Genomic DNA, 54,841 nt, shown 5'->3' on the forward strand with positions numbered 1-54,841 from the left:
CGACACAATCAGATGCAGACTTTGATAGCCGTTGGGTTTGGGATGTGCAATATAATCTTTGATCTCCAGCACACGGATGTCCTCCCGCGCACACAGATGATCGACCAGACGATAAATATCCTTCACAAAAGCACAGACAATCCGCATGCCTGCAATATCATGAATGTGCTGCTCCATATTTTCCAGGGTAAACTCATGCCCTTTGCGTTCCATCTTCTGCAGGATGCTCTTCGGCTCTTTGATCCGCGACTTGACATGCTCAATCGGACTGAAGCCGTCGCGCACCTGCCATTCCGTTTTGATCACATCAATTTTATTCTCAAGCTCATTCAGGGCATGGCGGTACAGCGCCGGCAAAGCTTTGAAATCCTCGATCTGTTTGGCGAAATCCCCATTAACCTGCCACTTCTTCAGATCCTTGACATGCACCTGCAGCTGATTCAGTGTAACCTGTGTACTATCATATTCTTCCACTGAGACTCTCCCAAGTTTAGTTATTTGTGACTGGATAAAATGAACCCATGAATAAAGATATGTTATACATTCCGGGACCAGTCTATATCCCTATTTTAACCGATGTACTGCCCCAGAAGCAAAAAAAACCCAGCCCCCCCTGTAATGCCGAAGAGTCCAGGCTGTTTGCAACTATAATCCGGCCAACCCAAAATAGCGCAACATTCTTCCCGCAGCAGCGTATTAGCACACATAAGGGATAGAAAGTACGGCGCTTACGTTGATTATTTGTTCGTAGGGGAGCCTCCGTCATAACCTTTATCGTGATACCCGGTATTCTCCAGTTTGGGCAGTATACCCAGCTGCTCAATGGTCTGCTGCGTCTCTATGCTGCCAAAACGGTGCAGGGTCTGGTACAGTCTGACGGTCTCATCGTCAAATTGCCGGGCAGCTTCATCGTGATCGGCAGACTTATAAGGCACAAAGGCGCGCCGGAAGGCGTAATCATCCCCGCGTTCGAGTTCGTTCAGGAGATCCTGGAGAAGGGTAAGCTCTTCAGCGTTAAGCAGCACTTCAAATTCATTGGAGTCATTGCGCACGTCCTGAATAAGGCTGTGGTTTACGGATACGAAATAGCGTTTTTTCTCTTCGTCCGGCAAGATTGATCCCTCCATCGTTGGTAAGGTTGTCCATGGTTATTTTTTACTATTATACACAGAACGACAAATAATGAATCTAATCGAGACATTTGGTATGATAGAAGCACGTTTCCGCTATTGCACGGAGCGTTAAGGGTTTATTTGGAATAATATTCGGCTGCAAATCGGCCCTGTTCTCACTCTGGAGAAGGAGGAACTACAATGAATTTTCTGCAACGCATTAAAGACGGTGCCAGCCGGGTGAGTGAAAAAGCGCAAAGCTCGGTGGAGATCGGCAAGCTTAACGGGCATATTTCCGATATCGAACATGAGATGGAAATTGAATTTATGAAAATGGGAAAGCTGTTCTACGACGGATACCGTTCGAAGGATTTGTCCCTGGCCGAAGGCAAGATGGTGGAGCATTCCCGGGCCTGCCTGAAGCTTCAGGAACAGATTGAGGAGCTGCGCTTCCGGATTGCCGAGCTGAAGAATGAAAAGCTCTGCACCTGCGGGAATGTTGTAGCCCTGGACGCCAATTTCTGTCCGAAATGCGGACGTAAGCTGGAGGATCCGGCTTCAAGAAAAGAAGCGGTGCCCGTCACAGTGCACAGCATTCATGAGGATGAAGAGGAAGATCAATATTATGGCGAGGAGGAGCTGACGGAAGCGGAGAAAGAGCTGGCGATGAGATCGGAGCAGCGTACGGTGTATACCGAAGTGCTTCCGGTAGACGATGAACTGCCGCAGGAGGAATATGGCGGAGCGGTGCAGGATACCGAACGCAGCCGCCGTGAAGCCGATGAGCTTGAACGGGAGCGGGAAAGACAGCTTGAGCTTGACCGGCGTATCCGCGACTGGAAAGCCGGTGAGCCTGCGGAAGAAGCTGCATCCAGTGAAGGCGGCGTGCGGGATATCGTCAAATGTCAGATCTGCAGGGCGGATTTGCCCAAGGGTTCCATGTGGTGCCCGCGTTGCGGATCAGAACAAATCTAGTCAGCATTTACAGTCAGCTTAGGGGGACAACATAGATGGAACAGTTGCTGCTGCATCTGCGCAATTTGGGTTTCACAGAGATGGAATCCAAAATTATGGTCGAGCTGGCCAGCAAAGGCCAGGCTTCGGGTTATGAAGTGGCAAAGCAGCTCGGAGTATCAAGATCCAACGTATATGCGGCGCTTCAGCGTCTGACTCAGCAAGGTTATGTAAGATGCGGTGAAGGGGAACCGGCGCGTTACAGTGTGCTGGATCCGGAAGAGCTCGCGACCATGATCTCCGGACGGGTATCGGCTTCACTGGCTTATATGGAAAGTGAAATGCCGCGCGGCGGCCCGGTCAATCCCTCTTTCTACAATGTGGAGGGTGACCGGAATGTGATGGAGGAACTGATCCGCCAACTGAATCTTGCTGAGCAGGAAATCGTAGTAGATGTATGGCGTGAGGAAGCTTCGCTGCTGCGCAATGAGCTGGAGCAGGCAGAGCTGCGGGGAGTGAAGCTGTTGTGGGCCTTTGACGGCGGCAACGAGGTTCCCGCACCTTATCCGGTATGGCCGCCGCTGGGCGGCAAGCCGCGCCGGAGCGGCGGGCGGAAGTTTTCCTTTGTGATCGACAGGAACTGGTGCATGCTCGGCATGCGGTATGAGGACGGAACGGCACAGGCAGTCGTAACCGAACATCAGGTGTTGGTGGAACTGCTGCTGAACCACTTTACGCAGGAGATGGTGCTCTTCGAGCTGGAAGAGGATATGGGCCCCGAGCTAACAAGAAGGTACGGGGAACGCTACAGCCACATTTACGGTAAATATGTACTGCATGACCAGGAGTATGAACAACTGGGCGAACAGGAGCAACCGGACGAACAAGAGGAACATGAAGAATTGGAAGACTCGGAAGAGCAGCAAGAGCCGGGACATTAGGAAACGTGTTTGGGCAAGGGGCAAGCTGCTCGCAAGCCGAAATTAAGCTGGGGAGGTGAAAGCGTGGAGTGTATTATTCATTTTGATGTGCAGCATCCGGAAGGGATTAAGTCACTCAGAGGTCTCTTGTTTCTGGAAGACGGTAAAGTTCCCGGAGAAAATGAACTGATTGGCATGTTCAAGGACATGAAGTTTAACGTTCGGCTGGAAGACCGTGAGAAGCTGATTTTTAAACCTGTGAATCCGGGAGAGAAGTACTCGGAAATCCGCATCACGAGCTTTGACAGCGGCAAGGCGAATAGCAAAGAGGACAACGAACTGAAGTCGATTGTCGGCAATTTGCTGCCGCAGAAGCCGTCTGGCCTGTAAAAACTAAGACAGGGTCCATTTGAGATGGAGAGGAAGGAGCACAGAATGGAGTTATTGAGACAAAAGGTTATCAATGAAGGTATTGTTCTCGGTCAAGGTGTGCTCAAGGTCGATTCTTTTCTGAATCACCAGATGGACCCGTTTCTGATGCGTGAGGTCGGCCGCGAGTTTACCCGCCGTTTTGCCGGAGAAAAGGTGACGAAGGTGCTGACCATCGAATCCTCGGGGATCGCCCCCGGCATTATGACGGCGCTGGAGCTTGAGGTTCCGCTCATTTTTGCACGCAAGCAGAAATCATTGACCCTGACCGAAGATATTTATGTGGAGAAGGTCTACTCTTTTACGAAAAAAGAAAGCAATGATATCACAGTTTCCAAAAAGTTCATTGCTCCCGGTGAACGTGTGCTGATCGTCGATGATTTCCTTGCCAACGGTGAAGCGGCCTTCGGGCTGGCCCGGATCGTAGAACAGGCGGGAGGCAGCGTAGCCGGAATCGGCATCGTGATCGAAAAAGCCTTCCAGCCCGGCAACAAGCTGCTGAAGGAAGCCGGCTACCGTGTGGAATCGCTGGTACGGATTGCTTCGCTAGACGATGGCTTGATCTCCTTCGTGGAGGAAGCCGGCGGCCTGCCGGGCTGACCCCGCAGTATTATAGCTCATAAAGACCCCAGGCTCCAGCTTTGCGGAGTATGGGGTCTTTATGCTGTGGCTATAGGTAGTATTGCGCGGTAATTGCAATTTGTACAACTAAATGTTCCTTATTTGCTCGGCATTCCGTTTTAGTTGTATTTTGTACAGTAGATGTCCGTCTTAATACCGAAAATGGACCAGAAACCGGAATTTAGATGTACAGAGTACAGTTAAGTACTGAACGGAAGCGGAACCAGCCCGTTTAGTTGTACAAACTGCAATTATCTCCCGCGACCCCAAAGGACAGCAGCATAGCCGCAGCTGGGAAACAAAGTATAAGCAGAATGGAGCTGCGTTTGCGGGCTAGCTGCAGGCCGCCGAAGCGTGGCCACCGCAGGCCATTTATTCGCAAACGCGATGGAACTCGCGCTGCGGGTACCCCAGTCAGCCGCGTCCTACACGACGCTGACTGAGTACGGGCCGGCCGCGTCCTACACGCTTGCCTGGCATGGGCCCGCCGCGCCCTGTTCGCGGGCCGCCGCCAGCGGCGAGAGCACGCGCAGCGCGCCGGGCTCGCAGCGCACGGCCAGCGGCGCCGTGCCGAGGGCTTCGCCGTCGCCGATGGCATGGCGGGCCTGCGCGAAGTGGACAGCTACGCTGTGCCCGCGCAGCATCGTCACGAAGGGCAGCGCAACATGCGTGCCCTTCAGCAGCGTCGGGAACAGCCGCAGCACCTGCATGCGGCTGCAGCCGTGTACGACGCAGACGTCGAGCAGGCCGTCATCGGCCTCCGCCTGCGGGCAGATCAGCAGCCCGCCGCCATAGCTTGGCAGGTTGCAGATCGAGACAAGCCAGGCTTTCTCGAAAGCCTGCTCCTTCCCGTCGCAGGTGACGTTCACCCGGCAGGGCTTGAAGGTCATCAGCGTATGCAGAATGCCGATGATATAGGCCAGCTGTCCGGCGCCGATGGCGTTGCACAGCCGTTTGTAGAAGCCGTTGTTCACATTTACGGCTACCTGTGCATCGAAGCCGCTGGCTACGGCGGTCAGGGTGAGGCCGCCTGCCCCCGAGAGCAGATCGGCTTCGAGGCAGCGGTCCTGCAGCGCAGCCTCCAGCGCGGCCTCTGTGGCCAGCGGGATGCCGAAGCCGCGTGCCGTGTCATTGCCGGAGCCGGCGGGGATGACGGCCAGCGGCACGCCTCTGCGCCGCAGCGCACCCAGCACGCTGTGGATCGTGCCGTCGCCGCCGATGACGATGGCGGCGCGCCAGTCGTCGCGCTGGGCGAGCGCCCCAAGCACCTGGGTTTCGGCGCGGTCGGCGTTTTGCGTGAACAAGGGCTCATGAGGGATGCCGCGTGAATGCAGCATCCCTTCGACCGTGTGCCATGTCCGCTGGCCTGCTCCGCCGCCGGAACGGGGATTTATGATCAATAAGTACATGTATGTTCCTCCAGCCTGTAGATTCCTCTATGTCCTGATTCCATTGTACGGAGTGGACGTTCAAAAGGGAATCTTAAAAATAAGGATAAACAGCAGGAGGAAGGCTACAACTGACGGAGCTGGCTTTCGGCGATCTCCCCTGCCCAGGGAAGCTTATACCATCTTCCGCCCAAAGCATGGTAAATCATGAGAAGCCATACGGCGAAGCTGCAAAGGGATATTAAGGCGGCGACGAGAGCGCCGAGCAGCGGAATGAAGCCGCTGAGGACATGGACAATCATCAGTGTCCCGAAGGCGATCAGCGACTGCAACGCATGAAAGAGCACGAAGCGGCTGCGTTTCTCCAGGGCCAGAAAAACGATGCCCCCAATAAAGGGGAAAAAGTAGCATAGGGCGGCGGCAATATGGTCGGGCAGTCCGGTGGAAGATCTGAAAGGGGACAAAAGGCTCACTCTCCTTGTACTTGGAGAAGAAGGCGGCTAACCGGTTCCCTCTTCTCTATGAGCCTATGATTTGTCCCGGCAAAGTATGTGAACCGGGAAGGGGTTCAAGTGAAAAAGCATTCTTCCTTTCCGTTAGACATGCTAAAGCTCCATCGCCGGTATAATGTATTGTTCAACCAGTCTGCGGGGATGCTTCCACCGGCTGACCGCGCTCTCGGCGGTGAATATAACGGAGGCGTCCAGCTTCGGCAGCAGCAAGAGCTGCTGGCCCCCGTGTCCATGTGCCAGCACGTAGGGCTGGCTGCTCATCATGCCGTTCCAGAATTGATACCCGTAATTACCGTAGGCCGGATATCCGGGGGTCTGGGCTGTGAACGCATCTTCCAGCCAATTCTGCGGGATCATCTGCTGCCCCTTGTAGAGGCCGCCGCCCAGCAGGACCATACCGACTTTAGCCAGATCACGCGAGGTCAGGTATAAGCCGATATGGCCCATGCTGTGCCCTTCAGGACTGGGCAGCCAGGCGGTGTGGTGAATGTCCAGCGGTCCAAACAGATGCTCTCTGGCATAGCTGTAAGCGTCCAGCCCTGAGAATTCGCTCAGCATTACCGATATTAGATGCGAGTCGCTGCTGCGGTATTGAAATTGCCCAATATTCTCATGATCAATGGGCAGGCTAAGAGCGTAAGAAGTCCAGCGGCGGCTGCGCTGCAGATTACGTACGAGCGGTTCTCCGAGCTTCTTGCCGGTAATCCACCTGAAGCCGGAGGTCATGGTCAGCAGGTGACGCAGCGTAATTTCCGAAAGCTGCGGAGAGCAGCGGGGCGGCAGATATCTCTGAAGCGCTTCGGCTACAAAGGAATGGACTCCCGGAATATGGCCTTTGCCGATGGCAATGCCGATAAGAAGAGAGAGGAAGCTTTTGGTGGCCGAACGAAGATCATTCAGCATTCCGGCATGATATCCCCCGTAATACCGTTCAAATATCAGTTGCCCGTGGCGGACGACAAGCATACTATGCATTTTGGGGTATTCTTTCGTAACTGCCTGATGTGCCTTCTCCAGTCGAAAAGGGCAGGTTCCGGTGTCTTCCGGACGGGCTGCTGCTATAACGGGTGCCGGGTTGTTAGGTGTGTGTAGTAAAGACAGCTGCTGGCTCATAGCAATCCCCTTTCCACGCTGCCTGCCGGAGTCTAGGATGCGGCAGCGGATACGTTATTTTAACCAAAAGTGTGCAAGCCTCATCTGCTGTGGTAGAGAAGAGTAAAAAAATATTTTACGTACGTAAATTTTACAAGGAAAGGTGGAAGTTGGACTGGAATATGATACAATATAACGATAAGGCCCGAAAGGAGTGATTCAGCAAGTGGCTCTTCGGGTAAGTAAAGTGTCAAGGTGTTCCGCATTTGGTGCATCTTACTCTCAGCCCAAATCACGACGAACCTGCTTCACCGGCAAGGCGGACCTCCATATTTATGGGATGAACGTTTAGGCGGATAATGCAAGCCACGTATGTGTTACGGTTTCTTGACTTGCATTTCGAGGTTACGGCGGACTTTTCATCATGCATTCTCTACAACGGAGCATTCATTTTCAATGTTTTGGGAGGGAACTGATCATGGCAAGTAAAGGTCATAACGAAGTGAAGGAAAGTCTACGGGAAATGACACGCATTTTCCGGCCCAAAGATCCCAAGAAATTTGTGAAGGAGTATGTCCGGAAGTATCGGATCACAGGAGGCTATGAAGAAGAGCTGACTATGGTCGTGGAGCATGAGCTGGGAAGAATAAACTCATCCGTCTCCTAATTTACAGACAGGAATACTTCCTGCTATTTGACGACATCAAATTTGGAATTACATCCATGAGGATTCTCATAAACCGTGCCCGGGCGGCTTGCTGCCGCAGGAAGCGGTTTTTTTTGTGCGCATATTTATTGCGTAGTCATAAATCATAAAATAGTCAAATGAATTAATAGACACAAATAGATATGTATGCGCTTTAAAGAAAAAATGATAAAAGATTCATTTTTTGTAAGCGCTCTTAAATACAGTAAGGACAAGCTTTTGCTGTTTGAAAAAATGCTTTGTGAACTTGCTGTGAACGATTGACAAAAGACCCCCATAAACTTATATTAATAGTGATTGTTATAATTGACAGGAAAATCCTCTAATCTACGAAATCGGGAAAAGCGGGGTAGATCAATGATGAAAACGTGGCAGGCTGGTAAACGGCTTCTTCCCATGACGGCAACGCTTGGACTCATTCTCGCAGGATGCGGGCGGCAGGACTTGTCGGTGCTCAGACCGCAGGGACCTGCAGCGGAAAGCTCGTTCGGACTCATGAAGCTGTCGATTACCATCATGATTGTCGTGCTGCTGATCGTCTTTGCCATTGCGGCCTACGTGCTTATCCGTTACCGCAGGAAACCGGGCCAGCATGAGATCCCTGAACAGGTGGAAGGCAGCTTCAAGCTTGAAGTGCTGTGGACGGTCATCCCGCTGATCCTTGTAATTGTGCTGGCGGTTCCGACCGTGCAGGCGGTGTTTGCCGCAGGAGATGATCATTCGGATGATAAGAATGCAGTTAAGGTCAAGGTGACCGGCCACCAATACTGGTGGGAATTCGAATACCCCGATTACGGTGTGACAACGGCGCAGGATCTGGTGATTCCTGCGGGCGTGGATATCGCCTTTGAGCTGACTACAAAGGATGTGCTGCACTCCTTCTGGGTACCTTCTCTCTCCGGCAAAATCGATACCAACCCGGACGGGTCAACGAACCATTTCAGCTTCAGTGCGCCAAATGAAGGCGTTTACCGCGGCAAATGCGCGGAGCTGTGTGGTCCTTCCCACGGATTTATGGAATTTAAAGTGAAGTCGGTCAGCAAGGATGCGTTCACGGCATGGATTGCTTCCATGAAAGCCCCGTCAGTGATGCCTGAAGATCCGGCGCTTGCGGAAAAGTTCAAGTCCGCGTGCCTGACCTGCCACGCAGTGGGTGATATGGTAGGCAGCAACGGTCCGTCCCTCACCGGGATCGGGTCCCGCGAGTCTGTGGCTGGTATCCTGCTGAACGACGACACAGGTGTCGACGGAGCGCCGATCCTGGAGAATCTTAAGACCTGGCTGCATGATCCGCAAAGCGTCAAGCCGGGCAACCGGATGCCTGACCCCAAGGAACTGGGGCTCAGTGATGAAGAGATTGACGGAATTGCCGAATATCTGGCCGGCTACACGCTGGAATAAAGCCTATTGCCCAAAGCAGAAGCAGCATATTTGAAAAGGGGGTACGTACCTTGGCTCAAGCAGCGCAATCCTTGAATCCTTCCCAGCCCTTGAGGCATGGCCACAGCGTCAAACGGCATACCGGGATCATGGACTGGATTACCACCGTCGATCATAAGAAGATTGCAATTTTGTACCTTTGGGCCGGAGGGATCTTTTTTGGCATCGGCGGGCTGGAGGCCATTCTGATCCGCATCCAGCTGATCAAGCCGATGAATACCTTTCTGGATGCCCAGACCTTTAACGAATTGATTACGATGCACGGGACAACGATGATTTTTCTCGGGGTCATGCCGGTCATTTTCGCGTTGATGAATGCCGTTATTCCGCTGCAGATCGGTGCGCGCGACGTAGCTTTTCCTTTTCTGAATGCGCTTGGCTTCTGGACGTTTCTGTTCGGCGGCATTCTGCTCAATCTCAGCTGGGTTATGGGGGGAGCGCCTGATGCCGGCTGGACCGCTTATACCCCACTATCCTCCAGCTCCTACAGCACCACCCACGGGGTGGATTTCTACACAATTGGCTTGCAGATTGCCGGGTTAGGCACACTAATCGGCGGCATTAACTTCCTGGCTACGATCATTACGATGCGGGCTCCGGGGATGTCATTTATGCGGATGCCGATGTTCGCCTGGGCCACCTTTATCACTTCCGCTATTATCCTGTTCGCTTTTCCCGCAGTTACAGTAGGGCTTGTGCTGCTCACCTTCGACCGGATTCTCGGCGCCAATTTCTTCGAGACCAGCGGCGGCGGCAATCCGGTGCTCTGGCAGCATATTTTTTGGATCTTTGGTCATCCCGAAGTGTATATTCTGATTCTTCCGGCCTTCGGCATTATCTCCGAGGTCATCCCGACGTTCTCGCGTAAGCGGCTGTTCGGGTACAGCTCCATGGTCTTCGCGACGATCCTGATTGCCTTCCTTGGTTTCATGGTCTGGGCGCATCATATGTTCACCACCGGCCTCGGACCGGTAGCGAACGCCTTGTTCTCTGTATCCACGATGCTGATCGCCGTTCCGACAGGAATCAAAATTTTTAACTGGCTGTTCACGATGTGGGGCGGGCAAGTACGCTTTACCACCCCGAATTTATTCGCGGTCGGCTTTATACCAACCTTCACCATGGGCGGGGTTACAGGTGTCATGCTGGCTTCTGCTCCTGCCGATTTTCAGTTTCATGACACGTATTTTGTCGTTGCCCATTTCCACTATGTAATTGTCGGCGGTCTGGTGCTCGGCTTGTTCGCAGGCCTGCATTATTGGTGGCCTAAAATGTTCGGAAGAATGCTCAGCGAACACCTGGGCAAATGGACCTTCTGGACCTTTATCATCGGGTTCCACATGACCTTTTTTGTACAGCATTTCCTGGGGCTTATGGGGATGCAGCGCCGCGTATTTACGTATTTGCCGAATCAGCAATTCGATCTGCTTAATTTGATCAGTACGATCGGGGCAGGACTTATGGGTGTGGGGATGCTGTTTTTCCTGGCCAATGTCTTCATCACTTCCAGAAAGCCGGCAGATGCGGCGGATGATCCGTGGGAAGACGGGCGGACGCTGGAATGGACCATTTCCTCACCGCCTCCGGAATACAATTTCAAGCAAACGCCGCTGGTGCGCGGTCTGGATGCTTTCTGGAAGGAAAAAACAGCCGGGCACAAGGGCATGACGCCATCCGAACCGGTAGGCTCCATTCATATGCCTTCAGCGACGGTGCACCCGTTCCTGATGTCGGTCGGTATCTTTATTGCCGGACTTGGCTTTATGTTCAGCCGTGATGATTTTGGCAACAGCTTTATGAGTTTTCTCTTTAATAACTATATCGTTACGGCGCTGGGTCTTCTGATAACCTTCGGGTCGATGCTGATGCGCTCGCTCTTTGACGATCATGGGTGGCATATCGAACCCGAAGAGCTGGAAGGAAGGTGAACCGACATGACAACGGCACATGCTGAAGCTGCAAAAGGCACTCTCCCGCACGAACCGGAAAAAGCGACGGCGGAAGGCCGCAACAAAGTGCTGGCCTTCTGGTTGTTCCTTGGTGGAGAAGCGGTGCTTTTCGGCACCTTGTTCGCTACCTTCCTGGCGCTGCGAAACCAGACGAATGACGGTCCGTCTGCGAACGAATTGTTCCATCTGCCGCTGGTTGCCGCTGCAACTTTCCTGCTGCTGGTGAGCAGCCTGACGAGCGTATTCGCCATTCAGGCGATGCACCGGAACCAGCCCGCTTTGCTGCGGAACTGGCTGCTGGTTACTGTAGTGCTCGGCGCGGCCTTTCTCGGTCTGGAAATCTACGAATTCAGCGAATATATAAGACACGAGAAATTCGGGATGACTACCAGTGCATTCAGCTCGGCGTTCTATACACTGGTCGGGTTCCACGGTGCTCACGTTGCTTTCGGGATTGTGTGGATCGCCGTGCTGATCGGGCAGCTGAGCTATAAAGGGCTGACGGTGGTCACGGCACCGAAGATTTATGTGTCCGCGATGTATTGGCATTTTATCGATGTGGTATGGGTGTTTATCTTCACGGTTGTTTACCTGCTCGGAAAGGTGGGTTAGCTATGGCGACAGAACAGCATTCTCCGGATAGCGCGGTGAAGCACCGCCACCGGCAGGAAGGGCCGCAGCGGCATATCGTGGTGTTTATCTTCTCTGTTATTCTGACGCTGATTGCCTTCGCAGCTGTTGCGGCCGGAGGAGTCAATGCGACCTTTGCCGTGATTCTGCTGCTGGTCATGGCCGTTCTGCAGGTTTTTCTGCAGATGGGCTTCTGGATGCATCTGAAGGACAAGGGACATTTGATACCGATTCTATTTATGCTGGGCGGCTTTTTTATCGCCGGAACCTGCATTATCATGGCACTGTATTGGGTTTGGTGGGATTAAGGAGGCTTCTGATCATGCTGGGATTACAATATTTCAGCTTTGAGGATTTGTGGAGTCCGCTTTTTCTGGCGGTCCTGCTGCTGCTGACGGCCGGATATTTCGTGTTGATCGGTCCGCTTGCCGGTCGGTTCTCCGGTGCTTCTGCAGTTCCGGTATGGCGCAGGGGGCTGTTTCTTAGCGGAATGCTGGCTCTTTACCTTGCGCAGGGCGGGCCGGTCAGCCTGTTGGGCCATATCTTCTTTTCCTTCCATATGGTCAGTATGGCGCTGTCCTATCTGGTGGCGGTGCCGCTGATTATGCTCGGGATTCCGGACTGGGCCTGGCGTGCTTTTCTTAAGGTGAACCCGCTGCGGCGTTTTGCCTTTCTGGCACAGCCGGTGGTGGCGGCCCTTCTGTTCAACGGACTGTTCTCGCTCTACCATATTCCAGTGGTTCATGATTACGTGATGCTGCATTTTACAGTTCACCGGCTCTATTACGGCCTGCTTTTTCTGACCTCTGTGCTCATGTGGTGGAATCTGATAAATCCTCTGCCGGAGTACAGGAAACTTGGCGGCCTGGGTCAGGTAGGCTTTATCTTCCTGAATATGGTGCTGCTGACACCGGCCTGCGGGCTGATTATTTTTGCGGGGACTCCACTATATGCCACGTACAGTGATCCCGACACCTGGGCGCGGGCGATGGGCTACTGTGTATCGGGAAATCCCGCTTCATTGCTGCAGACGTTCGGCGGTCCGGCGTTCTTCGGATGGCTGTCGCCCAAGGTCGATCAGCAGGTGGGAGGCATCGCCATGAAGTTCATTCAGGAATTTATTTTTGCTTCGATGCTTGCTTATGTGTTCTATCATTGGTATAAAAAAGAGAACGGGCAAGACGATGCGGAGGTTTCCGCGCCATCCGCCGAACCGGGGGATGGCTATTTGAAATACAAGGAAGGTTGAGTCACACGCCTGAAATATCCTTGTATTTCTAAAACAACGGATACCTGAGAGCGATACAGAGTATTGCTGGCATCGGAAGCATACGCTCTGCAAAGAACAATGTAGCGGCTTCTTCTTGCTCGTGCATAGCTGGCGAGCGCCGAGGGGGATAATCATGGATATTTTCACATTGTTTCCAACGATCAGCACATCTTTCATCGTAATCAGTGCGCTATTGGTGGCGGTTGGCTGGAGACAAATCATTAAGGGCAAGCGCGAAGCGCACAAGAAGACAATGATTGCCGCTGCTGTTGCTGCCATCTTGTTTTTCATTGTGTACGTGTCCAGAACGGCATTCGTAGGCAACACATCCTGGGGCGGACCGGCCGATTTGTCGACGCTCTACCACATCTTTCTGATTTTCCATATCGTGCTGGCGACGGTAGCCGCCGTATTCGGCATCACTACGCTGACGCTGGGCTTCAAGGCTCAATTTGCCAAACACCGGAAATGGGGAAGATTTACTGCTGTCATCTGGTTTATTACTGCTATTACGGGTGTCGCTGTGTATGTGCTGCTGTACATCTTTTATCCGGGCGGGCACACAAAGCCGGTCTGGGACATCATATTAAACGCGTAGCTGAAATTGGAATAAGCCTGTGCATCTGCAACCTTTCTGGGGAGCGGACAGCACAGGCTTTTTCTAAATATTAGAATTTATATGCTTCACGCTTGATTATTGCAATCTCCAGGGCATCCTAGCGGTATCCCGGCCATAGCTGTGTTCTCATAAAGGTCAGAATTGCACGCTGAAGCGGCCAAACCGGTGAATCCCCGTGCCGAAATGATCCAGTTCATGATCCCGCAGAAACTTAACTGCCAGCTTCACTTCCTCCAGAATCTCCGCTTCTAGACCCAGTGTATTATGTGAACCGTAAACTTTGTTGATTCCGTCTAATGCAGCCATTCTCTCCAGGGAATTGACCAAATCTGCAGGACTTGTTGAAGGATAAAAAGCATACACAGGCGTCTCATCATACAGCAGATCACCCGTAAACAAATAACCGCGGTCTTTATCGACAAAGCATACATGACCCGGAGAATGCCCGGGAGTGTGGTACACCTTAAGTGTTCTGCCGCCCAGAAAGATGAGGTCCCCATCGCTTAATAAGCCGGCTGGCTCGCCCTGAAAAGGCTTGTAAGCGTCAGGGTCAAAGCCCTCCGGCACAGGCCGGGTCAGATCTCTGCCGATATCCCAGCGGATTTGCTCGATAGACAGACCCTGAATGCCGTGGACCAGCCAGTCCTTATCCGCTTCATGGACATAAATACTGCTGAATAGTCCATGGCCGCCGATATGGTCCGTATGTACATGAGTGGTGAGCACTTCAATCGGCAAGCGGGTCAGCTGATCCGTTATTTCTTTGATATTGCCGATGCCAAGACCGGTATCAATCAGCGCAGCTTTTTCCTCCCCCAGCAGCAGAAAGGAATGCACCTTCTCCCAATGCCCGTATTCGCTGATTGCGAATGTGGCTTCATCCATTTGCTGAACAGTAAACCATGGGTCACTAATCATATGAACCTCCCCGATACTGAGTATCTCGAGTAGCCTACAAATCTCCGCTGATTCCTACTTTATAGCCGATTGAAATTTATTACAAATGATTCTTGACAATGGAAAATACAGGTCATATACTGTGTATATAGATATATACAGTAAGCACAGAGAGATACACACTGAACCGTGTCTATCCGCTGCAGCCTACCGCAGGAGAAACAACAAAGCGAGGTTAAAGGTAATGACAATATTTAGAGACGCCTGGGTGCTGGTCCGTGCAGATTTCCGCGGTGACAAGCTGAACATAGTGAGGGTCCTGCTGTTTTCCATTATCTTTATGGGATATATGGCCGCTATGACTGGAATGGTCACGGAAGACACGCTGAGCGGAACTGACGGAAGGCTGATGTCCGACTTCCTGCTGATTTCAATGATTCCCATGCTGGGCTTCACGTTCTCGCGGCGTACCATGAAATATTTAAGTGAAGACTCCTACACCCGGATGTTGGCTTATATGCGGAGTTTACCTGTTCCGGCTGCGGTGATCCTGTGCAAAAGAAAGCTGGATGCAATGTTCTCATTTTGTCTGAATGGCGTATTGTTCTTCGGTTTAATGTACGCCATTAGTGACAATATACGCAGCCAGCTGTCAGGGACTTCATACGTTGCGTTTGCATTTACCTGGATCGGTTATGGCCTGATGATGACTGGCATCTATATTGTTGTGGAGTTTCTGGTTAGCGGCAAAGCGTACTTTTGGATCACCCTGACCTTGATGCTGCTGTCCTTCGGGGTGGCGCTGCTGATTCAATGGGGCGATGGAAATTTGTTTCTGTACAGCGTCTCCTGCTCGAAGGAATGGGGGCTGTTATCTCCGCTGATGTGGGGAACGCTGCTGCTGGGCACGGTATCCGTGCAATTATTTTCCAAATTGACGATACACCGGCTTAAAAGCCGCGATCTCGTATGAGAGGGCGGAGGTAACATATGTGGATACCGATACAGATTAACGAGAACAGTGCCGAGCCGCTGTACCATCAGATCGAAACCCAGCTCCGGTCGCTGATCATCAGCGGAGGCATCACGGAAGGGACACTGCTTCCCTCCATACGTGAATTTGCCGGAGATCTGAAATGCAGCGTGATCACCGTCCGCCGGGTCTATCAGGATCTGGAGAATGAGGGGCTGCTGCGGACAAGACAGGGAACCGGAACCTTTGTCTCCCATGTGGGTGACGGGGCGATGGAAGAATACAAACGGGATGCCGTCCGTAAAGCTCTGGAAAGTGCGGTGGATGTTGGCCTGTCGGTCCAATGCAGTGAAGAGGAACTGACAGGAATATTTGTGGGGATTGTAAAAGACAAATACAACAAACAGGAATGAAAGGTGGGTTCATCTCATGGTACAGCAGGCCATAGAGCTGCGGAATGTAAGCAAGAAGCGGCGGAGCAGGACAATAGGGCCGCTTAATCTGAATCTCCCGCAAGGCTATATTACCGCACTGGTGGGCCAGAACGGCTCCGGCAAAAGCACGTTACTTCATATGCTGCTGCAGCTGACCTTTCCGGAGGAAGGCGAGATCCTCTGGTTTGAACAGCAGCACAAGGCAGGTCTGCCGCTTGAACTACGCCAGAGCATTGCCTATGTGCCGGAAACTCCGCTAACGGAGGAGAATTACTGGACCTCAGATGAGGCCGCCGAATTCCGCCGGCATTGGTACCCTTCCTGGGATCATGGCTACTTTCAGGAGCTGCAGGATAAATTTGAAGTACCGAGGGGAGCCAAGCTGGGCAAGATGTCCAAAGGTGAACGCCGAAAATTCGAGATTGCCGCTGCGCTGGCTTCCCGGCCCCGGCTGCTGCTGCTGGATGAGCCCTCCTCGGGTCTCGACCCCTTCGCCTGGAAGAGTATGATTGAGTCGATCCGCAAGTATATGGATGAGAGCGATGCGACCGTTGTTATCTCCACCCATATCGTCGAAGAGGTTCGGCGGCTGGCTGATTTTATTGTGCTGATGCATCGGGGACAGCTGCTCGGAATGGCGGAGAAGGACAGCCTGTTTGGTTCATGGAGCGAGGTGTGGGTGAGCGTGCAGGATGAGGAAGAGCTTAGGGAGCTGGCGGCTGAATTGCCGGGGGCTCAGCAGTTTGCACTGGAGACACCGGGAGTCGCTTCATTTATAACCCAGCAATTTAATCAGAATGAGAAACGCCTTCAGGACTTGGGCGTAAAGGTTATCAAGAGCCGCAGTCTGGAGCTGGATGAGATTTTAAGCTTATGGACACAAGGACATCGTCCGATCCTGATCGACCAGAAGAGAGGGGACTAACGAATGGAAGCTTTGAAGCTTGAACAGGTAGTCAAGCAGTATGGAGACAAAACCGCAGTAAACAAAATCAATCTAAAAGTGGAGCAAGGTGAGATTTACGGTCTGCTCGGAGCCAATGGCGCCGGCAAAACAACAACAATGCGCATGGTGCTTGGCCTGATCTATCCCGACGAGGGCAAGATTCTTTACAACGGCAAGTCCTATAGCAATGAACTGCAGCATCTGATGGGCTATCTGCCGGAAGAACGCGGACTGTACCCGAAGGTGAAGGTGAGCGACCAGATTATTTATCTGGCCCGCCTGCGCGGCATGGCAGCAGCCGATGCGGACAAGAGCCTGCGTTATTGGCTGGACCGCTTTGAAGTCCCGGAATATTACAATAAGAAGATTGAAGAGCTCTCCAAGGGGAATCAGCAGAAAATGGGCTTTATCGCCGCGGTTGTCCATAAACCGCAAATCCTGATTCTCGATGAAGCTTTCAGCGGGCTTGATCCCGTCAATGTGGAGCTGCTGAAGGATACCGTCCGCGAAATGCGGGATCAGGGCACCAGCATCCTGTTCTCTACACACCGGATGGAGCATGTTGAGGAGCTATGCCGAAACATTACTATTCTTGACCGTTCCAATACAGTGGTCCAGGGAGATATCCGCGAGATTAAGAAAGGCTACCCGCGCGAGGAGGTTATACTCCGCACAGTGGGTGAAGTGGCAGGCCTGGAAAGTATCGCCGGTGTAACTGCCCTCCAGCGGCAGGAACGGGGATATGTTCTTTCGATCCGCGAGATCAGTGTGGCCCAGCGCATTTTGCAGCATGCTGTTGCACAGGGCGAGGTAGAGCATTTTGAGATCAAGGAACCGACGCTAAACCAAATCTTTATTAGAGCGGTGGGTGAATCCAATGAATAAGATGGGAACGATTATCGGTTTTACATTCAAGAATAAAGTAAGAACCAAGGCCTTTCTGATTACTACGCTGATTCTGGTGGTTCTGCTGAGCATCGGGATGAACATTCCGTATATGGTGAAGCAGTTCCAGGGAGACGACGGGTCCGCAAAGAACCAAGTGCAGATCGGAGTCGTGGCAGAGGATGGCAACCGCGTGGCTGAGCTCCTCCAGGCCTATAGTCCGCCTGAGGGCGTGACCCCGGTAACGATCAGTCCATATGCTACTGCCGATGATGCGGCGCTCAAGAAAGGTCTGGACGAGGAAAACATTGAGGGCTATATCACATTGGGTGCACAGAGCGGTGAAGGCATTCCCGCGGTTACCTACTACAGCAAGAACGGTGAGATTGATTCGGATGTGCAAAGCTATCTGCAGAATGCACTGCAGCAAGCCAATACTCAGCTGATTGTAGGCGATAAGCTGACTGCGGAACAGGTGGCTGCGATGTACACCCCGGTATCCATCGGTACCCAGCAGATCAGCTCAGAAGGTGCCGGAAATGAAGGTGCGGCAAAGGAATCACCGCCAATTATCAACTACGTGATTGTATATGCCCTGCTTATGCTGTTCTTTATGTCGATTATGATGACAGGCAATATGATCTCCGCCGAAATCACTTCGGAGAAAAGCTCACGTATCATGGAGATCCTGATTACGAGCGCTGCACCGTTGACGCAAATGTTCGGCAAGGTAATCGGCATCTTCCTGGTCGGCATCCTGCAAATTGCGGTTATCTCCGCAAGCGTAGCTGCGAACCTTATGCTTCCGCATAATGCCAGTATCCTGACCGATTTTGATCTTGATCTGGGGCAGCTGGACATCAGCATCCTTCTATACGGACTGGTACTCTATATTCTGGGCTACTTCCTGTACGCCTTGATGTACGCAGCTGTAGGTTCCATTGTCAGCCGTACCGAGGACCTGGGGCAGGCGATCATGCCAATCCTTATGCTGGGCTTCGTCAATTTATATCTTCCGATGTTCAGCATCTCTGTCCCGGATACCATGCTGGTTAAAGTAGCAAGCTTTGTTCCATTCACTTCTCCGCTCAGCATGCTGCTGCGTATTGGTGTTGGCGAGGTAGCGACCTGGGAGATTCTGGTCTCAATTCTCATCTTACTGGCAACCACCTTACTGTTCGGCTGGCTGGCCGCCAAGATCTACCGCACGGGAGTGCTGATGTACGGCAAACGCCCAAGCATCAAGGAGATCAGAAAAGCGATGAAGGCCTACAAAATTTAATTGGAATCATCAATTGTGGGTAATACGTGATGTTGTCACACGCAGGACGTACTAATGTCATAGATAATCTGAAGGTTTGTCATAGAAATCCTAAAAGAATTCTAGATAAAAGCTGATATATCAAGGAATTTGAGTGGTTGTTGCTTTAGATTTCAAGTATTCGGAAAGTGTCTTTTCATAAGATTGAAAATCCAAACGGTTGAATATGAAATAGCACTTTCCGAATCAGAAATTTGGGGGAGTTATGAATAAAATTGGAGATAACATTCGGTCATTAAGAAAAAGGATTGGATTAACCCAAATTGATTTTTCTAGACAAATTGGCATATCACAAGGAACTTTGAGCGATATTGAACAAGGCCATTGTAATCCATCGGTTGAAACGGTCCTGTCTATACATGAAAAATATGGAGTTAGTTTAAACTTGATTTTGAAGGGATTTGAGGATGTTCAATCGGTGAAGATAGATTTGAAAGACAGGAGAAATGATGAGGAAGAGCTTATTGAAATCATAAAGATGCTTTCCCCCGAAGCGCTATCAGATCTCCTTGACTATGCTAATTATAAACATAAAAAGACCCAGGAAAGTTAATGATGCTCTAGGTGGCTGTAATCGAAAATTAATATAGACTCTCGCTCAGAAGTGATATTTTGATTAGCCGGTGATATTAATCTTTAATAAGGGATAGAAACGATGAATAAAAAACAACAACAAACTGTAGGAATGCAGTTCTTGGCTTCTTCCACAACGATTGGCGCCAGCCAAATCATCCAGTCAAACGGAAGCAATCTAATGGATTTCACGCAAGGGATGCTAACGGGGATTGGAATTGTGGGGATGTTGCTGGCCGTCGTAACCGCTGGAAGATATAATAAGCGCAGTCAATAGTACGAAAGTGTAACAGGTGAAAAAAAGCTCATCCGATACTGGATGGGCTTTTTTAGTGTGGATATCTTTAAAATATCACTGGCTAATCATCATAGTGAGATAAACTTTTAGACTAGTGTTCGGAGAAAATAATGTATTAGACTGTCAGGAGTTTCATTAAGCTAACGGGCAGGATAGCTTAATGACTTCGCCGAATAATCTACATATAGAGCTATTTTCAAAGCTTGTAAATAAGGCGTAATAGAAATTGCTTAGTAGCCATACTAAAAATAGGAGGATTACCAAGGTGAGTATCTCGTTTAGACATTCTTCTGGATTTGGAAAACGTATTGAATACTATCTAATAGGCTTAATGCTAAAAGAAGGTATAGATGTCTACGTACCTTTAGTCGATGACAATGCAATTGATGCAATAATTAAAAAAGCGGACGGCAGTTACATTGAAATACAAATTAAAGCCAGATCTCAAGATGTTAACCCTGGGGATGCTGCGTTGTTTGCAGCTATAAATCATAAAGATAGAGAAAATTATTATTTTGTATTTTATTCTGAAAGACTAAAAAAGACTTGGATATTGTCTTCCAAAGAGTTTATAGAGGAAGCAGCATTAAATAAGTCTGGGAAAAATATTGGAAAGAGATCGATTTGGTTTAATGGCACAAAAACAAACAAGATTACTAAAGAAAAATTGAATATGCTAAAGAAAAATACAATAAGTACCTTGTGAATGATTTTAGCAAGTTCTATTAGAGATTCGAGAAAGAAGATATCACTTAATATATTCAAGCTTCGAGCATTAGCCCTCCGTCTAGAACTGGGCGGTAGAGATGCGAGCATTTTCAGCAGGAAACATGCATTTTTCTATGATAAGAGCTATCTGTGAAATGACATCGTAATACAAGAACTCTATCAGATATCTTACAGGAAGGAAATCTTTATAATGACGAATAATAATTTTAAGGTGTTTAAGCTTGAGGAGAAAATAGATTTTATTATCTACTTGAGATTCTTAATAATATCAACTCATAAACAGATGAAGAGATACAAATCATATTTAAAGAATTTAGAGTACTTAGTTAAAAACTTAGATTTACATAATGAAAATGTTACTTCTATAAGTGGTGATATCTATGATGATTTTTCTGATAGGCTTGGCAAGCTGCACATTGATTTATTAAATACTTTTGCAGATGAATCAAACTCAGCAGCTTCTTATAAAAAGTGTAGAAAGTTAATGGAACGAAAAAAAGATCAATTAGGTATTGATGAGTTGTCAGAAGAGATTAAAGAAATATTAGCTCAGCTAAATAATAATCGTAATTGGTCATCTCATATTCCCGAATCATTAATTCATGCTCAATTTGAAGCAGCAGATAAATATGGTTTTGAAAGTGGAAAAGAAGATATTATTAACAAGCCAAACCCTATTACTATCTTTATGTACAGTAGCTATGAAAAAGGATGGATATTAAGCTTAATTGATGAAGCATTTAGATTACATAAAGCATATAGTAAGATTTTTCAACAAATGAAGAAAGACTATTCAAGATTAGTAGGGCAAAGTGTAGAAATAATTACTGAATATCAAATTAGTGATAGACCGTTTGAAGAGGATTTTGCAGTACCTGTAATTTCAATGCAAATGCAAACCAAGAAATATGGGAAGGTTTAATACTAATTCAAGAAAGTTGACGACAACCGATAACATAATATTCAAGCGGCTGCCCTTTATGGAGCCTCGATCTGCAGAATGAAGAAGCAATGATTCTGATGCCCCTACATTCACTCTTTGGGTCTAACTTCTTTTAGTCTAAGAAGCAGAAACAGTAGCAAACCTTGTACTAGCTAAGTCCCATCGGCCACGGCAGCGTAAGCCCAGTGATTTGTGAATGTCATTGCGCTAACGGGCAAGATGAGACGTTTATAATAACCGAGGGAGGAATTTAATTGGAAATTGAGCCCCATAACGGAAGAAGTTCTAGTGGAAGAACGAAGTATTTTACTGTTACTGGTCCGAAGGGAATTATGCGAATTGGTGTCACATATACGAGTAGAAAGAAGAACGGTGTTTTCTTTAAACGTGAATTTCAAGTCGATGAAATTAATACGGGGAACGGCTGGACCGATGAATGTCCAGATACTCGGGCAATACTGCTTAACACCATCGGTGAAACGTTCGAAGGAAAGAGAGACCGAATAAAATGGCTCGAAGCCGTATATAATGGTTCGCGTCTCCCTAAAACGATCTCATCGATTGCAACAGATTAAGCTAACGGAAAACACTAGTTTGATACATCAGGCAGATTAAAGCCTCTCCTTAGAAGCAAACTAGATTTAATAGCTTCTAAAGGGAGGTTTTGTTATGAACTTAAATGAGTTGTGGTGTTTGTATTAGGCTGACAAACGCATTCAAGGGTTCAGTTCAAAAACATTAAAAGCGTACGCCTTGCAGCACAAGATGTTAGTGCTGGAGCTAGGCAATCGCGATGTCACAGAGGTAACGTTAACTATACTGAAGGAGTACTTAGCAGAACAAGCAGTACGTTTGAAGCCAAACAGCCTTGGTCATCGAATTCGTTTTGTTCGTTCTCTTTTCCGCTATGCTTATGAAGAGACTTATCTGACTTCAAATCCTTCTCTAAATTTGAGAGGACCCAAATTAGATAAGCGCATAACAGTCTTTGTTTTTTGTGTTCGTATTTTTGATTGTTAGTCAATGCTCACTGAAGGATAAACTAGCGCTCTCTAGTAAATTCATTTATTCGCAGCCTACTCCGTCACCATCACGATCAAGTTTGCGTGAATATCCTGGATCTCCAGCATATATTGGGTCAGCTCCGGCAGCTCGAACGGCATCACAATTCTTGTAATAGACATCTTGGATCGGCTCTTTTGTATCCGTAGGCTTTTTAGTCGGTTTACTTGTTGCAACAGGTTTTTTAGTTGCAACGGGCTTCTTAGTAGCCACGGGGTTCGGTGTTTGAGTTGGTGAGACTTTATTTCTTGAAACTCCAGGTTTGGTGGTTGCTGTTGGTATAATAGTGGCCTGGGGACTTTTCGTTACTTTTATCGCATTTACATCATAACCAGAATTGGTTACATAGCCTTCGATACTCCATATTCCACGCTTTTCATTCTGTGCGTTTTTTTGAATAGCACGGAACTTCTCCTCATATTTAACATTAGGTTGATAGACAACTACTCGCGCTAATCCTTCCTTGAGGAGCATCTCATTTATCATGTTACCATCTAAATAAGCGTATGCAAGTAGTCGTCCGTATTGATCCCTTTCAGATTCGTCTACTTCAAGCTCGATTGTTTTTCCGCTTAGAGTTTTTTTAGTGAAGTCATTTGCTTCTTGTCCGAAAGGTTGGGCTGCTTTATTGGAAAGTTTGGTTTCAGGCGCATCGACCAAAAGGAGTCGTACCTTTTCCTCAGATCCATCTAGTATGTTTACTGTAAAAGTATCCCCATCTGTTACTTCTACCACTTTAGCTTCAATTAATTTACTAGAAGGCGTTACCTCTTTATTAGCGGTACCTGAAGCAATTTCTACTTTAGGTTGGTCTGATGCCTCAACAATGGTACTAACATTATTACCAGTCGGAGAAGGTGATGGTATTGCTGAACTTAAAACAGGATCTTGCGATTTAGGTATAATAATCAGGGCTAGAATAAAACAAATCAATAGCTGAATCCCAGTGTACTTTGAAACACTCTTTCGGTTTCGTTTATTGGGATCCCCCCACCAGATAACTTTCTGAGGAAGAATCATTCCAATTAGCCAAATTGGGATTGCGGCGAGGGCAATAAAAAGAAAATTAATAGCAATGGCCTCACGAAAAGTTAAGTTTAAAAGCAATAGGATTTCAAACAAAAGTAAGATTCCACCTACAATGAGAGTTTTCTTTGAACGCGACATAGTAGACTCCTTTTATTTATTTGAGCATTTTGCATAATTCAATTTTCAATTCAAAGTCAAAGTCGGGCCACTTCCAAAGCTCCGTTTTTGATATTTGGGTTATAAGTAGGCAGACGGACAGAATTTCGGTGAAGCTGAAATTTTTAAGCGGCGTTTTGTACTCGTTGCTTCGCGATGGCAAGCGCAGAGGCAAGTAACACAATTGCATTTAAATATTGGTAAGTTGTCACTTTTTGAATACCCCAAACATGGAGCTGGTCAGCGGTTAAATAGGTCTTCATTCGAGAATTGCAGCGCTCCACACTGGTTCGTTTATTGTAAAGTTCTTTCCAGCCTCGGCTTTCCCGGTGCGGCAGCGCATAGCGCCGGAGATCCATTTGACTATTGATTTTAACGACCATTCCATAATTGGAAGACGAACAAGCGGCCATGCCCAAAGGACAATCTACTTGACCTGTCGCATGCGGACAACGGAATTTCAAATGTGTTTTCTCTTGACCCCAATACGTCATGGGAAAACCCATCGAACAACAGGGGGTGCCTTTGCGGGTGATCCCAGCGGGCGGTTCCTTTTCATTCCGTGGATTGAGAGGGATAACGGCTTGGGCCTTGACGTTCCGGGCCGCCTCGTAGTTTTTCATTTGGTCGTAGCCCGCATCCAGCATGAAGAATTTCGCCTTGGATTTCGCAGCGGCAAGCGCTATGAGCACAGGCCCTTCGTCTCCGTCGTTCACATGGGCAGGGGTCACCTGGAGTGCCATGGGAAGTTCGCTCTTTGCATCGACGGCCAGATGCAGCTTATAGCCAAACCACTTGACTTTGTTGCCAAAGCTATCAAATTTCGCACCCCAGTTGGCATTGCCGGTAAGTTCACTTTTTCGTTTGGGTTCTTTTTTTTCGTAGGCGTGAATGGCTGCACTGTCGATCGCGACATGAGTGCCGGCGATGATTCCAGCCTCTTGGCACTGAGCCACAAGATCCTCAAACAACTGCTTTGCAAGGCTTTTGCGAGTCAACTCGGCAAAGACTCGGCTTAACGTGGAAATCGAAGGGGCGGGGAGATCCAGCCGAAGTCCACATTGGTAACGGAAACGAAGGTCAAACTCCAGTCTGCGCGCTAGGCCGGTGAACGTATCGATGTTCTCTAAGGGAGCCGCGAGTAACGCGCGAAGAATGCCTTGCCGACAGTGTCCATCCGCTCCTCGGGGTGAAGGATTCCTCAATTCTCTCGCATAAGGACGCAGGTCAAGTGCGCTGAAAAAGATGGGCAGACGTTCTTTGGAATCAATTTTTTGAAGCTCCTCAAAGGAAAATAGACTTTCTTGGAGAATATACATAGTGACTTCACTCCCTTGGGTTTTCTCGTTTGGTCACTTGAAAACTTCTCCAAGTTGGGGTGAAGTCCTTTTTTATGCTTGAAATTGCTTTGTGTAACAAGGGTTTAGATTAATGCAAAATGCTCGAATAAGAAGTGTTAGTTAATTAATAGAAATAAATTCCTTTAAAAAATTATACAGGTGGTGTTTTTTAAATGAAGAAAACAAGATTAGTAGGCGCTTTACTATCCGTTTTTATTTTGGCTATAAGCATTCCAACTAGTGCATTTGCTGATTTTTTTGCAGGCGGACGTTCTTCTGCAAAGTTTAATGCCTATTACGATTCTTCCGTAGTAACATATGGATATGAAGGAATATATGATACGGCAAGAGCAAGTTGGGGGGGGATTTCTTCTAATGTTGCCATTGGGAAAACCACCTCATCGAGTGGCTTGCCAGACAAATATTATGTTGGCTTTTCAGCTGATCCTACTTTTCTTGGATTATCTTCTTATTACGATGCAAATGGAAATCCCGTAAATAATAATGTACCAAGAGCATTTACGACCTTCGCAAGCTATAATAATAATTTAATTGTATATGAATCTCCTGGTTCATCAGCAGTAAGAATTTCAAATGCAATTCATGAACTTGGTCATACCTTATCTTTGGCTCATACGACACAATCAGGTATAACCGATTCTGTAATGTTTCAAGGTGTTCAAACAATTGGCCCTCAACAGTATGACAAGAACCAACTTAAAGCAAAATGGGGAAATTAAAATTAGGGGTGATACATTGTGTTGAAGAAAAAAATTAAATTTAACAGCAAGCAGATAATTATCCTTGCTTTGATAGCATTAACTATTGCCATTATCAATACTTCAGGATTGGCAGCAAACAATAAAGCTGAAAGTACGCCCATTGAAAAAGCAGAGACAATAAATATGGATGCAAATTATATTCTATTTAATGATGTAAATCAATTAGACCAAGCTGCAGACTTAATTCTCGTTGGTAGTCCTACAATGGATTTTCCTGAAAGAGAACATATTACAACGTATTTTGGAGATGGAGCAATTCAGGACTTCTATACACTAACTGATTTGAAAATCGATAAAATTTTAAAAGGTCCTCAAGATTTTAATCTTGCAACATCGCAATCGCTTAAGATTATTGAACCAATAGGATATGCAAAACCTGAAAAAAAAGAAAATAAGATTACTCGTGAAGAATATTCTGAACTAGAAAAAGGGGAGAAATATATTATATTTTTGATGCAAAATGACCAAGGTCAGTACGTTGTAATTAACGTGAACAACGGTAAATTCAACCTTAATGAGACAGAAGTTTCTTTTGCTTCGGATTCAGAGAATGTAAAACATGAAAAAATTAAGAAGGAGGTTTTTTCGAAATATAAAATAAAAGAATAATGATTTATTTATGATACCAAATAATAATGAGCTGCATTATGCGCGCATTGAAAAGTGATCATAGGTTTTAACTAAGGAAGCCGTGGTTCGGAAACTGCGGCTTCCTTTAGTTCGCCCAGCATGGGTGCTATCTTTAGAGTTCATGTCCAGAATGGTGAAGGCAATATTAGCCATTAGCTTAGACAAGGGTTTCCACCGTGAACTGAGTCAGTACCTTTAAGCTGGTGCGGATACTTCTCGCTGGCGGATACACCAGTCTTTCAAACGATAGATAGATGGTTTCGAAGGAAGCTGCAAATGTGCCTTTGGAAGCACTGGAAGAACCCACGAATCAAAGCTGTTGACTATGATGCCTCTGTTTGCGTTCTAAGGCTTGTTTCTATACGTCTCTACATATAGAGAATGGAGAGTTCAGGATCCTGCTGGTTAAATGAAGGGTTATAGTGTACCTTATTTAATAAGATAAGGAGTGGTAATCTTGAAAAAAAACAATCAAATCCCCGCGATCCTCGCAGCTTCAATTCTGCTGATTCTGCTCAGCAGCATGCTTAAGCCGGAGGGCTCTACCCTGCTGGGTGTGCTGCAGACGTTAATGCTCGGAGTGGGCTTGCTGGGCTGCTGTACAGCGGCCTGGAGATTCGCCAAAGGCGGCAAGGGCAAGAGCTGAGTATAAATAGAAAAGGCCGCAGCACTATGCTGCGGCTTTTTCATGCGCTTTGACAAGTTGCTATATTCCATACGCAGCTATACAACAAACAAGTTTGCTTCAGGCCGCAACGTTTCCAACCGGCACATTTGCTCGCGCACATGTCTCAGCCGGGTTTTCAGCACTGGCACGCTTTGCTCAAGAATGGTGCTGATTGCCGGCAGGGGCAGCAGCATGCCGTACCATAACACCTGCACAATCTGATCCTCCCAGGCTAATCCATTGGAAACAAAGAGGCTGCACTCCTCTGCAGCCCGGGAGCATTGCTGAATGCACTCCCGGTACGCATCCAGAGAGAAAGGCTGCGGGATGAAATCATCATGAAGGTACCGGGTATAAAGCTCAGTGAAGGTCTTCATCGCAGTCTTTTCAGCAACGGCACCCTCTCCCAGCAGCAGACTGGTGAGTGCATAAATATTTCCGGTGTTCTTTTGGACATATTCCGCAAACCCGCTGGCAGCTGTCCATTCCGGGGATAATGGGTCTGGCATGTCTTCACGTTCCTTCCTGAATAAGAAATTATAAGATGGAGAAATAAGCGATGGATCTGTCCATTAGCTCGGCTATGTCCGGTTCCTGCCAGCTGCCTTTATGCAGCAGGGAACTTGAAGGTTTATAGTACATCCGTCTGAAGGGGGGCGTACCGCCGGCCCCAGCTGTACGGGAATAGGGGACCATTTGCAGATGTGACGTGACGACCTTGCCTTGCAGCTTGGCTTTTAAATCCAGCAGGGCCGTTTGCACGATTTCTTGCTGACCCGGCTCCCACTGCGCACCTAGCTGCTGTACAATTTCTATGGCTTCTTCCAGCCTGTGATTGCGTATACTTCTCAGAAAGCTGCTCCATTTAATGACGTCAAAATGATCGCCTTCCGCAGACAGTATCCCCGCTCCCCAGCTGCACCCAGCCTTGCACGTAAGCTTCAGCACACCATACCGGCATTTGCCGGATGACTCCGTGGCATGATGGAATGGCCAGGGGGCATCGAATACAAACACTTCTATACGTAACAGCCTGCGCTGGTTCATTTCGTTTTCCCTCCTACCCATTTATAAGCTGCAGCCTCAGCACAAAAAACCGCAGCAGAGGAGGACCTCTGCTGCGGTTTTGGTACAGGCTTAAATACACCTGGCGCAAAAACGTGGCGGATCAAGGTTCTCTCTAGTCGCTTACGGGGTTAGCTGTCGGATTCGGACGGTGAGAGTCGCCCTACCTAATGAGACCACAGTCTCCTTCGGATTCACCCCAAGAAAGATAAGGTAATGGATAATATGAAGCTTATCCCTTCTTATCTTCCAGGTAAGGCCCTGCGGGCCTGATGGTTCCCCCGTTTCCCGCATTGCGGGAATTCAGCGTTCATATCGCATTTCATGTATTGGATTCAAACCGAATCATACTCTTTTCGCATGAGCTTTGTAAAAAGGAAAAAACATTCTTCTGAGCCGATTTTCAGGGGATTATGGCAAAAGACACGATAAGAAGTGCTAAAAGGGTATTTATCAACGATTTTCAGCTTTTTATCTCGTGTATACGACTGCTTTTGATTTAGGGTGATCAGAGCACAAAAGGCAATTTGCTCAACATCGGGTGAATAAAATCACAACGCTGTATGCTTTTTCGCAAATCGTTGATAAGCCGAGTAAATAAGAGTAATGATGAGATTGAGGCTTAAGTAAGCGCTACCTGATCTGGAATGGGTTTACTAAATGCATTATTTTGGCAGGTTTGGCGGTTTACAAGGCCGTGACCGCCAGAGTATGATTACTTCTGTTTACTACACAATCGAATACGCAGTCCGCTTAATTTCCGTTATGGAAAGCGGGGGAACCAACAATCGGCAGCCGATGTGAGAGTCGGAGCCGGTTATGGGGTGAATCCTGTGAAAGTGCGAGAGAATGCTCGCATGGATACAGGTAGGGCGACTCTCACTGCCCGAATCCGACAGCTAACCTCGTAAGCGTATTAGAGAGGATGAGCACAATGTGACCGTTAATTGGACCACAGAGGGAATTCCTTTGTGGTTTTTTGCTGTGTTCGTACGGGCAAATGAATGGAAGTCCTAGGCCGGAGGAGAGGAAGATATGGCGAATTCGGAAGAATATGTACTCATTAACGCTCCGACTAAAGCGGGGGAGCATTTTATCAAAATCTTAAAGTTCAGAGGCTACAAGATCGCAGGAATCGCCAACAATGCGGCGGAGAAGCGGCGTCTGGAGGAGCTGGGAATCGAGGTCAATCTTGTGGTGGACACACATCATCAGAATACATGGTTCCGCCCCTCTTTTCCGGTAGGAAGAGTATTTCTGTTCGAGAGCAGTGTGACCTTATGCTGCCGGTATATCCAGATGTGCCGGACCTGGACGACAAAACCAATATACGTAATTACGACTTCGATGAATCCCAGACTGGTCTATAAAGGACTTGGAGCGGATTCCGTCATCTATTCCCACAGCGGAAATGTCTCTTTTCTGGCGGATGTCTCAACGAATCCGGGATAAGGCCAAATAAAAGGGCAAATAAAAGGCATCCCCTGGACAGAGGTCCAAGGAGATGCCTTTTTCAAAATACAAATATTTATATGCCTCACGCTATGAATTATTCAGCGGTTGCTCCAATAAGCTGCTTAAGTTCGGAAACGTTGAAGCCTTTGACTGCGCGGCCTTCGTACACAGTAACAGGCACACCCATGAAGCCCAGCTTCTCGACTTCTTCCTGATACACTGTACTTGTCATAACATCACGCACCTCGAAGCTAAAGTCTTGCTCAGTCAGCCACTGTTTCACTTGATTGCAGTCGCTGCATCCTGTGGTGGAATAGACAATTACCGGCTGGCTCATTGGCTTACAGCTGCCTTGATGGCGTCCCGGGTGATTTTCCAATGGGAGGTGTTCCAGCGCACTTCGCCGTCTTCCAGCAGGAAGATCTGCGGAGATTCATGCTTGATCCCGAAATCTTCGGCAATCTGATTGGACAGCGGACGGTCTTCAATCACATGCACAATGGCAGCTGGAGTCTCGGAGCCTTGCACATAGGCTGTGAATTCCTCATTGGCCTTGGCGCTGATCGGGCAGGTAGTGCTATGCTTGAAAAGCAGTTTTTTACCTGGTTGCGCAACATATTGCTGCAGTTCTTCCAGAGTATGAAGTTGTTGGATAGACATCGGTATCTCACCTTCCTATAAGTACTTGTAACTACGATTGTAACATAGTTCAAAATTAAATCAAAAAGGAAGTTAGAGCAACTCTTTCAGTGGAATTACAGTCCCATGAAGGACGTTGAAAAAACGTGACTGCCATGCTAATGTGAGAGAGATGCCGCGTGTATCCTGAAGAATCGTAAAGGGTGTGTCCATAATCATGAAAAGGGTTGCTTTTGTTACCGGTGCTGACCGTGGTTTAGGTTTTTTTCTGGCAAGCTGGCTTCTAGAGAACAAATATTCCGTATTTGCCGGTCAGTATATGAAGGAGTCGGAATCGCTGGACGCACTGAAAAAGCAGTACCCGGACCGATTAACTCTGATCCCGCTGGATATCAGCGACCGTGAGAGTGTCAAGCAAGCGGCACGCAGCATTTCGGGCAGTACCGTTCATGTTGATATGATTATCAATAATGCCGGTATTATTCATAGAGCTGATGATGCCACGATGCTTGTTGATATGGACGATGAAGCCATGGCTCACATTTATAATGTAAACACGCTTGGTTCTTTGAGGGTCAGTAATGAATTGATGGGCCTGTTAATGCAGAGCAAGCAGAAATTGATTGTTAATATCTCCTCAGAAGCCGGAAGCATTGGCCGGAACAAACGGATTAATATGTACGGATACTGTATGTCCAAAGCGGCGCTTAATATGCAGTCCTCCCTAATACACAACCATTTGAAGGTGATGGGCGGGCAGGTTATGGTCTTTCACCCCGGCTGGCTGCAGTCCTATATGAATGGTGAGAAGGCTCTGGAGGCACCTATTTCTCCTGAAGAGTCGGCGCGTAAGATTATGAATATCGTGCAGGAGCACAAGAAATATATGGGTGAGGAGCCGGCTTATCTCGACCTGGACGGCAATGCCTGGCCCTGGTAACTATACACGAAGAGAAGCAGGAAGAGAGGCGGGAAGAACATGTCTGAAGGGAAAGCACTTGCACTTGGCAGCTACAGTGAGGTGAAATACCATCCTTTTGCCGGTGTGGATCACGAGATTAAGCGCATTCTGTCACCTGATCTGCAGGTGGAGGCTTCCGAAGATTACAGTCTCCTGAACAAAGACAACCTTGAGGGATTGAAGCTGGTTATCGCCTATACCGAATTTTCCGATCAGAAAATAGCCCCGGAGCAAAGTGCCGCTTTGCTGTCTTATGTAGCGGGGGGCGGAGGTCTGCTCGTTGTACATAACGGAATCTCCCTGCAGCGGAATCAGGAGCTGGGCGCCATGCTGGGCGCGCATTTCACCCATCATCCGGAATACACCTCCCTGCATATGAAAATACCGGAACACGGGCATCCCATTATGCAGGGGATCAGCGAATTCGTCATCGAGGACGAGCCGTACTACTTTGAAATGCATCCCTATTTTGAGACGACTGTACTGGCAGAGTACCTTCATGAAGGGGCCATGCGTCAGGCAGCCTGGTGCCATGAGTTCGGACTTGGCCGTGTAGTTTATCTGATGCCGGGGCATCATTTGCCTTCCTTCTCGGCAGAGCCGTTCCGCCAGATGATCCGCCAAGGCGGAATGTGGGCAGCGGGTCTGCTGTAACTCCTACCTTTGAATCGTTTTCGCACATCAAAACAGCTGCACGTTCCCCAAAAGGAGCATGCAGCTGTTTTTTTGATGTATGAATGTTCCAGCTTCGGTCAAAATAGGGTTACGAATAAAAAGGGGGACGCATGGAATGTGGAAGATGCTATGGGATCTTGTGCCCGGCTGGAAGGTGCTGTTTCAAGGTTTTGTCATCTTCGTCGTTCCGGTCGTCTTAACCCGCCTAATGATCTGGCTCCGAATGAAAGAGGGTAAGGCGAGCACCCGGGGAATGCGGGCTGAAGGCAAAAAGGGCGGGGGTGTTCCAAGCTCCGAAGATACGGGGGAGGCGGATCAGACCAGCATCGCTGTGCAGAATAAAAAATCCGCCGCAGCCGCACCCCTTGTTCAAAACAACGCTGGACAGGCAACTCCTTCCCTGACCTATACCGGAGAGTTCCAACATGATGTTCAGTCCTTCAGGGAGATAAGTACCGATATGTCCGACGTCAATGTCAGAGAGCTGCGCATCGGAAGCCTGGAAATCAAGGCGGCGCTGTTTTTTGTGGATGGACTTACAGACAAAGAAGGCATGGACCAGAACATCCTGATGCCCTTGATGAACACAGTGCGGCCCTTTGAAGGCATGAGTACAGCCCCGCCAGCAGAGATATTGAAAGGAATTATCGTGCATCAGGTAGTACAGGTCTCGGAAATTGCATATACCGACCAGCTGAGACTCTCGCTGCAAAAGGTATTGTTCGGCTCTGCGGTATTGTTAATTGACGGAATGTCGGAGGTTCTTATACTAGGTACCCCGAAAGGCAACACAAGAAGTGTGGAGGAGCCGATATCGGAGGCGCTTCTTCGCGGTCCGCGGCTGGGGTTCAATGAAACGCTCAGTGATAACACGGCGATGCTGCGCAGACACGGGCAGAGCACGGAGCTGGCCATGATTTCTTTTACCGTGGGCGAGCGAATTGAGAAGGAATTGGTGCTGACCTATCTGAAAGGCGTTGCCAACGATGAGCTGATTAAGGAAATCACCCGGAGAATCAAAACGATCAACATAGATGATGTCCAGGAATCGGGATATTTGGAACAACTCATGGAAGACAACTACCTCAGCCCCTTTCAGCAGATCCAGAACACAGAACGGCCGGACCGGGTCATGGCGGCGCTGCTGGAGGGAAGAGCGGCCATTCTTCTGGACGGCACACCGTTTGCGCTGATAATGCCGACTACCTTCGGAATGCTGCTGCAATCACCGGAGGATTATTATGACCGCTGGTTTTCGGGTTCACTATTGCGGCTCCTGCGTTTTTTTGCCGCATCAGTCTCGCTGTTTGCTCCGGCGCTCTACATCTCTTTCCTCTCGTTTCATCCCGGGCTGATTCCTACCAAACTGGCGATTTCAATCATCAGCTCCAGGCAGGGGGTCCCCTTTGCTACATTAATTGAAGCGCTGATTATGGAAATCTCTATCGAAATATTGCGTGAGGCCGGCCTGCGCCTGCCCAAACCCATTGGACCGGCCATGGGCATTGTCGGAGGTCTGATTATCGGCCAGGCAGCGGTGGAGGCGGGGATTGTCAGTCCGATTCTGGTCATTGTCGTTGCGGTTACAGCGATCTCCTCTTTCTCGGTTCCCATGTACAGTGCGGGGATTACCTTGCGTTTTCTCCGTTTCCTGGCGATGTTTTTCGCTGCTGTATTCGGACTTTATGGCGTTGTTATGTTTTTCCTCCTGCTCAGCAGCCATTTGATTAAGCTGAAGAGCTTCGGGGTTCCCTATTTAAGCATGGTTACTCCCTACAGGATGAGCGACCTGCGCGATTTTATTATCCGCATCCCCCTGCAATTGATGAAGCGCCGTCCGGCACTGCTGCAGCCGAAGGATCCAATACGTAAAAAATAAACGAGAATTCAGGAGACTGAGGTGAGAACCATGAATGCGAAAGTACAGGATAGCATCACGACGAGCCAAGCGACCATTATTATGGTCAATTACATCCTCGTAGCAGGCGTATTCACCCTTCCCCGGACAACTGTACAGGCCGCCGGCACTCCTGATGTATGGATATCACTCATTGTGAGCGCCTTGCTGTCCATGGTGGCCGGCACGGTAATTGTCCTGCTTAGCCAGCGGTTTCCGGGCAAGACCTTTTATCAGTACAGCAGAATCATTATCGGCAAGCCGCTTGCAGCGATTCTGGGAGTGGTCATCGCCGCGTATTTTCTATGTATTTCCGGATATGAGCTGCGTTCGATGCAGGAGGTTACCGGATTCTTTTTGCTGGAGGGGACACCCTATTGGGCGGTTGCCTCTGTATTCATGTGGATTGCGCTTTATTTATGCAGAGGGGGAATTAATGCGCTGTCCCGGATGTGCAGGCTGATTGCCCCCATGGCCGGGGCGATTTTTTTCGGGGTCTGTCTGCTTAGCCTGAAAATATTTGATATAGACAACCTCCGCCCAGTGCTCGGGGAAGGGCTGGGGCCGGTATGGAGAGGCGCTAAGCCGACAGCACTGACTTATACGGCAGGTGAAGCGCTGCTGTTCCTGGTAGCTTTTATGGAAAAACCCAAAAAAGCAGGGCGGGTGCTTGTCGTAGGGACATTGATCTCTATGATCTTTTATGTTGTTGCTGTTGTCATGACGATAGGGGCACTTTCCATAGAGGGTGTAGTCACCCGGACATGGCCCTTCATCGATCTGATACGCAGCTTTGAGGTGAACCTGCTGTTTGAACGTTTCGAATCCTTGCTCCTGGTCATCTGGATTATGCAAATTTTTTGTACCTTCTGCATTTCCTTCTATGGAGCGGCGCTCGGAATATCGCAAATCTTCAACAAAAAGCTCGACCATTGTCTATTCGCCTTGCTTCCGCTTGTTTATTTTATTACGGAAACTCCTCCGAATATCAATGGCCTGTTCGCATTCGGCACCAGCCTTGGCAATTGGGCCATTCTGCTGTTCGGATTGCTGCCGCTGCCGCTGCTAATTATTGCACATTTCAGGAGAGCCGGATCATGAAGCGAATCGTACTGCTTGCTGTGCTTCTAATTCAAAGCATAGGGTTATCCGGCTGCTGGAGCAGCACACCCATTGAGAACTTAAATATGGAAGTGGCCGTGGCGCTCGACATAGCGGATGAAACACCAATCGAAGAGGATTTTGAGCAGAGGGGCGGGGAGTACCCGAAGAATAAACGAATGTCCTGCACCTACCAATTTATCGTACCCCAAGGTTCAGTGGGTTCCAAAAAAGAAGGCGCATCCTCCAGAAATTTCTATAATATGACTGAAACCGGAGACTCCATCTTCGAAGCGATCCGTGAACTGTCGCTGCGTACAAACAAACCTCCCATTGGACATCATCTGAAGGTCATCGTAATCGGCGAGCAGCTGGCACGTTCTACCAAGCTTTCAGAGCTGATCGATTTTTTTAGCCGGGATAATGATATCCGCCCCAGTGTGCTGATTCTCGTCAGCAAGGGAAAGGCCAGTGATGTGCTGAACAACGTGCTGCCGGGTCAGACACCGGCGTTTGTGCTGGAGGGGATATTTGGCAACCGGGACCGGAACCTGCGAATCTGGGAGCCAGTGTCTATCGCCAAGGCCGCAGGTCCCCTGCACGGGAAGACCACCTTTATGTTGCAGAATGTAATAGCTGCGAAGAATGAGATGAAATTTGCCGGAGCCGGTGTGATTAAGGGAGAGACGGGCAAGCTGCAAGGCTTCTTAAACGAGGAGGAGCTGGAGGGTGTGGTCTGGCTTACGGGAAAAGGGAAAGGCGGAGTGCTTAAGACCAATGAGGATGGCAGCGGCAGGCTGATTACTTATGAGGTTAAGTCCATGGGCAGCAAAATCAAGGCTAAGGTCGAGGGAGGCGAGATCTCTTTTGCCGTGAAGATCGAGTCAACGGGCAGATATGCGGAGACTTTCGCACATGGAGGACAAAAGCTGGACGCTGCTTATATGAAGCAGGATGAACTGGTGCTGCAGGATAAGGTAAAGGAAATGGCCAGAGCCTCTGTGGAGACAATGCAGCAAAAGCTGCATGCCGACGCCGCCGGATTCGGCAAAATCCTGCGTATTCAGCATCCTGCTGTATGGAGAAAGGTGAAAGGGAACTGGGATGAAACCTTCAGCCGGGTTCCGATAACCATTGATGTCAAGCTGCATATAGAGGAATACGGGGCTTCCGGAACCACCACCGAATAAAGCACGGTTATTCAAGAAAGTCCTTGACCCTTACACTGGTGTCAGGGTTTATACTTGGAATAGAAGTTCTCATGAACCCCGGGGAGAATGAATGCTATGAAAATAGGTGAACTTGCAGCACAGACGGGCGTCAGTGTCCGATCACTGCGTTATTATGAGCGTCAGGGACTTATCGCTCCCCTCCGCCAGGCGAATGGATACCGGGAGTATTCAGCGCTTGCTGTAGAGACGGTGGAGACGATTAAGCTGTATTTAAATTTGGGTTTGTCCACGGAAGAGATTTCCGGTTTTCTGCACTGCGTGCTGAAGAATAAAGAAGCGTTCTGCGCGGAAGTGATGCCGCTATACCGCAGCAAGCTGGAGGAGATAGAGCGCCAGATTGTGCAGCTCAGCCAAATTAAGCTGAACCTGCAGCAGCGGATGGCCTCCATCCAGCAGGAACGGCTGGAGGCAGAGGCAGCTGATAATCCGCTGTTTGAATGAAGACGGTCCAAAGAATGTACTTTTTGTATTATTCAAGATATACACATGGGAGGAACTTACGATGGCTATTATCAATGCAGAGAAAACTGAGGATCTAAGAGCCGAGCTAAGCGGCAGCGGGACCGTACTGGTTGATTACGGAGCGCCATGGTGCGCGCCCTGCAAGATGTTGCTGCCTGTTCTGGAGGAACTGAATGACGAGTATGGAGACAGTGTGGCTATCGTTAAGGTGAACTGTGATGAACTGCCTGAGCTGGCGGGGGAGGCCGGAGTCATGGGCCTGCCTACGGTGATCGTGTATAGCGGAGGTCAACCGGTGGAGAAGCTGGTCGGTCTGCGCCCTAAATCGGCCTACCAGGGTGTATTGAACAAGTATGCGGCTCTAAGCAGCAACAGATAATAGATTAAGAGGCAGTGAGCGTCATGTCCAGCATGTGCTTCCTGCCTCTTCCTATGTCTATTTATGAATTCAAAGTGACTTGGCTTTCTCTGCAACGGGAACAACCTCATTATGATGTAATGCCTCCAGCACTTCAGTCCGAAGAGCATCTGTGAACTCATTCCACGTTTTTTTGCCAACACCCAGCTCATCGCGTCCGATGGAATTCAGTGTTTCCAGCCACACGCGTTTGTCATTAATTTCGCCAAGCTGCTCCTGGATCTGTTTATAGATCTCCTCATGGGCATGAAATTTCTGGTTAAGCGCGAATGCGGCCGCATTGGCTGTATAGCGCAGCTCCTTGGCGGCGATCCGCAGCTCATGCAGTGCGTCGAAGGCTTCCTGTGATTCGGCCTCGGCACCTTTGAATAGGGTTTTGCATGTTTTTTTCTTCTGCTCAAAAGCTACTTCAAGTTCGCGCATAACGACGTTTACATCTCTTTTTGCTGCCAGTGGCTCAAGCGTGCTGCTCCGAAAAGCTTCCCATAACCCGTCCAATTCCTTGCCGGCCAGCTTTAGGAGCTCAGCCTCCAGCTTCTTGCGGTATTCCTTCCGCTTATCCTTCTGGTGTTTGATGACCGCCTTCAGCAGTTCGGCAGTTTTATCCTCACCGGCTTCCTTGGCGCTCTTGCGTCTTTCCTTGAAGGATTCAATAAGAACATCTGCATCCCTGACCTTGCCCAGCCTTTTCTGAGCCTGCTTGAATACGTTGTACAGCTCGGCTGCGGCGGAATGATCCGGGTCGAGAATGGACAGCAGGGTCAGTAGCTTGCGGCTGTTGACTCTGGCTTGATGAATATCCTCGTCATCAAAGTTTTTGAGCGCGTCTTTGCTGTAGTCCCTAAAGTTGATATACAGCTTGTGCATTGCCTGTTCCCATTGCCTGGTCTTGCTTAACTGTCTGTCCTTCGCAAGTTGTTCGACTGTCATGCGGATCACTCCTCAAGGTTGTGTATAGCATGAGCTTCAGCGCTTAATCTTGCCGCTGATTGAAACTTGTTATGGTATTAGGATAACGGTATTCTGCGGCTATTTCAAATGCTGAACCCACGCTTTGCCTTCGCGCCAGGCTGCGGATCGGTTACAATATGACTATTGGTTCGGACAAAGGTTAACATTCAATAGGTACTCGGGGGATGAATGATGATCAATAAAGGAATTAACAGGGCAGAATCGGGCACGGAGCGCGCTCTTCCGAATGTAATGGTGCTGTTTGAGCATTTGTCAGATGATGACGGGAAGGCTGCAAAATATGGCGGAAGTGGGGCTGCTGAAGGTGGAGCGGTGGCGGAACATGCTGTGAGGTCAGGAGATGCGGGAGGCATGCTGGTTCCCTTTGCATTTGAGGAGACGCTGTGCCGGGACATTGGAGCGGGACTGGCCCCTCCAGCCCTGCATCTCTGGAGTCATCCCGCAGGTGTTGCACTGGGCCTGCGGGACAGTAAACTGCCCCGCGCAGAGGAGGCGATGGCCGGGCTTGAGCGGCGCGGGTTTCGTACAGCGGTCCGTCACTCCGGCGGGGCTGCCGTGCCGCTGGATGCCGGGATCGTCAATGTGGCGCTGGTCCTTCCGAAAACTCCGGGCAAGCTGGATTTTCACGACGATTTCCGGCTGCTGGCTTCCCTGATTCAGGAAGCCGTAGCGGTAAGCCATCCGCAGGCTGCGGCGTTGATCCAGGCCGGGGAAATCACGGGTTCCTATTGTCCCGGTGATTTCGATCTGGCTATCGGCGGCCGCAAGTTCTGCGGCATTGCCCAGCGGCGGCAGAGCAGCGCGTATTTCGTTCACGCGTTCGTTGTAGTCTCCGGCTCCGGGCAGGAGCGCGGGGAGCTGATCCGCAGGTTCTATGAGACTGCGTCCGGCGGGGACGAGTCTTTATCTTATCCGCGGGTCCGCCCGGAGACCATCGCTGCGTTAAGCGAACTCGGCGGGCCGGCTTCGGCGGCGGTGTTCGCTTCAGGCATCCGGCAGGCGATATCCGGGCGCGGAGTGCAGCTTAAACCGGCTGCCCTCCTCAAGGAGGAGACCGGTTATAACTTGCAGTATGCGGATCAGCGTGTGCTGGAAGCGGCACGGGTGCTGCGGGAACGTTATGCCCGCTGAGATCTGTGCGTCTGCAGGGTTTGAGCTTGAATGTGAGCTAAAGCTTGAGTTTGAACTGGGGTTTGTGTTTGGGGTTTGTATTTGGGGTTTGGGTTTGGCGATTCCGGCCAAACCCAAACCCCAAACCCCGCAAAAGGTGCTGCAACACAGCTGATTTAAGCAGCTGCGGCAGCACCTTTTGTTATGGGTGATAAGGAACCGCAATGTTACTGATATAAGCTGAGCTGAACGCAAGTTTGCAACTAATACCGTGCCCATGCTAACCGTACAGTGTCCACGATAATAAGAGGCACTGCTAAGGCGATAGCTGCACTCCATACAACTAAAACCTGACCTTTTAGGCCCGGCAAGGAGATAACTGCATTCTGTACACTTAAAAAGTGTCGATCCGGCCCAAACATAGCTTTCCGGCATTTTTAATTGCAGGAAATACACTTATCTCCAAATAATCTCCATTTTGGCCCTGATTAGATGCAGTAAATACATCTATTATGGTGCGGCGTAACGAGACCGTTGTTTTGTTCAAACTATATAGTTTTTGTCTCGGCTTTTCCTGCGGGCAGCAGCTACGTATACAGCTCTGGCCGTCTGTCGGAAAAGATCGGAATCTGCTGTCTTACCTCCCGCACCTTCTGCAAATCAATGACACCGCTCAGGATTTCTTCGTTTTCTCCGGCCTCACATATAATGTCGCCCCACGGATCAATGATCATGGAATGCCCGGCGAAAATGTTCGCCGGATCAGCCCCGGCGCGGTTGCAGGCGACGACGTAGCATTGGTTTTCGATTGCCCGGCTGATCAGCAGGGCCCGCCAGTGGGACAGCCGGGGCAACGGCCATTCGGCGCTGATGAACAGCAACTCCGCTCCGAGTGCCGTATGGGCGCGCACCCACTCCGGGAAGCGGATATCATAGCAGATCAATCCGGCGCATAACGCGCCGTCCAGGCTGAACAGCCCCTTGGCTTCTCCTGGCTGAAGATACAGGTGCTCATCCATCAGGCGGAACAGATGCAGCTTGCTGTATTCCCCGGCAAGCCCGCCATTCCGGTTAAAGACGAACATGCTGTTGGTGATCCCGGCAGCCTGCTTGTTGGCTACCGAACCGGCAACGATGTTGATGCCATATTCGCGGGCCAGGCCGGAAATAAAGTCCTTCGTAATCTGCCCCTCTGGATCGGCAATTTCATTAAGCCGTGTTAGATCGTATCCGGTCGTCCATAATTCGGGGAGAATGAGGCAGTCAGGACGAGTTGCTGCGGCCTGGCGTATTTTGTGTTCAGCGGCCACATAATTTGCCTCGGGTTTGCCAAATGCTATATCGAGCTGAATCAGGGAAATTTTCATATTTCCTGCCTCCTCATTCATTATTATTGATAAATTAGTTGACGGGTCAACTATATCGGTGTAAACTAATTTTTATCAAAAGGATTTTGCACAATATACTTGCCTTGGTGTGTTCTTTTTGAATCCAGTTTTGTACGAAGCAATCCACAGTAGTGGAGCTTACAAAACTTTAAGGGGGTTAATTTTGACTGAACATCTGCCTGAGGAAGAAGAACAAATATTAGAACTGCTGCAGGCGCTGAACAAGGGAATCAGCCCCAAGTTTGAACGTTGTGCAGGCATCAGCCCTACGCGGCTCCGCCTGCTTCACGAGCTGTTTCAGGTTGCAGAAATTAGCCAGATTTCGCTGCAAAAGGAAGTCGACATTGATGCTGCAGCTGTCACCCGCCATTTGAAGGGGCTGGAGGAGAACGGCATGATCTCCCGCCGCAACAATCCTGCCGACAACAGGGTGACTTTGGTCTCGCTCACTGAACAAGGGCGGGAGAAAATCCTCTCCTACAAGGAGGAGAAGATCCGGTTCCTCCGCTCATTGCTCACCGGATTTGAAGGGCAGGAGCTCAAAGTGCTTATAGATATGCTTACCCGGCTGCAGCAAAACATCGATTTACTGTAGCCTGACTTATATACCAATTATAAAGGAGATTATTACAAATGAATGCTACCAGAACCAACGATTTCAATTCTATTATTACAGGCCGCCGCTCGGTCCGCAAATATGATACCTCTGTCAAAATCAGCAAAGAGGAAATGACCGAGATGCTAACTGAGACTACACTGGCTCCTTCCTCGGTCAACATGCAGCCTTGGCGCTTCCTCGTGATCGAAAGTGCGGAAGGCAAAGCCAAATTGGCTCCTATCGCCCGCTTCAATCAGTTGCAGGTAGAAACCTCCGCAGCAGTTATTGCCGTATTCGGCGACTTGAACAATTTTGATTATGCTGAACAGATTTACGGTACGGCTGTTGAGCGCGGACTTATGCCTCAGGATGTGAAAGAGAACCAATTAACCCGTCTGGCCAGCCATTTCGCAACACTGCCAGCAGATGTGAACAGAGAGACTGTGATGATTGACGGCGCATTGGCTTCCATGCAGCTGATGCTGGTTGCCCGTGCACACGGCTATGACACCAACCCTATCGGCGGATTCGAAAAGGATCAAATTGCTGAAGTCTTCGGCATGGACAAAGACCGTTACATCCCGGTTATGCTGATCTCGATTGGCAAAGCGGATGGAGAAGGATACGCATCCGTCCGTCTGCCGATTGACACTATTGCCGAGTGGAAATAAGAGCATAAGCTCCCGAATTCAGTTACGAAGTTCATTCTGACAAAACCATTAGGAGGAACAAAACTATGATCATTATCCACGTTTTAATGCAAGTGAACCCCGAACGCGAGGAGCAGTTCCTGGCTGAAGCCAAGACGTTGCTTGCAGCAACCCATGAGGAAGAGGGCAACCTATCTTATGAGCTGTACAAGCATGCCGCGCAAGAGAATGTATATATTATGGTTGAAACCTGGCGCGATGCAGCTGCTGTAGGCAGCCATAACACAAGCCCGCATTTAACGGGGTTTGCCGCTAAGGCAGGCGAGTTTCTGACTGCGCCGCTGGATATGAAGGTATATAACGGCGAGCTGTTGCAGCAGTAAGGGCAATGTAACAAGTGGGGAGGGATAGGGAATCGTTCATGCAAAGGATGTTCTGGCCAATCAGTTACTAGCCAATGCTAATGATCCAAGCTGGTATTCTCCGTTCGCGCAGGCGGTTGAGGGTTTAACAGAGGAAGAAGCCTTTTGGAAGCCTGACGGGAACAGCAACAGTATCGCTGAAATTACGCAGCATCTGCTGTATTGGAACAATGCCTGGCAAACCAGATACCATCTGGGCCGGGTAGATGCTGTCCCTCCGATTGAGGATAACAACAGCAGTTTTGTCATACCGGAGGGCACGGCCTTTGATCAGTTAAGAACGAAGCTGCTGGAGGTGCTGCTTGCTTGGCAGCCGCTGCTGCAGGAAGACAGACTTGAGGCTAAAGCGGCAGGATTTCCTGTGCCAGCAGAATGGTGGGAGATTATCAGCAACGCGGCAATGCACAATGCCTATCACATTGGTCAAATCGTGTTTATCCGAAAGCTTATTGGCAGCAGGGAATAACTGCATCCAGGAAGCAAAGAGCACTCCACCGGGAGGCTCTTTTTTTTGTATTATAATTAAATGACGATTACAGCAAGTAACCTCTGAGGAAAGGGTGACCATTGCCAGTGAATATTTTTGAGCCTTCCGATGTGTTGAATGCTTTGCCCAAGCAGTTTTTCGCCGCGCTGGTGGCCAAGGCCGGCCTTGTCGCCGCCGCAGGACATGATGTGATCCATCTTGGACAGGGGAATCCTGATATGCCTACCCCGGCCCACATTGTAGAAGCACTGCAGGCGGCAGCGGCTAACCCGCTGAACCACAGGTATCCGCCATTTCGCGGCCACAGCTATCTCAAGGAAGCTGCAGCCAGCTTTTATAAGCGGGAGTACGGAGTGGAACTGGATCCGCAGCAGGAGATCGCCATTCTGTTCGGCGGAAAAACCGGGCTGGTTGAAGTGGTGCAGTGTCTCCTCAATCCGGGGGATATAGCACTTGTGCCGGATCCCGGATATCCTGATTACTGGTCGGGCATCGAGCTGGCCCGGGCGGTCATGGAGAAGATGCCGTTGACTGCGGAACATGGATTTCTGCCCGTTTACGGGGACATCAGCCCGGAGTTAGCCGCCAAGGCCAAGCTGATGTTCCTCAATTATCCGAACAATCCTACCGGTGCGGTAGCTACGGAGGATTTTTTCGGGCAGACCGTGAGCTTCGCGGCAGAACACAGGATTTGTGTTGTGCATGATTTCGCTTATGCTGCCATCGGGTATGATGGACAGAAGCCGCTCAGCTACCTGCAGACGCCGGGGGCTAAGGAGAACGGCATTGAGATCTATACTTTGTCAAAAACCTATAATATGGCTGGCTGGCGTGTGGCTTTTGCTGCCGGTAATGCCAGCGTTATCGAGAGTCTGAACCTCTTGCAGGATCATATGTACGTGAGTCTGTTCGGGGCAGTGCAGGAAGCAGCTGCGGCTGCGCTGCTGGGACCACAGGATGCTGTCCGGGATAATCTGGACCGCTACGAGTCGCGGCGCAACCTCTTAATCGGCGGCTTGCGGAAGATTGGCTGGAAGGTGGAGGCGCCTAAGGGCTCGTTTTTTGCCTGGCTGCCGGTTCCGGAAGGCTATACCTCACAGAGTTTTGCCGATTTGCTGCTGGAGAAGGCGCATGTGGTGGTAGCTCCCGGTATTGGTTTTGGTGTTTATGGCGAAGGTTATGTGCGGGTTGGGCTGGTAAGCGATGAAGCACGGCTTGCAGAAGCGGTGGAACGGATAGCGGGACTGAAGCTTTTTTGATCCGGTTTATCCATAACGATTAAAGGGATGATATGAGGCGATTTTGTATGAGACATTTGCGTGTGCGGGTAGCGGCTGTTTATAAGTAAATCCTGAGGGGTATCTAACCTTAGCCCGATCAGAGACCTATGTGCACCTGAGAGGAAGGGCAGTGGAATGGAGGATTTACATATGAACAACAAACTTCCGCAAGCGGAATGGGATAACAGGGTAGAGCAGGATATCATAAATGTTGTGAATTATTATTTATCGGGTGGCTCCCTGAAGGCTGCAAAGGAAATGGACAAGGCCCAGGAGCTGCTTGCCGATGTATTGAATGGCCGGGAGGCGCGTGCGCACCGGCAGGCTCTCGGCGGGGTGATTACAGAGATTAGCCAGCTGTCCGGCATGCCGGGTTTTAGCGGGGAGCTGCTTGAACGGCTTGCGCTTGAAGTCAGCGGACTGGACTCCGACAAGCTTCGAATATTGGCTCCGAAGACGACACGTCATAACCGGGTAGACCCTTATGTGAACGGACCGCAGTGCCTGGAAATGATCCTTGAGGAAATCGGGAAGGCGCGCCGTTATATTCACCTGTCCATAATGCTGTTCTTTAACGACCATTCGGGAAATCTGATTGCGGCAGCGCTGCTGCAGGCACTGAAACGGGGTGTCGAAGTCCGCATCATGGTGAATTATACGGTAACCGCACTTGGCTATGGGAAGAATCTCGAGGTGGGTAAGTTCTCCAAGATCTCCACGATGCTGGAGAATGCAGGGGCCAGGCTGCTCGATACGTTCAACTCCTATTATTCTGTGGCAGAATGGAGTGAGAAACGGGCGGAGCTGAAGTCCAGAGGGGTATCCGAAAGTATTCTCTTCCTGCAGGATAAGGTACAGGAGGACGTGGAGATCACAGGACTCAATGTCATTGACCACCGGAAATTCATGGTCATTGACGGGATTACTTCGATTGTCGGCAGTCTGAACTTCGGGGATCAATATACGTATCAGACGCCGATAGACTCTTCACCGGTAGAAGTAGACGGCCGGCCGATGGGTATTCCAAGCGGGGAGGAGGAGTGGCATGATGGCTGCTTCCGGATTCAGGGCGCGGCGGCGTTACCGCTGAATGCTATTTTTCAATCAAGATGGCTGTTGCTTGGGGGCGATCATTTTGATCTGGAAGATGACTTCTACCATCCTGATACAAATTATGCATTCGGTGAGGAGGAGTGTACGCTCTTCGTGAGTTTTCCGGGCAACCCCGTTAATCTGATCCAGCAATATTATTTGGATTTAATTACTTATGCAGCCGAGGAGACGGTGATCGTGAACCCCTATCTGATTGATCAGGCCTTCTGGGACCGGCTGGGTGAGCTTGGCCCGGACTGTTCCTGCCATCTGGCTATATGCAATCCGCTGGAAGTCAATGACCACCCGACGAACCGGGCGGCTGTGCGCAGCAATATGTATGAGCCTTTTCTTAACGGCGTTTCTTTTTATGACTACAGCTATACGGGGCGTTTCTCCCACTGGAAAATCACCTACGACCACAGGTCGCGGGCTGTTTTTCACGGCTCCTATAATATCAATGAAAGAAGCGCCTGCCATGACTTTGAGCTGGGACTGCTGGTCAAGGGGGAAAGATTTGCGAAGAAGGTCAAATCCATGATTGATTATGACCTTGGTGTTTCGAAAAAGATCAGCGACAAGAAAGAGTTCTTCAAGCATCCGTGGATGCATCCCAGCACTTATCTAAATAAGGCAACCCAGAACTACACCTGATCGTTAATGCGATCACTATCCTGTATAATCAACGGTAACACTATGATGATGGAGCGGAAGAGATGAATATTACAATATTGCGGAAAGGCCCCCGTAAGAACGAAGTGTATTTTGCTGCGGAGTATGGCGAGGGCAAGGGGATATGGAATGGTAATCCTGTAGAAGCGGGTGAGGAGCTAGAGGCCGAATTTGAGCTCCCCCCGCTATTTATGCGCTGGGTAGATATTGTGCCTGTAAGCGGGGTCGATTACGGCATTCAAATGGATGGGGATAAGATAATCTTAACCGGGGTGCTGGAGAATATTGAGGCAGACGGAACTGGTTATCTGCGGATTGCCGGCGACCTGATCATGTTCGAATGCCTGGGCGAGCCGATGGCGCTGGGCGGCTATGTGGAGATCCGGACCGGAGAGCTGGAGATGTATCCCGTATTCTTGTAAGCGGGGCGGGGTGCTGCAGCCGTATACGGCATGCAATTTACTGCCGGCATAGCCACTGCACAAGAAATGAGCTAAGATAACAATAGATTTGAAGTAAAGCTATGAGGAGCAGAAGTCCAATGAACAGCGATATTCAGCAATTTAAGACGGAATTTTTCAAGGCGCTGGCTCATCCGATGCGGATCCGCATCCTGGAGCTGCTGAGCGAAGGCGAGAAGAATGTGAACGAACTGCAGGCGATTCTCGGCTCGGAAGGCTCCGCCGTATCCCAGCAGCTTGCTGTACTCCGCGCCAAGAATGTAGTAGCCAGTGTAAAAGAAGGAACCACCGTCATTTATTCTCTGCGCGACCCCCTGATTAAAGACCTGCTGGCGGTAGCCAGACAGATATTCGATAACCATCTCGTGAATGCCATTTCACTCCTGGAGGGTATCCGCAGCGAATAACCCCGGACCATCCGGGGGCGGATTTCCCGTTGACAAGAGCGGCAGGCAGGAGTAATGTTGCTCTTATATTCAAATAATCAGATATTCAAAGAAAAGAAGGTTAGATGATGACAGGGTGGGGCCGCTTTAAAGGCTACAGCATTGCTTCTCTGCGCAAGGATATCATTTCAGGGACGATTGTCGGCGTTATTGCCATCCCGCTTGGGATGGCTTTTGCTATTGCCTCGGGCGTGAAGCCGGAGTACGGGATTTATACAACCATTGTCGCAGGTATTCTGATCTCCTTATTCGGAGGTTCGAAATTTCAGATTGGCGGACCTACAGGAGCCTTTATCCCCATTTTGTTCGCGATTGCCATGGAGTACGGGTACGAGAACCTGCTGATTGCAGGAATGATGGCCGGAGTCATCCTCGTCGTTATGGGACTGCTTAGGCTGGGAGTTCTGATCAAGTTTATCCCGAAGCCGGTAACCATCGGCTTTACGGCAGGGATTGCCGTCATTATCTTCAGCGGCCAGATCGCCAATTTCCTCGGCCTGAAGGATATGGAGCGGCATGAGAGCTTCGTGGATAACATGCAAGAGATCGGCCAGCATATCTCAACGGTCAATCTGTACAGTGTTCTGACAGCAGTCATTTGTCTGGCGGTTGTCGTGCTGGGCATGCGTTTTGCACCCAAGGTGCCGGGATCGTTGATCGGGTTGCTGTTTGCAACGCTTGTTGCAGTGCTGTTCTTCAGCGGCAAGGTGACTACGATCGGCTCTGCATACGGCGATATTCCAAACACGCTGCCGAGTTTTCACTTTCCGGTGATCACCTGGGAGCGGATCAGGCAGCTGCTTCGTCCGGCGTTTATCATCGCCATTCTGGGGGCGATTGAGTCGCTGCTGTCGGCAGTGGTAGCCGACGGGATGACCGGCAGCCGCCATAACAGCAATCGTGAGCTGATCGGCCAGGGTATCGCGAATATAGCCGCACCTATGTTTGGCGGCATCCCGGCCACAGGTGCTATTGCCAGAACCGCCACCAACATTCGCAGCGGGGCCGCATCCCCGCTGTCGGGAGTGATTCACGGTGTCGTAGTGTTCCTCATTCTTCTGCTGTTTGCGCCTTATGCTTCCAGCATTCCGCTTGCGGCCATGGCGCCGATCCTGATGGTGGTCGCCTGGAATATGAGCGAACGCAAGGAATTTCTGCACCTGCTGAAGCTCAAAACCGGGGATTCCATGGTGTTGTTCCTTACCTTCCTCTTAACGATATTTGCGGATTTAACGATTGCGGTAGAGGCCGGGCTGGTGCTTGCCGTAATCCTGTTTGTGAAACGGATGGGTGAAGGGCATCTCGTATCTAAGGTGCTGCCCGACCCCTCGTCGGTCAAGGTAGAGGCGCATATGGTGACGGAGAGCCATGACTGCCCGCAAATTGGAATTTATAATGTGGAAGGCCCGCTGTTCTTTGGAGCAGCCTACAGATTCGAGTCAACGATGCCGGAGCTTGGACCGGACCTTGCAAAAATTATATTGCTGCGTATGGGCAAGGTGCCGTTTATGGATACCACCGGGGAGGCCAATCTGTCTGGGCTGGTGAAGCAGCTGCAGGCAGACGGAGGAAGGCTGATGATCTCCGGCATTCAGCCGCAGCCGCTTGATCTGCTGAAGAAGACGGGACTGTACGATAGAATTGGGGCTGCGCAGTTTTTTGACCATACTGGAGAAGCGATCAATGAAGCGCTGGAACTGATCAATCCGGTCCGCTGCGCCGGCTGCAGGCATGGGGCATTCCGGGAATGCGGCGCGTTGTGCGGTCTTGAAGAATCGCCGGGCCGCAGCGCCTTTAGAGCCCGCAAACCGGCAGTGGCGGGTAAACTGGGCAGCGAAGTTTAAGCACGTACTGCCGAACCAGCAGGAACAGCATGGGGCCCATCCCTGTGTTGCTAAATTTCATTATAATATAACAGCCCGGGTGCATTTTGCCCGGGCTGTTATATTATAATGGACTAATGACTGCCAGATTTGTACAATTAACGTAATGAATCTGTTCTATACTGGAACAGATCTCACTACGATTGATAAGGAGACCGCACCCTAATGAAGGAATTGAATTATCCTAAAGTATTCATGCTTTTGGCAGGACTGTCACTGGCGACGCTGGCTGTCTACCGTGTGGTTTCGCTGCGGACCGATACGTTTTTTGCTTTTTTGCTCTGGAACTTCTTTCTGGCCTGGATTCCCTTTTTATTCTCCATGGCCGCTTACGGCCTGGATAAGCGTAAGGTTTCCGGGCTGCTGCTGTTGCCGCTTGGCATAGCATGGCTGCTGTTTTTTCCGAATGCGCCCTACCTGATGACCGACCTGCTGCATTTGACGATCAGAAAAAACATATATTTCGTAGAAGGAGTTGTTCAGAGCCGGTATTGGTACGATTTAATCACCTTGCTGCTGTTCACCTGGAGTGGCTGGCTGACCGGTTTTTTCTCCCTGTACCAATTTCAAAGCGTCATCTTCCGCAGAAGCAATCTGCTGCTCTCCTGGATTTTTGTCCTCGCAGCCTGTGCGCTGGGCGGATATGGCGTATTGCTCGGCCGGGTATACCGGCTCAACAGCTGGGATGTTCTGACCGACCGGCATCAGCTCTACCAGCTGGTGGTTGACAGCCTGAACCGGCAATCGCTCTTCTTCAGCCTGTTCGTCGCAGCTGTTCTGCTGGTCATCTATGCTACGCTGTATTTCCTGCTGAATGGACTGGGCACAGGGAATGTGCAGGCTTATTCCAAAGGCGGAGAAAGATAATCTTCCTGCTCCGGATGGAACTGAAACAACTCCAGGTCGATCACGCCATGATCATCAAAAAGAACGCCTTCTCCCAGCAGATACAATCTTTGTGTAGAGACTGCCTCGTCTTCGGCAAGAGCAATTTTGCCCTGGGAATTAACAACTCTATGCCAAGGCAGCTTGTATTTGCGGCTCATGGAATGGAGAATGCGCACGACCTGCCGGGCCGCCCGGGGGCTTCCTGCAACACGGGCGATCCCGCCATAGGTCATAACCTTCCCCTCGGGGATGGATTGAATAATGCAAATAACCTTCTCTGTAAATGGTGTCATAAGGGCTCCTTAAGCTTAACGTAGGCAGTAGTATCTTTAGTATCAATACAATGAATTATAACAGAGGGGGCACGTGGTTTGGGAACATTGATACCCGATAAACGCGGGATGAAGCTGATGTCTAATGAGCCGAAAGGGATTGGCGGCTGGCTGGTGCTTGTACAGCTTGGACTTTTTCTTACTATTTTTACTTTGACTTTATCCGTCATCCATTTTTTCTTCACAACGCTGGGCGGAGAGGTTTGGGATACACTTACTTCACCGGATTCTAACGTTTATGATCAGCTATGGAAGCCGACACTGATTTTCGAATTGGCAGGCAACGTTGTCTTTCTTTTGTTTGCAGCTTTTCTGGTCGTGTTGATGTACCGCAAGAAAGCTTCTTTTCCGCGTTGGATAATCCTTTTTTATGCCGCCAATACGCTGTTTCATATCGTTGATTACGTGCTGCTCACCAATATTCCGCTGCTTGCCGAGTTCGGAGAGGATCCGGACGTGCAAAGTATTGCCAGAAGCCTGGTTCCGCTCATCATATGGATTCCTTACTTTATACGGTCGCGTAGAGTACACAACACATTTATCAATTAAGTACATAACACACTCTTTCAGAAGGAGCCGCAGGCGCGGCTTCTTTTCTTGCAAATATAAGAATTTATATGCTTCACGCTATAAATTATCCTTCTATTTCTCGCTGAAACGGATACCGTCCTTTTGAGGACGGCGAAGCCGTTTCCACTTGTGAGAGGCAAGCTCATAATTTCCTCTACAGCAAAATGTTGGGGAATAGGAGTTAAAGTGTCGGGGGATAATCAGATCAAAAGAATAGTGACGGGAGTGAATACTGTGAGGTACCCGGTCAAAAACCCAGGCCTGCATCTGCTATATGGAAAGCCTTGCTTCACCGGATATTCTCAAGGAGCTGCATGGAAGGCTTGTTAGGGTAAAGCTTGACCATTTGCTGGATACCGGCTATCTGGCTGAGCTGATCCGTGATGAACCTTATTCGCCTTTTGAGATGATCGGCAGCACGGAACGGCCGGATTCGGTGGTGGGCAAGATCATGGAGGGCAGAATTGCCCTGCTGATTGAAGGAAGTCCGTTTGTTCTGACGCTGCCCTATGTTTTTGTGGAGAATTTCCATGTTCGCTACTTTCAACCGTTTGCTCAGAGTGGTGGGGGCCTTCATGTCGATCAGTATTCCTGCGCTTTATGTGGGCCTGACCGTAGTGCCGGAACTGAGAAGCTTGAACACCACCGCCTCCCGGACCGGGATTTTTTTGCGATTTCCCAGCTGCAGGGAAGATAGCTATAATGATAGTCATAGAGAATAGGATGTTTGCGACCATAAAGGTGGAAGGGGCTGTTGGCTTAACGATGAATACATATGTATTTGTATATAACAGCTTTGTTCAGTTTGAGGTAGTTTTGGCTGCTTATTTTATGAAGACACAGAGCGAGGTTCACACCTTGGGGCTGAACAGTATGCCCGTTATTTCCTGTGAGGGCTTCTCGATTAACCCGTCAGCGGTACTCGGGAATATTGATGTGAACGCTATAGATCTGCTGGTTATCCCTGGGGGTGAAGTGGAAGAGCTTGCTGCGAATGAGAGTCTGCTTGCCTTGATCCGCAGCATGAACGCTTCAGGTAAACCGGTCGCGGGCATTTGCGGCGGGGTTACGGTGCTGAAAGCTGCCGGGGTTCTGGAAGGCAGATCGTATGTGGACAACCAGGAGGGCAGGGAAGCTGCGGAGAGTTCCAAAGGATTGCCGGACGCGGGAGCATCAGACGAGGTCAATGTAATCAGGGACGGAAATATTCTTACGGCTAAGCCTAACGGGTATGTTGATTTTGCGCTTGAACTCGGCAGGATGATGGACATTTATCAGGACGAGGCTGATCTGCAGGAAACGATTGATTTCTTTAAATATTTCAAATCCGTTTAGTACGGCTGATGACGGATAACGGGAAGGAGAAGGCATTATGAGTGTATCACGTATCGTTATGTCCTCACATTGGGGCAGGGAAGTCAGACATAAATATGTGGCCCAAGGCGAAGCGAAGGCACTGGCTGTCGTCTTTCCGGGGAAGGATTATTCCGTGGAGCGCTCGCTGCTCGATTATGCGGCCAAGGTGGCCCGGGAACATGGCTGTGATCTGCTGCTGCTGGAGTACGGCTATCAGAGTGCACGGGCGGACTTTAAGCGCGAAGACATGGATATCGTTATAGAGGAATGCAAGGCGGCGATTGCTGCGCTTCCTGCACTTCCCGAATATGAACAGCTGCTGTTCATCAGTAAAAGCATGGGTACGATCATAGCCGGAAGAGTGGCGGCTGAAATGGGTGTTCAGCAGAAAACCTCCCATCTTTATTTGACACCGCTTGTAGACTCCATCCCCTGGATAAAGCAGAGCCGGGGCAGCATGATCTACGGCGGCAGCGATCCGCTGTTCAATGAACAGCATTCCGCCGAGATCACCGGACTGCAGAATATCAGGGTATACAGGATCGACGATGCCAATCATGCGCTGGAGGTAGGCAGTGTCAATGAGTCGCTGGCGGTGCTTCTGGTGATTATTAATTTCTATCATGAATTTTTCCGCGATGCATTGTAGCATTGAATAGCCATCTAATCTATCTCAAGGAGTGGATCAAATGATATAGGATTTGAACGTATCCATTTGGAATAAACGGGAGGCGTAACATAAGATGCAGGGGAAGCAGGTTGGAAAAGGGCGAACGGCAGAGGTGTGGGAGCATGGCGAAGGAAGAATCATTAAACTCTACAACGGGGACATCCCGGAGCCGTATGTAGAACGGGAATATCTGGTCAGTAAATATGTATTTGAACAGGGTCTCTGCACTCCTGAGCCGCTGGAGCTTGTCGGGATTGACGGACGTAAAGGAATCGTATTTCAGCAAATTCAGGGCCGTTCCCTGCTGGGGATGATCAGCGGACAGCCCTGGCAGCTTGGCAAATATGCCAAACAGATGGCTAGACTGCATAATAACCTGCATCAGCTGGAGGGAACAGAAGACTTTGGCCAGCAAAAGGCGGAGCTGAGAAAAAGCATTATTGCAGCACCCATGCTCACCATGGAGGAGAAGTCGGCGGTGCTGGACCACCTGGAAGGACTTCCGGAGGGGAATAAGCTGTGCCATGGAGACTTTCACCCCGACAATGTGCTTATAAATGAACAAGCCTGGATCATCGACTGGATGACCGGTATCATGGGGAATCCTGCCGGTGATGCGGCGCGTTCGGTGCTTCTCTTCAGTATGGGCGCCATGCCTCCGGGAGCCTCACAGTTGACGGAATTCGTTATAGGTTTCATGAGACAAAGGCTTACCAAAGGATATATCCGGGAATACCTCGCATTGTCGGGGCAATCCTATGCCGCAATAGACAGTTGGATTCTACCCGTAGCGGCGGCGCGCCTTGTTGAGGGTGTTCCTGTGCAGGAGAAGGAGCAGCTTGTCCGGGAAATCCGTAAACGTCTGAGCAAGAGTTCGGCCATTTGAATTACCGATGGGAAGAGGTGTGTTATGACTACATATATTGCGCTGCTGCGCGGCATTAATGTCGGCGGCAACAAAATCATTAAAATGCAGGATTTGAAAAGCATGTTCCAGGCACTGCACTTTGAGCATGTCCGCACCTATATCCAGAGCGGCAATGTTGTATTTGAAAGCACAGAGGGTTCAGGTCATCAGCTTGCTGCAGTGATCGGAGAGCAGATACGGGAAACCTTTGGTTTTGATGTATCCGTAATTATCCGCAGTCTGGAAGAGCTGGAAGCAGCGATTGCGGGCAACCCTTTTCAGCTTACGGAAGCTAACGAGTTCAAGCGGCTGTATGTCTCCTTTCTGGCTGATGAACCTACGGCAGAGGCACTGGAGAAGCTGCGTCCCTACGAGGATGGAGCGGATAAGGTGCGGGTAACAGGCAAGGAGATGTACACGCTGTATGAGGTGAGTGTGAGCCAATCGCCGCTGTTTAAGGTTCAGCTGGACAAGCTTCTCGGGACGCCTATTACCGCCCGCAATTGGAACACGGTAAACAAGTTGGCTGCATTAGGACGTTCGGTTTAGAATGCAAATCACGTAATTATGGTTTTGCGGTTTATGCAATCTGCTGCATTTATGTACATAGCAGTCTTTAAACGAAGCCCTGGATTCCGGGGCTTTTTTTTGATGTCTTGATAGGTTTCCCCTCTGAATCTTCCTTGTATTACTCGCAGAAAAGAATCCTTCGGCGCGATATCAAGTACCGCCAGCACCCGGAAGCCTGCGTTATTTGGAAGGCTATGCCGCTCTCCTAGCTTTCAGCAAACATTCAGCCACATTTCATTATGAGTTAAGGTACGGATGCAATAATACAGCTAATCAAAGATTGGGCCGGGGGGCAGAGCACTGCCGGAATGATTGAGTTATAGAGGAATGGGAGTGGAGAGAGATGAGACTGCTTAAGAAGCTGGGTTCAGATGTTGTGCTGTTGTGCATCTTGCTGCTTGCAGCGTTTCTGTACGGCTATGGAATCTGGAATGATCAATATGTAAATACGTACTATACCACTGCGGTGGGCAGCATGATGCAGAGCTTTCACAATTTCTTCTTCGCATCGCTTGACTCTGCAGGTTCAGTAACGGTGGATAAGCCGCCGGTTACATTCTGGATTCAGACGGTCAGCGCCTTGATCTTCGGGCTGCATGGCTGGAGCGTCATCCTGCCTCAGGCACTTGGCGGGGTAGGATCAGTGCTTCTCGTATACCTGATGGTCAAGCCAACCTTCGGCAGAACCGCGGCGCGGTTAGCGGCACTGGCCATGGCTTCCACACCGGTAGCCGCTGCTGTCAGCCGGACGAACAATATTGATGCCATGCTGGTGTTCACGCTGCTGCTGGCAGCATGGTTTCTGTTCAAAGGAACAAAGGCGAATAGAATCGGCAGTCTTCTCGCTGCATTTGGGCTAATCGGAGTTGCCTTCA

At 49.6% G+C, this 54,841-nt stretch carries 66 protein-coding genes, 1 pseudogene and 2 riboswitches (2 of these 69 running past the window's edge); of the genes and pseudogenes, 52 read left to right on the forward strand and 15 right to left on the reverse strand.

Translation table 11 applies throughout. The features are described 5' to 3' along the window. Both NSS79_RS02690 and NSS79_RS02695 read right to left on the reverse strand, forming a co-directional pair. A protein-coding gene (locus NSS79_RS02690) for a GTP pyrophosphokinase family protein (RefSeq protein WP_269322562.1) crosses the window boundary here: on the reverse strand, positions 1-435 show its 5' portion. 261 nt of this gene lie to the left of the window's left edge; the window shows 435 of its 696 coding nt (coding positions 1-435); its start codon is at positions 433-435; its stop codon lies off the left edge, out of view. Positions 436-737: 302 nt separating this feature from the next. After that, the gene (locus tag NSS79_RS02695) at positions 738-1,112 is read right to left on the reverse strand and encodes a hypothetical protein (protein ID WP_231578367.1); all 375 of its coding nucleotides are present in this window, start codon (positions 1,110-1,112) and stop codon (positions 738-740) included. 201 nt (positions 1,113-1,313) lie between these two features. On the opposite strand from NSS79_RS02695, the gene NSS79_RS02700 reads away from it, so the two are divergent. The 4 genes from NSS79_RS02700 to NSS79_RS02715 all read left to right on the forward strand — a co-directional run bounded on the left by NSS79_RS02700 (position 1,314) and on the right by NSS79_RS02715 (position 4,015). After that, positions 1,314-2,087 carry a zinc ribbon domain-containing protein gene (locus NSS79_RS02700; RefSeq protein WP_342438184.1) on the forward strand — a complete coding sequence of 258 codons (774 nt, stop codon included), beginning with the start codon at positions 1,314-1,316 and terminating at the stop codon, positions 2,085-2,087. A gap of 35 nt (positions 2,088-2,122) precedes the next feature. Next, complete coding sequence (locus NSS79_RS02705; protein WP_342438185.1) at positions 2,123-3,007, forward strand: helix-turn-helix domain-containing protein; 885 nt, start codon at positions 2,123-2,125, stop codon at positions 3,005-3,007. Between the two features lie 63 nt (positions 3,008-3,070). Continuing rightward, positions 3,071-3,376 carry a hypothetical protein gene (locus tag NSS79_RS02710; protein WP_342438186.1) on the forward strand — a complete coding sequence of 102 codons (306 nt, stop codon included), beginning with the start codon at positions 3,071-3,073 and terminating at the stop codon, positions 3,374-3,376. A 45-nt stretch (positions 3,377-3,421) separates the two neighbouring features. Then, on the forward strand, positions 3,422-4,015 hold the full coding sequence (locus NSS79_RS02715) for a xanthine phosphoribosyltransferase (RefSeq protein ID WP_038585377.1): 594 nt from the start codon (positions 3,422-3,424) through the stop codon (positions 4,013-4,015). A gap of 482 nt (positions 4,016-4,497) precedes the next feature. Here NSS79_RS02715 and NSS79_RS02720 read toward each other — a convergent pair whose 3' ends face one another. The 3 genes from NSS79_RS02720 to NSS79_RS02730 all read right to left on the reverse strand — a co-directional run bounded on the left by NSS79_RS02720 (position 4,498) and on the right by NSS79_RS02730 (position 7,049). Beyond that, the gene (locus NSS79_RS02720) at positions 4,498-5,445 is read right to left on the reverse strand and encodes a diacylglycerol kinase family protein (RefSeq protein ID WP_342438187.1); all 948 of its coding nucleotides are present in this window, start codon (positions 5,443-5,445) and stop codon (positions 4,498-4,500) included. A 104-nt stretch (positions 5,446-5,549) separates the two neighbouring features. Further along, positions 5,550-5,888 (reverse strand): DUF4870 domain-containing protein, encoded by a 339-nt coding sequence (locus NSS79_RS02725; protein WP_038585383.1) that lies wholly within the window; start codon positions 5,886-5,888, stop codon positions 5,550-5,552. A 141-nt stretch (positions 5,889-6,029) separates the two neighbouring features. Further along, positions 6,030-7,049: a serine hydrolase gene (locus NSS79_RS02730; protein ID WP_342438188.1), complete on the reverse strand. Its 1,020-nt coding sequence runs from the start codon at positions 7,047-7,049 to the stop codon at positions 6,030-6,032. A gap of 457 nt (positions 7,050-7,506) precedes the next feature. Between NSS79_RS02730 and NSS79_RS02735 the strand changes: the two genes are divergently transcribed. From NSS79_RS02735 to NSS79_RS02765, 7 genes are all read left to right on the forward strand, one after another. Beyond that, on the forward strand, positions 7,507-7,695 hold the full coding sequence (locus tag NSS79_RS02735; protein WP_038585388.1) for a hypothetical protein: 189 nt from the start codon (positions 7,507-7,509) through the stop codon (positions 7,693-7,695). A gap of 396 nt (positions 7,696-8,091) precedes the next feature. Continuing rightward, the gene (gene coxB / locus NSS79_RS02740) at positions 8,092-9,135 is read left to right on the forward strand and encodes a cytochrome c oxidase subunit II (protein ID WP_342438189.1); all 1,044 of its coding nucleotides are present in this window, start codon (positions 8,092-8,094) and stop codon (positions 9,133-9,135) included. Positions 9,136-9,263: 128 nt separating this feature from the next. Then, complete coding sequence (ctaD, locus tag NSS79_RS02745; RefSeq protein ID WP_076113745.1) at positions 9,264-11,102, forward strand: cytochrome c oxidase subunit I; 1,839 nt, start codon at positions 9,264-9,266, stop codon at positions 11,100-11,102. Positions 11,103-11,108: 6 nt separating this feature from the next. Further along, positions 11,109-11,735, forward strand: a complete 627-nt coding sequence (locus tag NSS79_RS02750) for a cytochrome (ubi)quinol oxidase subunit III (protein ID WP_340895111.1) — start codon at positions 11,109-11,111, stop codon at positions 11,733-11,735. Positions 11,736-11,737: 2 nt separating this feature from the next. Beyond that, the gene (locus tag NSS79_RS02755) at positions 11,738-12,061 is read left to right on the forward strand and encodes a cytochrome C oxidase subunit IV family protein (RefSeq protein ID WP_342438190.1); all 324 of its coding nucleotides are present in this window, start codon (positions 11,738-11,740) and stop codon (positions 12,059-12,061) included. Positions 12,062-12,075: 14 nt separating this feature from the next. Further along, on the forward strand, positions 12,076-13,002 hold the full coding sequence (gene ctaG, locus NSS79_RS02760) for a cytochrome c oxidase assembly factor CtaG (protein ID WP_342438191.1): 927 nt from the start codon (positions 12,076-12,078) through the stop codon (positions 13,000-13,002). 154 nt (positions 13,003-13,156) lie between these two features. Next, positions 13,157-13,621: a DUF420 domain-containing protein gene (locus NSS79_RS02765; protein ID WP_342438192.1), complete on the forward strand. Its 465-nt coding sequence runs from the start codon at positions 13,157-13,159 to the stop codon at positions 13,619-13,621. Between the two features lie 156 nt (positions 13,622-13,777). Here NSS79_RS02765 and NSS79_RS02770 read toward each other — a convergent pair whose 3' ends face one another. Beyond that, positions 13,778-14,560, reverse strand: coding sequence for an MBL fold metallo-hydrolase (locus NSS79_RS02770; protein ID WP_342438193.1), 783 nt, complete (start codon positions 14,558-14,560; stop codon positions 13,778-13,780). Between the two features lie 223 nt (positions 14,561-14,783). Between NSS79_RS02770 and NSS79_RS02775 the strand changes: the two genes are divergently transcribed. The 11 genes from NSS79_RS02775 to NSS79_RS02825 all read left to right on the forward strand — a co-directional run bounded on the left by NSS79_RS02775 (position 14,784) and on the right by NSS79_RS02825 (position 22,661). Further along, on the forward strand, positions 14,784-15,512 hold the full coding sequence (locus NSS79_RS02775; RefSeq protein ID WP_342438194.1) for a hypothetical protein: 729 nt from the start codon (positions 14,784-14,786) through the stop codon (positions 15,510-15,512). Between the two features lie 17 nt (positions 15,513-15,529). Beyond that, positions 15,530-15,925 carry a GntR family transcriptional regulator gene (locus NSS79_RS02780; RefSeq protein ID WP_342438195.1) on the forward strand — a complete coding sequence of 132 codons (396 nt, stop codon included), beginning with the start codon at positions 15,530-15,532 and terminating at the stop codon, positions 15,923-15,925. A gap of 16 nt (positions 15,926-15,941) precedes the next feature. After that, entirely contained in the window at positions 15,942-16,871 is a 930-nt protein-coding gene (locus NSS79_RS02785) for an ABC transporter ATP-binding protein (RefSeq protein ID WP_342438196.1), read from the forward strand. A gap of 3 nt (positions 16,872-16,874) precedes the next feature. Beyond that, positions 16,875-17,777: an ATP-binding cassette domain-containing protein gene (locus NSS79_RS02790; protein ID WP_342438197.1), complete on the forward strand. Its 903-nt coding sequence runs from the start codon at positions 16,875-16,877 to the stop codon at positions 17,775-17,777. Beyond that, positions 17,770-19,059, forward strand: a complete 1,290-nt coding sequence (locus tag NSS79_RS02795) for an ABC transporter permease (RefSeq protein WP_342438198.1) — start codon at positions 17,770-17,772, stop codon at positions 19,057-19,059. Before NSS79_RS02790 ends, NSS79_RS02795 begins: the two co-directional genes overlap by 8 nt. Positions 19,060-19,303: 244 nt before the next feature. Continuing rightward, complete coding sequence (locus NSS79_RS02800; RefSeq protein ID WP_342438199.1) at positions 19,304-19,651, forward strand: helix-turn-helix transcriptional regulator; 348 nt, start codon at positions 19,304-19,306, stop codon at positions 19,649-19,651. A 102-nt stretch (positions 19,652-19,753) separates the two neighbouring features. Beyond that, positions 19,754-19,948, forward strand: a complete 195-nt coding sequence (locus tag NSS79_RS02805) for a hypothetical protein (RefSeq protein ID WP_342438200.1) — start codon at positions 19,754-19,756, stop codon at positions 19,946-19,948. Positions 19,949-20,234: 286 nt separating this feature from the next. Next, entirely contained in the window at positions 20,235-20,675 is a 441-nt protein-coding gene (locus NSS79_RS02810) for a hypothetical protein (protein ID WP_342438201.1), read from the forward strand. Positions 20,676-20,888: 213 nt separating this feature from the next. Beyond that, positions 20,889-21,620 (forward strand): hypothetical protein, encoded by a 732-nt coding sequence (locus NSS79_RS02815; RefSeq protein ID WP_342438202.1) that lies wholly within the window; start codon positions 20,889-20,891, stop codon positions 21,618-21,620. Between the two features lie 275 nt (positions 21,621-21,895). Beyond that, the gene (locus NSS79_RS02820) at positions 21,896-22,216 is read left to right on the forward strand and encodes a hypothetical protein (protein WP_342438203.1); all 321 of its coding nucleotides are present in this window, start codon (positions 21,896-21,898) and stop codon (positions 22,214-22,216) included. A 190-nt stretch (positions 22,217-22,406) separates the two neighbouring features. After that, positions 22,407-22,661 carry a phage integrase SAM-like domain-containing protein gene (locus NSS79_RS02825; protein ID WP_342438204.1) on the forward strand — a complete coding sequence of 85 codons (255 nt, stop codon included), beginning with the start codon at positions 22,407-22,409 and terminating at the stop codon, positions 22,659-22,661. A gap of 45 nt (positions 22,662-22,706) precedes the next feature. Here NSS79_RS02825 and NSS79_RS02830 read toward each other — a convergent pair whose 3' ends face one another. Both NSS79_RS02830 and NSS79_RS02835 read right to left on the reverse strand, forming a co-directional pair. Further along, positions 22,707-23,870, reverse strand: coding sequence for a thermonuclease family protein (locus tag NSS79_RS02830; RefSeq protein ID WP_342438205.1), 1,164 nt, complete (start codon positions 23,868-23,870; stop codon positions 22,707-22,709). Between the two features lie 143 nt (positions 23,871-24,013). Further along, positions 24,014-25,207 carry a transposase gene (locus NSS79_RS02835; protein ID WP_342436458.1) on the reverse strand — a complete coding sequence of 398 codons (1,194 nt, stop codon included), beginning with the start codon at positions 25,205-25,207 and terminating at the stop codon, positions 24,014-24,016. Between the two features lie 194 nt (positions 25,208-25,401). On the opposite strand from NSS79_RS02835, the gene NSS79_RS02840 reads away from it, so the two are divergent. The 4 genes from NSS79_RS02840 to NSS79_RS02855 all read left to right on the forward strand — a co-directional run bounded on the left by NSS79_RS02840 (position 25,402) and on the right by NSS79_RS02855 (position 27,286). Then, complete coding sequence (locus NSS79_RS02840; protein ID WP_342438206.1) at positions 25,402-25,968, forward strand: hypothetical protein; 567 nt, start codon at positions 25,402-25,404, stop codon at positions 25,966-25,968. Between the two features lie 18 nt (positions 25,969-25,986). Beyond that, complete coding sequence (locus tag NSS79_RS02845; protein WP_342438207.1) at positions 25,987-26,619, forward strand: hypothetical protein; 633 nt, start codon at positions 25,987-25,989, stop codon at positions 26,617-26,619. A 267-nt stretch (positions 26,620-26,886) separates the two neighbouring features. Continuing rightward, the gene (locus tag NSS79_RS02850; protein ID WP_340899636.1) at positions 26,887-27,018 is read left to right on the forward strand and encodes a hypothetical protein; all 132 of its coding nucleotides are present in this window, start codon (positions 26,887-26,889) and stop codon (positions 27,016-27,018) included. A gap of 79 nt (positions 27,019-27,097) precedes the next feature. After that, positions 27,098-27,286, forward strand: a complete 189-nt coding sequence (locus NSS79_RS02855) for a hypothetical protein (RefSeq protein WP_038585425.1) — start codon at positions 27,098-27,100, stop codon at positions 27,284-27,286. 77 nt (positions 27,287-27,363) lie between these two features. On the opposite strand, the gene NSS79_RS02860 is transcribed toward NSS79_RS02855, so the two are convergent. Next, entirely contained in the window at positions 27,364-27,816 is a 453-nt protein-coding gene (locus NSS79_RS02860) for a hypothetical protein (RefSeq protein WP_342438208.1), read from the reverse strand. 28 nt (positions 27,817-27,844) lie between these two features. Then, on the reverse strand, positions 27,845-28,354 hold the full coding sequence (locus NSS79_RS02865; protein ID WP_342438209.1) for a hypothetical protein: 510 nt from the start codon (positions 28,352-28,354) through the stop codon (positions 27,845-27,847). A 124-nt stretch (positions 28,355-28,478) separates the two neighbouring features. Continuing rightward, positions 28,479-28,691: riboswitch (cyclic di-AMP (ydaO/yuaA leader) on the reverse strand. 421 nt (positions 28,692-29,112) lie between these two features. Further along, positions 29,113-29,301, forward strand: a riboswitch (cyclic di-AMP (ydaO/yuaA leader). 106 nt (positions 29,302-29,407) lie between these two features. Here NSS79_RS02865 and NSS79_RS02870 point away from each other — a divergent pair. Then, positions 29,408-29,824, forward strand: a complete 417-nt coding sequence (locus NSS79_RS02870) for a hypothetical protein (RefSeq protein WP_038585433.1) — start codon at positions 29,408-29,410, stop codon at positions 29,822-29,824. 97 nt (positions 29,825-29,921) lie between these two features. Here NSS79_RS02870 and NSS79_RS02875 read toward each other — a convergent pair whose 3' ends face one another. After that, entirely contained in the window at positions 29,922-30,164 is a 243-nt protein-coding gene (locus tag NSS79_RS02875) for a glutaredoxin family protein (protein ID WP_342438210.1), read from the reverse strand. Beyond that, a complete protein-coding gene (ytxJ, locus tag NSS79_RS02880; RefSeq protein WP_342438211.1) occupies positions 30,161-30,487 on the reverse strand; it encodes a bacillithiol system redox-active protein YtxJ in 327 nt (108 codons plus the stop codon). Before ytxJ ends, NSS79_RS02875 begins: the two co-directional genes overlap by 4 nt. Positions 30,488-30,683: 196 nt before the next feature. Here ytxJ and NSS79_RS02885 point away from each other — a divergent pair, with 196 nt between their 5' ends. The 7 genes from NSS79_RS02885 to NSS79_RS02915 all read left to right on the forward strand — a co-directional run bounded on the left by NSS79_RS02885 (position 30,684) and on the right by NSS79_RS02915 (position 37,173). After that, positions 30,684-31,406 carry an SDR family NAD(P)-dependent oxidoreductase gene (locus NSS79_RS02885; RefSeq protein ID WP_342438212.1) on the forward strand — a complete coding sequence of 241 codons (723 nt, stop codon included), beginning with the start codon at positions 30,684-30,686 and terminating at the stop codon, positions 31,404-31,406. A gap of 39 nt (positions 31,407-31,445) precedes the next feature. Further along, positions 31,446-32,081, forward strand: a complete 636-nt coding sequence (locus tag NSS79_RS02890) for a ThuA domain-containing protein (RefSeq protein WP_342438213.1) — start codon at positions 31,446-31,448, stop codon at positions 32,079-32,081. 136 nt (positions 32,082-32,217) lie between these two features. Further along, the gene (locus NSS79_RS02895; RefSeq protein WP_342438214.1) at positions 32,218-33,981 is read left to right on the forward strand and encodes a spore germination protein; all 1,764 of its coding nucleotides are present in this window, start codon (positions 32,218-32,220) and stop codon (positions 33,979-33,981) included. A 30-nt stretch (positions 33,982-34,011) separates the two neighbouring features. Beyond that, positions 34,012-35,100: a spore germination protein gene (locus tag NSS79_RS02900; RefSeq protein ID WP_342440290.1), complete on the forward strand. Its 1,089-nt coding sequence runs from the start codon at positions 34,012-34,014 to the stop codon at positions 35,098-35,100. Further along, complete coding sequence (locus NSS79_RS02905) at positions 35,097-36,290, forward strand: Ger(x)C family spore germination protein (protein WP_342438215.1); 1,194 nt, start codon at positions 35,097-35,099, stop codon at positions 36,288-36,290. The genes NSS79_RS02900 and NSS79_RS02905 overlap by 4 nt, the downstream gene beginning before the upstream one ends. 96 nt (positions 36,291-36,386) lie before the next feature. Continuing rightward, the gene (locus tag NSS79_RS02910) at positions 36,387-36,773 is read left to right on the forward strand and encodes a MerR family transcriptional regulator (protein ID WP_342438216.1); all 387 of its coding nucleotides are present in this window, start codon (positions 36,387-36,389) and stop codon (positions 36,771-36,773) included. Positions 36,774-36,834: 61 nt separating this feature from the next. Then, entirely contained in the window at positions 36,835-37,173 is a 339-nt protein-coding gene (locus NSS79_RS02915; RefSeq protein ID WP_342438217.1) for a thioredoxin domain-containing protein, read from the forward strand. A 69-nt stretch (positions 37,174-37,242) separates the two neighbouring features. Here the strand turns inward: NSS79_RS02915 and NSS79_RS02920 are convergent, their stop codons facing one another. Next, positions 37,243-38,142 (reverse strand): CHAD domain-containing protein, encoded by a 900-nt coding sequence (locus NSS79_RS02920; protein ID WP_342438218.1) that lies wholly within the window; start codon positions 38,140-38,142, stop codon positions 37,243-37,245. Positions 38,143-38,352: 210 nt separating this feature from the next. On the opposite strand from NSS79_RS02920, the gene NSS79_RS02925 reads away from it, so the two are divergent. Next, positions 38,353-39,315, forward strand: a complete 963-nt coding sequence (locus NSS79_RS02925) for a lipoate--protein ligase family protein (RefSeq protein ID WP_342438219.1) — start codon at positions 38,353-38,355, stop codon at positions 39,313-39,315. A 566-nt stretch (positions 39,316-39,881) separates the two neighbouring features. Here NSS79_RS02925 and NSS79_RS02930 read toward each other — a convergent pair. Next, positions 39,882-40,661, reverse strand: coding sequence for a carbon-nitrogen family hydrolase (locus tag NSS79_RS02930; RefSeq protein WP_342438220.1), 780 nt, complete (start codon positions 40,659-40,661; stop codon positions 39,882-39,884). A gap of 184 nt (positions 40,662-40,845) precedes the next feature. Between NSS79_RS02930 and NSS79_RS02935 the strand changes: the two genes are divergently transcribed. The 10 genes from NSS79_RS02935 (at position 40,846) to NSS79_RS02980 (ending at position 49,540) form a co-directional block, all read left to right on the forward strand. Continuing rightward, entirely contained in the window at positions 40,846-41,277 is a 432-nt protein-coding gene (locus tag NSS79_RS02935) for a MarR family transcriptional regulator (protein WP_342438221.1), read from the forward strand. A 38-nt stretch (positions 41,278-41,315) separates the two neighbouring features. Next, positions 41,316-41,951 (forward strand): nitroreductase family protein, encoded by a 636-nt coding sequence (locus NSS79_RS02940; protein WP_342438222.1) that lies wholly within the window; start codon positions 41,316-41,318, stop codon positions 41,949-41,951. 65 nt (positions 41,952-42,016) lie between these two features. Then, positions 42,017-42,313: a putative quinol monooxygenase gene (locus NSS79_RS02945; RefSeq protein ID WP_341089566.1), complete on the forward strand. Its 297-nt coding sequence runs from the start codon at positions 42,017-42,019 to the stop codon at positions 42,311-42,313. 31 nt (positions 42,314-42,344) lie between these two features. Further along, entirely contained in the window at positions 42,345-42,818 is a 474-nt protein-coding gene (locus NSS79_RS02950; RefSeq protein WP_342440291.1) for a DinB family protein, read from the forward strand. A 107-nt stretch (positions 42,819-42,925) separates the two neighbouring features. After that, positions 42,926-44,098, forward strand: a complete 1,173-nt coding sequence (locus NSS79_RS02955) for a pyridoxal phosphate-dependent aminotransferase (protein ID WP_342438223.1) — start codon at positions 42,926-42,928, stop codon at positions 44,096-44,098. Between the two features lie 171 nt (positions 44,099-44,269). Further along, entirely contained in the window at positions 44,270-45,865 is a 1,596-nt protein-coding gene (locus NSS79_RS02960; protein ID WP_342438224.1) for a phosphatidylserine/phosphatidylglycerophosphate/cardiolipin synthase family protein, read from the forward strand. 62 nt (positions 45,866-45,927) lie between these two features. Next, positions 45,928-46,305 carry a hypothetical protein gene (locus tag NSS79_RS02965; RefSeq protein ID WP_342438225.1) on the forward strand — a complete coding sequence of 126 codons (378 nt, stop codon included), beginning with the start codon at positions 45,928-45,930 and terminating at the stop codon, positions 46,303-46,305. 119 nt (positions 46,306-46,424) lie between these two features. After that, the gene (locus NSS79_RS02970; protein WP_038585474.1) at positions 46,425-46,751 is read left to right on the forward strand and encodes a metalloregulator ArsR/SmtB family transcription factor; all 327 of its coding nucleotides are present in this window, start codon (positions 46,425-46,427) and stop codon (positions 46,749-46,751) included. 107 nt (positions 46,752-46,858) lie between these two features. Beyond that, positions 46,859-48,634 (forward strand): sulfate permease, encoded by a 1,776-nt coding sequence (sulP, locus tag NSS79_RS02975; RefSeq protein WP_342440292.1) that lies wholly within the window; start codon positions 46,859-46,861, stop codon positions 48,632-48,634. A 204-nt stretch (positions 48,635-48,838) separates the two neighbouring features. After that, positions 48,839-49,540 carry a DUF1361 domain-containing protein gene (locus NSS79_RS02980; RefSeq protein WP_342438226.1) on the forward strand — a complete coding sequence of 234 codons (702 nt, stop codon included), beginning with the start codon at positions 48,839-48,841 and terminating at the stop codon, positions 49,538-49,540. On the opposite strand, the gene NSS79_RS02985 is transcribed toward NSS79_RS02980, so the two are convergent. Then, positions 49,516-49,854: an MGMT family protein gene (locus NSS79_RS02985; RefSeq protein WP_342438227.1), complete on the reverse strand. Its 339-nt coding sequence runs from the start codon at positions 49,852-49,854 to the stop codon at positions 49,516-49,518. The two genes, NSS79_RS02980 and NSS79_RS02985, sit on opposite strands and share 25 nt — an antisense overlap. Before the next feature lie 78 nt (positions 49,855-49,932). Between NSS79_RS02985 and NSS79_RS02990 the strand changes: the two genes are divergently transcribed. The 7 genes and pseudogenes from NSS79_RS02990 to NSS79_RS03020 form a co-directional block, all read left to right on the forward strand. Continuing rightward, the gene (locus NSS79_RS02990; RefSeq protein ID WP_038585486.1) at positions 49,933-50,442 is read left to right on the forward strand and encodes a DUF2569 domain-containing protein; all 510 of its coding nucleotides are present in this window, start codon (positions 49,933-49,935) and stop codon (positions 50,440-50,442) included. A gap of 271 nt (positions 50,443-50,713) precedes the next feature. Next, positions 50,714-51,160, forward strand: a pseudogene (locus tag NSS79_RS02995) (spore germination protein); the annotation flags it as partial. 5 nt (positions 51,161-51,165) lie between these two features. Next, complete coding sequence (locus NSS79_RS03000; RefSeq protein WP_342438228.1) at positions 51,166-51,798, forward strand: DJ-1/PfpI family protein; 633 nt, start codon at positions 51,166-51,168, stop codon at positions 51,796-51,798. 37 nt (positions 51,799-51,835) lie between these two features. Further along, complete coding sequence (locus NSS79_RS03005; protein ID WP_342438229.1) at positions 51,836-52,468, forward strand: hypothetical protein; 633 nt, start codon at positions 51,836-51,838, stop codon at positions 52,466-52,468. Between the two features lie 94 nt (positions 52,469-52,562). Then, on the forward strand, positions 52,563-53,375 hold the full coding sequence (locus NSS79_RS03010) for an aminoglycoside phosphotransferase family protein (protein ID WP_342438230.1): 813 nt from the start codon (positions 52,563-52,565) through the stop codon (positions 53,373-53,375). A 24-nt stretch (positions 53,376-53,399) separates the two neighbouring features. Next, positions 53,400-53,945: a DUF1697 domain-containing protein gene (locus NSS79_RS03015; RefSeq protein ID WP_342438231.1), complete on the forward strand. Its 546-nt coding sequence runs from the start codon at positions 53,400-53,402 to the stop codon at positions 53,943-53,945. A 364-nt stretch (positions 53,946-54,309) separates the two neighbouring features. After that, positions 54,310-54,841, forward strand: partial view of a glycosyltransferase family 39 protein gene (locus NSS79_RS03020; protein WP_342438232.1) — the beginning only. Its footprint extends 1,628 nt past the window's final position; only the first 532 of its 2,160 coding nucleotides appear in the window; it begins with the start codon at positions 54,310-54,312; the stop codon falls past the right edge of the window.

Source organism: Paenibacillus sp. FSL L8-0436 (assembly GCF_038593025.1).
Taxonomy (GTDB): Bacteria; Bacillota; Bacilli; order Paenibacillales; family Paenibacillaceae; genus Paenibacillus_AQ.

What these genes read in the sequence shown, in the direction of transcription:
- NSS79_RS02755 (WP_342438190.1), top strand. Translation starts at nt 11,738, where the DNA reads ATGGCGACAGAACAGCATTCTCCGGATAGCGCGGTGAAGCACCGCCAC.
- NSS79_RS02715 (WP_038585377.1), top strand. Translation starts at nt 3,422, where the DNA reads ATGGAGTTATTGAGACAAAAGGTTATCAATGAAGGTATTGTTCTCGGT.
- NSS79_RS02920 (WP_342438218.1), bottom strand. Translation starts at nt 38,142, where the DNA reads ATGACAGTCGAACAACTTGCGAAGGACAGACAGTTAAGCAAGACCAGG.
- NSS79_RS02800 (WP_342438199.1), top strand. Translation starts at nt 19,304, where the DNA reads ATGAATAAAATTGGAGATAACATTCGGTCATTAAGAAAAAGGATTGGA.
- NSS79_RS02965 (WP_342438225.1), top strand. Translation starts at nt 45,928, where the DNA reads ATGAATATTACAATATTGCGGAAAGGCCCCCGTAAGAACGAAGTGTAT.
- NSS79_RS02765 (WP_342438192.1), top strand. Translation starts at nt 13,157, where the DNA reads ATGGATATTTTCACATTGTTTCCAACGATCAGCACATCTTTCATCGTA.
- NSS79_RS02770 (WP_342438193.1), bottom strand. Translation starts at nt 14,560, where the DNA reads ATGATTAGTGACCCATGGTTTACTGTTCAGCAAATGGATGAAGCCACA.
- NSS79_RS02780 (WP_342438195.1), top strand. Translation starts at nt 15,530, where the DNA reads ATGTGGATACCGATACAGATTAACGAGAACAGTGCCGAGCCGCTGTAC.
- NSS79_RS02875 (WP_342438210.1), bottom strand. Translation starts at nt 30,164, where the DNA reads ATGAGCCAGCCGGTAATTGTCTATTCCACCACAGGATGCAGCGACTGC.
- NSS79_RS02930 (WP_342438220.1), bottom strand. Translation starts at nt 40,661, where the DNA reads ATGAAAATTTCCCTGATTCAGCTCGATATAGCATTTGGCAAACCCGAG.
- NSS79_RS03010 (WP_342438230.1), top strand. Translation starts at nt 52,563, where the DNA reads ATGCAGGGGAAGCAGGTTGGAAAAGGGCGAACGGCAGAGGTGTGGGAG.
- NSS79_RS02825 (WP_342438204.1), top strand. Translation starts at nt 22,407, where the DNA reads ATGTTAGTGCTGGAGCTAGGCAATCGCGATGTCACAGAGGTAACGTTA.
- NSS79_RS02840 (WP_342438206.1), top strand. Translation starts at nt 25,402, where the DNA reads ATGAAGAAAACAAGATTAGTAGGCGCTTTACTATCCGTTTTTATTTTG.
- NSS79_RS02940 (WP_342438222.1), top strand. Translation starts at nt 41,316, where the DNA reads ATGAATGCTACCAGAACCAACGATTTCAATTCTATTATTACAGGCCGC.
- NSS79_RS03005 (WP_342438229.1), top strand. Translation starts at nt 51,836, where the DNA reads ATGAGTGTATCACGTATCGTTATGTCCTCACATTGGGGCAGGGAAGTC.
- NSS79_RS02925 (WP_342438219.1), top strand. Translation starts at nt 38,353, where the DNA reads ATGATGATCAATAAAGGAATTAACAGGGCAGAATCGGGCACGGAGCGC.
- NSS79_RS02735 (WP_038585388.1), top strand. Translation starts at nt 7,507, where the DNA reads ATGGCAAGTAAAGGTCATAACGAAGTGAAGGAAAGTCTACGGGAAATG.
- NSS79_RS02945 (WP_341089566.1), top strand. Translation starts at nt 42,017, where the DNA reads ATGATCATTATCCACGTTTTAATGCAAGTGAACCCCGAACGCGAGGAG.
- NSS79_RS02890 (WP_342438213.1), top strand. Translation starts at nt 31,446, where the DNA reads ATGTCTGAAGGGAAAGCACTTGCACTTGGCAGCTACAGTGAGGTGAAA.
- NSS79_RS02910 (WP_342438216.1), top strand. Translation starts at nt 36,387, where the DNA reads ATGAAAATAGGTGAACTTGCAGCACAGACGGGCGTCAGTGTCCGATCA.
- NSS79_RS02805 (WP_342438200.1), top strand. Translation starts at nt 19,754, where the DNA reads ATGAATAAAAAACAACAACAAACTGTAGGAATGCAGTTCTTGGCTTCT.
- NSS79_RS02775 (WP_342438194.1), top strand. Translation starts at nt 14,784, where the DNA reads ATGACAATATTTAGAGACGCCTGGGTGCTGGTCCGTGCAGATTTCCGC.
- NSS79_RS02785 (WP_342438196.1), top strand. Translation starts at nt 15,942, where the DNA reads ATGGTACAGCAGGCCATAGAGCTGCGGAATGTAAGCAAGAAGCGGCGG.
- ctaG (WP_342438191.1), top strand. Translation starts at nt 12,076, where the DNA reads ATGCTGGGATTACAATATTTCAGCTTTGAGGATTTGTGGAGTCCGCTT.
- NSS79_RS02905 (WP_342438215.1), top strand. Translation starts at nt 35,097, where the DNA reads ATGAAGCGAATCGTACTGCTTGCTGTGCTTCTAATTCAAAGCATAGGG.
- NSS79_RS02865 (WP_342438209.1), bottom strand. Translation starts at nt 28,354, where the DNA reads ATGAACCAGCGCAGGCTGTTACGTATAGAAGTGTTTGTATTCGATGCC.
- NSS79_RS02885 (WP_342438212.1), top strand. Translation starts at nt 30,684, where the DNA reads ATGAAAAGGGTTGCTTTTGTTACCGGTGCTGACCGTGGTTTAGGTTTT.
- sulP (WP_342440292.1), top strand. Translation starts at nt 46,859, where the DNA reads ATGACAGGGTGGGGCCGCTTTAAAGGCTACAGCATTGCTTCTCTGCGC.
- NSS79_RS03000 (WP_342438228.1), top strand. Translation starts at nt 51,166, where the DNA reads ATGATAGTCATAGAGAATAGGATGTTTGCGACCATAAAGGTGGAAGGG.
- ytxJ (WP_342438211.1), bottom strand. Translation starts at nt 30,487, where the DNA reads ATGTCTATCCAACAACTTCATACTCTGGAAGAACTGCAGCAATATGTT.
- NSS79_RS02960 (WP_342438224.1), top strand. Translation starts at nt 44,270, where the DNA reads ATGAACAACAAACTTCCGCAAGCGGAATGGGATAACAGGGTAGAGCAG.
- NSS79_RS02750 (WP_340895111.1), top strand. Translation starts at nt 11,109, where the DNA reads ATGACAACGGCACATGCTGAAGCTGCAAAAGGCACTCTCCCGCACGAA.
- NSS79_RS02915 (WP_342438217.1), top strand. Translation starts at nt 36,835, where the DNA reads ATGGCTATTATCAATGCAGAGAAAACTGAGGATCTAAGAGCCGAGCTA.
- coxB (WP_342438189.1), top strand. Translation starts at nt 8,092, where the DNA reads ATGATGAAAACGTGGCAGGCTGGTAAACGGCTTCTTCCCATGACGGCA.
- NSS79_RS02790 (WP_342438197.1), top strand. Translation starts at nt 16,875, where the DNA reads ATGGAAGCTTTGAAGCTTGAACAGGTAGTCAAGCAGTATGGAGACAAA.
- NSS79_RS02835 (WP_342436458.1), bottom strand. Translation starts at nt 25,207, where the DNA reads ATGTATATTCTCCAAGAAAGTCTATTTTCCTTTGAGGAGCTTCAAAAA.
- ctaD (WP_076113745.1), top strand. Translation starts at nt 9,264, where the DNA reads ATGGACTGGATTACCACCGTCGATCATAAGAAGATTGCAATTTTGTAC.
- NSS79_RS02815 (WP_342438202.1), top strand. Translation starts at nt 20,889, where the DNA reads ATGACGAATAATAATTTTAAGGTGTTTAAGCTTGAGGAGAAAATAGAT.
- NSS79_RS02730 (WP_342438188.1), bottom strand. Translation starts at nt 7,049, where the DNA reads ATGAGCCAGCAGCTGTCTTTACTACACACACCTAACAACCCGGCACCC.
- NSS79_RS02860 (WP_342438208.1), bottom strand. Translation starts at nt 27,816, where the DNA reads ATGCCAGACCCATTATCCCCGGAATGGACAGCTGCCAGCGGGTTTGCG.
- NSS79_RS02980 (WP_342438226.1), top strand. Translation starts at nt 48,839, where the DNA reads ATGAAGGAATTGAATTATCCTAAAGTATTCATGCTTTTGGCAGGACTG.
- NSS79_RS02705 (WP_342438185.1), top strand. Translation starts at nt 2,123, where the DNA reads ATGGAACAGTTGCTGCTGCATCTGCGCAATTTGGGTTTCACAGAGATG.
- NSS79_RS02895 (WP_342438214.1), top strand. Translation starts at nt 32,218, where the DNA reads ATGTGGAAGATGCTATGGGATCTTGTGCCCGGCTGGAAGGTGCTGTTT.
- NSS79_RS02795 (WP_342438198.1), top strand. Translation starts at nt 17,770, where the DNA reads ATGAATAAGATGGGAACGATTATCGGTTTTACATTCAAGAATAAAGTA.
- NSS79_RS02970 (WP_038585474.1), top strand. Translation starts at nt 46,425, where the DNA reads ATGAACAGCGATATTCAGCAATTTAAGACGGAATTTTTCAAGGCGCTG.
- NSS79_RS02700 (WP_342438184.1), top strand. Translation starts at nt 1,314, where the DNA reads ATGAATTTTCTGCAACGCATTAAAGACGGTGCCAGCCGGGTGAGTGAA.
- NSS79_RS02900 (WP_342440290.1), top strand. Translation starts at nt 34,012, where the DNA reads ATGAATGCGAAAGTACAGGATAGCATCACGACGAGCCAAGCGACCATT.
- NSS79_RS02830 (WP_342438205.1), bottom strand. Translation starts at nt 23,870, where the DNA reads ATGTCGCGTTCAAAGAAAACTCTCATTGTAGGTGGAATCTTACTTTTG.
- NSS79_RS03015 (WP_342438231.1), top strand. Translation starts at nt 53,400, where the DNA reads ATGACTACATATATTGCGCTGCTGCGCGGCATTAATGTCGGCGGCAAC.
- NSS79_RS02720 (WP_342438187.1), bottom strand. Translation starts at nt 5,445, where the DNA reads ATGTACTTATTGATCATAAATCCCCGTTCCGGCGGCGGAGCAGGCCAG.
- NSS79_RS02870 (WP_038585433.1), top strand. Translation starts at nt 29,408, where the DNA reads ATGGCGAATTCGGAAGAATATGTACTCATTAACGCTCCGACTAAAGCG.
- NSS79_RS02985 (WP_342438227.1), bottom strand. Translation starts at nt 49,854, where the DNA reads ATGACACCATTTACAGAGAAGGTTATTTGCATTATTCAATCCATCCCC.